This is a genomic window from Segetibacter sp. 3557_3 (genome assembly GCF_004354985.1).
GTDB lineage: Bacteria > Bacteroidota > Bacteroidia > Chitinophagales > Chitinophagaceae > Segetibacter.
The window spans coordinates 1-57,671 of sequence record NZ_SMSK01000007.1 but is presented as its reverse complement, the minus strand read 5'-3'; the positions used below and the strand labels follow the sequence as shown (position 1 = coordinate 57,671).

Sequence of the window (57,671 nt, the reverse complement as noted above, 5' to 3'; positions counted from 1 at the left end):
CCCGGAAAGACAAATGGGGTGAAGTGGAAAGCTATGATGGCAAGCCCGGTTGGATCTGTAACACGTGCCGTTTCGAGAAAAAGAAAACCAGCGACTGGATTATTGAAGGACCACGCAAGATTAGCAGGCAATCCGTGATTTCTGCGGGCCATTATGTAGGAGTAAAAAAACCCAATGAAATCTTTTCGGCAGTTCATGACGGTAGAAAACCCAGGTTGCTGATGGACATACATAAGGTGAGCGAGATTAATGAACCACATATTGAACTGAGCAGGATTGAGGGTCCGGCAACGGGTGCGGTATTCAACAACGGATCGAACCAACAGGCTGAGTAGGCAACAGGTGCGGTTATGCGTTAAGCATTATGTGCCGGGCATTGTTAATGGCAGGTTGGATGTTCATTGGAATTGAAGCGGATTAACTGTACATATGTCTTTTTTTGTTGACGATCTCCGGAAAGTATTTCAGCTCCGGTTGTGTCACTCACTTGTACGCTATAACCTTATTCAGCTATAAGCAGATTGCCGAAGATCATCGGTCGTAGAATTTTTAAATGCAGCTTTACCGAAAGTTGCCAGCCAAAAGAAACGAAAATAAAACATGATTTTACTTGCTATTGACTGGGGATTACTGATAGAAAAACTGGTGCTGATTGGAGGCATTATCAGCGTTTCGTTGATAATTGCTATGTACAGCACTTATGCAGAAAGAAAGGTTGCGGCCATACTCCAGGACAGGGTTGGACCAGATCGCGCCGGGCCCTTTGGTATTCTTCAGCCTTTAGCGGATGGCGGAAAGCTGTTTTTTAAAGAAGAAATCATTCCCAATTCGTCGAGTAAGTTATTGTTTATCCTAGGTCCATGCCTCGCCATGTTGACGGCCATGATGACCAGTGCAGTTATTCCCTGGGGAGACCAGATACACTTTACCCTGTTTGGTGCCGACCGGTATATCGACTTACAGATTGCTGATGTAAACATTGGCATACTGTACGTATTTGGGGTGGTGAGTATGGGAATTTATGGTATTATGATCGGCGGATGGGCAAGCAACAATAAGTTTTCGCTAATGGCGGCTATGCGTGGAGCATCCCAGATCATCAGCTACGAGCTTGCAATGGGTATTTCATTAATCGCGCTGTTGATGTGGACGGGTTCGCTTAGCATGAAAACCATTGTGGAACAGCAAGTCAATGGCGGATGGTGGAACGTAGTTTACCAGCCGGTTGGTTTTTTGATTTTCCTGATTTGTTCTTTCGCCGAGTGTAACAGAACTCCTTTTGACTTACCGGAAGCTGAAAACGAACTGAACTTTGGCTATCACCAGGAGTATTCTTCTATGAAGCTGGGTTTCTACCTGTTTGCGGAATACATTAATATGTTCATCAGCAGCGTTATAATGGCTACCTTGTTCTTCGGTGGCTACGATATGCCCTTTGTGAACGAGGCGAACTTATCGTTGAACATGGCTGCACTGTTGGGCGCTGTAGCCTTAATGGTTAAAGTAGTCATCTTTATATTCATTTTTATGTGGGTTCGGTGGACGATCCCGCGCTTCCGGTACGACCAGCTGATGCACCTTGGCTGGAAAGTTTTAATACCACTTGCGCTCATCAATATGTTTGTAACCGGTGCAGTTATCCTTTGGCGCCAGGGATAACTGAACATTAATCTAATAAAAGAATAAGCAGGAAGAATAGGAGCGGCAACTTAGCACTTGCGTTATGTCTATACATGGTTTGGGCGAATAGCGCATCACCAGTACAAGAGTGCGACGCAACGGCTGCCGGGAAAAGAGCTACTGCCGGGTTCAAAAAAAAGGAACCTGGTTGGTACGGGCACTTGCTCCTGTTTCGTGTCTTTGCTTTTTCAATTATTAAAATTGGTGGGTTAACTCTAGAAAAATATTTTTGCAACCTTTAGCGCCTGGCAAATACCATTTTTTGCCGGCATATATTATAACATGCAATCATTAACCAACAGATCAGAACCGGTAGTTCGCAAGCCTATGACGTGGCTTGAGAAATTGTATTTACCGGGTATCCTTAAAGGAATGATGATCACGTTCAGTCACATCTTTAAAAAGACACCTACTATTAGGTATCCCGAGCAGAAGCGTGCCTTTTCACAAGTATTCCGGGGATTGCACGTGTTGAACCGTGACGAAGAAGGTAGGGAACGTTGTACTGCTTGCGGCCTTTGTGCTGTTGCTTGTCCGGCAGAAGCCATTACGATGGAAGCAGCTGAACGGCAGAAGGGAGAGGAGAACCTATACCGCGAAGAGAAGTATGCAGCCAAATACGAGGTAAATATGCTGAGGTGTATATTCTGCGGATTGTGTGAAGAGGCATGTCCAAAAGATGCGGTATACCTGAGTGAAACGTTTGCACCGCCAAACTATGGACGTAAGGGTTTTATTTATGGTAAAGAGGACTTATTGATACCCAACCCGATTACCGAGCCCGAGGCATACGCCAAAGCGAAAGGAGCCGACGCTCCGACGACGAAATAAATACTGCCAACCAACTGCTTTCAATGAGTACAACTGTGATTTTGTTTTGGTTCTTATCGGCACTTGCCCTGCTGGGCGCAATGATGGTGCTTATAAGTAAAAACCCGGTTTTTAGTGTGTTATGGCTTATTGTCGTTTTCTTTGCCATCTCCGGTCATTATCTTCTGCTAAATGCACAGTTCCTGGCAATCGTAAACCTGATTGTTTATGCCGGGGCGATTATGGTACTGTTCCTGTTCGTAATAATGCTCATGAACCTGAACAGCAATACTGAACCTCAAAAAAATACATGGCTTAAGGTTGCCGGCGCAATCGCCGGAGGCAGCTTTATGCTTATCATGATAGATGTGCTGATTGACGCAAAAGACATGCAGACCAAAACTGCCCTGATTAAAGAAGGTAATATTGGCTTGATAAAAAATCTTGGGCGCGTACTGTATAATGATTACCTGATTCCTTTTGAAATTACGAGTGTATTGTTTTTAAGTGCGATGGTTGGTGCAGTGGTTATTGGTAAAAAAGGCGAAGCGCCAAACCAGTAGGGACGTTTAATCATGTGTGAGCGTGCTGATGCGTGAACAGTTGGCGCAAGAACCGGAGCCCTTAATGGTTTACTATATTTCATCATCGTTCCAAACTCATTGTTTGAAACAAAAAACTGCCGTAAAAACGGACCAGCGAAATGCCGATAGAATATTATATAATGCTTTCAGTGGTGTTGTTTTGCATTGGGGTTGTTGGTGTATTAACCCGGCGTAACGCGATCATCATTTTTATGTGTATAGAATTGATGTTAAATGCGGTGAACCTGATGTTGGTTGCATTTTCAAAGATGCACCACGGTGCAGAGTACCTGACTAATCCGACCTCTACAGCGGGCACAGACGCCCAATTATTTGTGTTTTTTATTATGGTGGTTGCTGCTGCCGAGGTAAGTGTAGGACTGGCAATTATCGTTATGTTGTACCGGAATACGCATTCGGTTGATGTAAATTTCTTAAACAGGCTGAAGAACTAGTCGTTTCCGCTTGCGGCAACCGGCTTCGATATAATCTTTAATCGTCTTTCGGATCTTTTTAAGACTGAAGACCAAAACGTAACCGCTGCGGCGGATAAGTGGCATGAGTCAACTCGCTTATTTAATTCCGTTGTTTCCCCTGATCGGTTTCCTGATAAACGGATTGGGTCGCAATAAACTTTCGAAATCGCTGATCAGCATTATCGGTTGCGGTACGATACTCGCGTCATTCATAGTAAGCTTACTTATTTTTTTTGAAGTAAAACAGCCCGGTTTCCGTGCTGTAACGGTACACTTGTTCGACTTCATTAGGGTTCCTGCATTTAATATCCCCTTCGATTTTCAAATCGACCAGCTTTCTTCGTTGTTCCTCCTGATCATAACCGGTGTTGGTTTTTTAATTCATGTGTATTCTTCGGCTTACATGAAAGAAGAAGCTCCGCAACATTATGGAAGGTATTTCGCTTACCTGAACCTATTTGTGTTTTCGATGCTTTTATTGGTACTTGGCGCCAACTATGTCATCATGTTCATCGGCTGGGAAGGTGTTGGATTGTGTTCGTACCTGCTGATCGGTTATTGGTTTAAAAATAATGAATACAATTATGCTGCGCGTAAGGCCTTTGTGATGAACCGGATTGGTGACCTTGGCTTTTTATTAGCGGTATTCTGGATTTTACAAAAGCTCGGCACCAGCACTTATAGTGAAGTTTTTGCAAATGCTGCGAACTTTAGTACGGCTGAAGTTACCGGCATTACCATGTTGTTATTTGTTGGAGCAATGGGTAAAAGTGCACAGATACCTCTTTACACCTGGCTGCCGGATGCGATGGCAGGTCCAACCCCGGTGTCGGCATTGATCCATGCCGCAACAATGGTAACTGCAGGTATATATATGATTGTTCGCAGCAATGTGTTATACAGCATGGCTCCCGGAACACTGGGCTTTATTACAATCATCGGTTTAGTTACTGCCTTACTTGCTGCTACTATTGCAATAAAGCAAAACGATATCAAAAAAGTTTTAGCATATTCAACCGTAAGCCAACTCGGATATATGTTCCTGGGGCTTGGGGTAGGGGCATATACAGGAGCGGTGTTTCATGTAATGACCCATGCGTTCTTCAAAGCCCTGTTGTTTCTTGGTGCGGGTAGTGTTATACACGCGGTACATAACCAACAGGACATACGGTATATGGGTGGATTAAAAAAGCATATGCCCATTACACACATAACCTTTTTGCTGGCTTGCCTTGCCATATCGGGCATACCACCATTTAGCGGGTTCTTTTCGAAAGATGAAATACTTGCGGCAGCCTATGCGCACAATCCGGTGTTGTGGATCGTGGGGGTAATTACAGCAGCCCTGACAGCGTTTTATATGTTCCGGCTGTATGCAATGACGTTCCTGGGAACCTTCAGGGGAACGCACGATCAGGAGCATCATTTGCATGAAAGTCCGTCGGCAATGACCATACCGTTGATTGTACTTGCTGTGCTGAGTGTTATCGGTGGCTTTGTGGGCATACCAGAGGTATTTGCTCCCAATGCGCATGCACTTGCGAATTTTTTATCGCCGGTGATCGTTGCGCCCGCGGAATCGCATCACTTATCGCATGCTACTGAATATATGTTGATGGGGGTTTCTGTGGGACTTGCCGCCATCGCTATATTTTATGCATGGACCCGGTTTAGTAAACGTCCGGAGATTGCCGATGCAACAGGAGCTGGAAAGATGCTTGCCAACAAGTGGTATATCGACGAATTATATGACGCGGCAATTGCGCGTCCACTGGTGGCTTTTGGTGGATTTCTAAACCGTTTTGTTGAAAAGAGCGGCATCGACGCTGTAGTAAACGGGGTTGGTAAAGGAGTGCAATACACATCTAACAAAATACGACTCTTGCAAAGTGGGCAGGTAGGTAATTATATACTGATGATGGTATTGAGTATGGTGCTGATGATCTTACTAATCTTTTATGGTCATAACCTTACACCTATCCTGAATAAAGTATTTAAATAGTCGCCGGTAAAAAGAAGATATGATTCCTGTTTTATTGATATTAGTTCCGTTGATCAGTGGCCTTGTCACCTTATTTCTCAGGCAGGAAAAAGTGTCAAAAACGTGGGCTTTATTTAGTTCCGTCATAACACTGGCGATCGCCATTTTCGGAGCGGCTTCTGCCAACACCAGCGGTAACTTGTTGGCGTTTGATGCCAGCTGGGTACCAACGCTGGGTGCGCGTTTTACCTTTGGACTTGATGGTATGGGCAAGGTGCTAACCCTATTGACTGCAATTGCCTTCCCCGTTATTTTTGCCTCCACTTTCAAAAACCGGTATTCCGGTTCAAATGCATTTTACGGGTTGATGTTGTTTTCCCAGGCGGGTTTAATGGGTGTTTTCCTGGCAATGGATCTGTTGCTCTTTTACTTTTTCTGGGAGCTGGCATTGATACCTGTTTACTTTCTTTGTTCAAGGTGGGGTGGTGAGCGCAGGATTGCGGTTACCTGGAAGTTCTTTATCTACACTTTTGCGGGTTCACTCCTGATGTTAGCCGGCATTTTATACCTCTACTATCAAACTCCGGATCATTCTTTTGCTATGCGCTCGCTATATAATATTGAGCTTACGCAACGGGGTGAGTTGTTTGTGTTCTGGACACTCTTTATCGCTTTCGCCATTAAGATGCCGGTTTTTCCTTTTCATACCTGGCAACCGGATACTTATGAACAATCTCCAACTGCCGTTACAATGGTGTTAAGCGGAGTAATGGTAAAGATGGGTGTGTTTGCGGTGCTACGGTGGCTTATCCCAATTGTTCCAAATGCGGCCGTTCGTATGTCGGATGTTGTAATAATCTTTTCAATCATCGGAATGCTGTATGCGTCTTTAATCGCTATCAGGCAGGATGACATCAAACGGTTAATTGCTTATTCTTCTATCGCTCACATTGGTTTAATGAGCGCAGCAATGTTTGCCGATGAAGGTGTTGCAACCCAGGGCGTGGTTATACAGATGTTCAGCCATGGCATTAATGTAATAGGATTGTGGATCGTTGCCGACCTGATTGAACAACAGCTTGGCACCCGTAAGTTTAGTGAACTGGGGGGGCTTGCACAAAAAGCACCAACCCTGGCGATCTTATTTGTAGTAATGGCTTTAGCAAATGTAGCATTGCCCTTAACGAATGCTTTTGTAGGTGAATTCCTGATGTTTAATGGCTTATTTCGTTACAACCACTGGATGGCGGGAATTGCAGGTATCAGCATTATTCTGGTTGCGGTTTATACACTCTGGATGGTTCAGAAAGTATTTTATGGTGAGGCCCGAACAGGTGTTGAGATGATTGCAGATGTTTCACCAGGTGCAAAATATATGCTGATCACACTTGTGCTGGTTGTTATCGTATTTGGGGTATATCCACAACCATTGATAAACCTGACGAATGATGCAACAAAAATTTTAGCTCAACTTAAATAGCAGCCTGAACGCGGAATACTTATGAATACGATAATAGTCTCGGCAATATTAGGAGTGGTGATGATGTTCAGCGGCATTTTGGTTAAGCACCATGCTGCACTTAAAAATATCGCGATTGCCGGCTTGTTGGTGTTACTGGGTTTAAATGTAGGTGAGAACTACGGCTTTGCCTTGTTCGATATCAACACGACGAACATGTTGCATTTTGAGCGGTTTGGTTTGCTTTTTAACAGCATCTGCATTTTTTCGACCCTGTTGTTTGTCATGCTATCCGGGAAGGATGTTGAAAAAGTCGGAAATTATACGGCTGAATACTTTGCGCTTATATTCTTTATTCTTTGTGGAATTGGAATTGTTACATCCTATGTGAATTTGATGATGCTGTTTATCGGTATCGAGATTATTTCTATTCCGTCGTATATTCTTACGGGTAGTGATAAGAAAAACCTGAAGAGTAATGAGGCCTCGCTGAAGTACTTCCTGATGGGCGCATTTTCTACCGGCATCATGCTGATGGGTATTGCCCTTTTATACGGAACCAGCGGAACCTTCCTTGTGGAACGTGCTGCTGCCCAAACACCATCGATTTCCTACCTTGAAGCAATGGGTTTGCTCCTGTTGTTTATTTCCTTGTCTTTTAAAGTTTCCCTGGCACCATTTCACTTTTGGACACCAGATGTTTATGACGGTGCACCCACGGTTTTTACTTCTTTTATGGCCACCATCGTAAAGGTTGCCGGCTTTGCCGCTTTCATCAGGTTATTTGAGAGCCGTTATGGCAGCATGGGGTCGCAAACGGAAAGGTTGATCGCCATTGTAATTGTGCTTACCCTTGCCTTTGGTAACCTGACGGCCGTCTTTCAGCAAAGTGTAAAACGTATGTTGGCTTACTCGAGCATTGCGCAGGCGGGATTTATGCTTTTCGCATTATTCTCACTAAACGATGCTGCCAAAGAGGGGCTTATACTTTATGCGGCAGCCTACTGTCTGGCAACTATCGGCATCTTTGCCGTGTTGGTAAAAATGGAAGACGGAACTTTCGAGGGGTTTAATGGTTTTGGTAAAAGCCAGCCTTTACTGGCCGGAGTACTCACGATTTTCCTATTGTCGCTTGCAGGTATTCCACTTACTGCAGGTTTCTTTGCTAAATATTATATGCTAGCCTCAGTAGTAAAAACGGGTAACAACCTCGGACTTGTTATTATCGCCGTTCTTTTTGCTGCTGTAAGCGCTTACTACTACTTCAAGGTCATCCAGGCTATGTTTTTCAAGGACGGGGATGTAAGCTTTCCGGCCGTGACATCGCGATTCAAGTATCTTATGGTCGCCGTTGCTGCCGTGATTGTAATTCTTGGAATCTTCCCGAACCTGCTTCTCCAATTCATGTATTTTTAGTATTCCCAAAAAAGGGTTAACTGCTTATCTTTAAGGTACATTTCTCCTTAATCGCAGTATATGAAGTTGTCTGATACGCTTTCTTTATCGTACCGAACAGTTCGCAGTAACAAGTTGCGTACAGGCATTACCGTAGCAATCATTGCTTTTGGTATCATGGCGTTGATCGGGATCATCACGGCTATACAGGCAATGAACCAGAGCATCAAAGAAAGCTTCTCTTCTCTGGGTGCAAATGCATTCAGTATCCGCTACAGGGACCGGAACATACGTATCGGTGGTAACCGGAGCAATGTTAACCAATCAAAAAAAGGCGAAAAGAAACAGAAGGCTTCAAACGTAGGTAAAGTGATTTCCTATGAGCAGGCTAAGCTGTTCAAGGACAATTACCGTTTTCCTGCTATTGTTGGGCTTCAACTCGGGGGGCCCGGTTCAATCCAGGTGAAGTATGAAAGTATTGAAACCAATCCTGATGTTCGAATAACCGGTGGTGACGAAAACTTTTTATTGATCAACGGCTTTACACTTCAAACCGGCCGAAATTTCAGCAGTTTGGATGTGCAAAGCGGGAGGAACGTTTGCTTGCTGGGCCAGGATGTTGCAAAAAGGTTGTTCCCGGGAAAACCGGAAACGTCGGTTGATAAAGTGATCCGGGTGGGAAATCTTCCCTACCGGGTGATAGGTCTTTTAAAGGCTAAGGGAACCAGTGCCATGATGCAACAGGATAAAGTGATTGTTACCAGCCACACGAATGTTCGACGGCTCGACAATGCTGCCAAGTCGTTTACGATCAACATCATGGTCGACGATATTCAACAACTTGATCCCGCCATAGGCGAAGCTACCGGAACGTTCCGGGGCATTAGATTGTTGACGGCCACGGATAACGAAAATTTCTTTATTGATCGAAGCGATAGTATTGCCGAGGTGATGATCAACTTATTGGGCGGTATCTCGGGCTCTGCCGGGGTAATTGGCTTAATAACCCTGATCGGCGCCGCAATTGGCCTTATGAACATTATGCTCGTAGCAGTAACGGAAAGAACAAAAGAAGTTGGGCTTATAAAGGCGCTCGGCGGAACCCGGAGCAGCGTAAGAAATCAATTCCTGTTCGAGTCGATTATCATTAGTTTGCTTGGCGCCGTATTCGGGATTGTGCTTGGTGTTTTGGTTGGCAATCTTTTCTCCTCCCTCTTGGGAACAGGTTTTGTTGTCCCCTGGGCGTGGGTGGTAACGGGTATAATCATATGTACGGTTGTAGGTTTGGCCGCTGGACTATGGCCAGCGATAAAGGCGTCAAAGCTCGATCCTATTGTGGCTTTACGATATGAGTAGCACCCCGACAATTACCTTTACAGAATGCCATCATCAGCAAAACTGAAATAACCCTCATCACTAACAATCAGGTGATCCATCACCCTGATATCGAAATAGCGGGCTGCCTCCTTTATCTTTTGGGTGAGCTCCTCATCCTGGCGACTCGGTTTTAAACTTCCGCTTGGGTGATTATGACAAAGAACAATATTCACGGCATCGTGTTCCAGCGCTTTTCTTAAAATTATTCGCGGATCTGCTACGGTTCCGGTAATACCGCCTTCACTAATTACTTCGAAGTGCCGGATCTTATTTGCCCGGTTCAGGAATACCACTGCAAAGATCTCGTGCTTCTTGTATTCAAACTGTGCCCGGAGGTATTCCGCAAGGTCGCGACTGGATAGGATCACCTCCTTTTTGGTTTCCGCCATCTTGCGTCGAATGCCAAGCTCGAGGGCTGCGGCTATACTTACCGCCTTAGCCGGTCCCAATCCCTTCAATTTCAGGTTAACCATGTCTTTCACCGACAGTCTTCCAAGTTTGTTCAGGTCGTTTTGCACAGCGCCGAGCAGTTCTTTTGCCAGGTCAACTGCACTTTTATCTACTGATCCGTTTAAGATCAATATGGCCAGCAGCTCCGAGTTACTGAGCGCGCCGGAACCTTTCTGCATTAGTTTTTCCCGGGGTCTGTCATCAGCCGCCCAGTTTTTTATGGTTTGCTTTTCCATGCTAAATATTCGTAAAACCAATATAAAAATTTCTGGTGCTTATTTCTATCTTCGCCGCTCATTTCCAAGCTTATTTATGAACCCGTCGATTAAAATTTTCTCCGGAACAGACTCCCAGCCGCTATCTACCAAAATAGCTCAGCGTTTCGGTGCCCCTCTCGGGAAGATCGACATTCAAAAGTTTAGCGATGGCGAGTTTCAGCCGGTTTTTATGGAGAGTATTAGGGGTGACTATGTTTTTTTAATACAAAGTACCTGTGCTCCCAGTGACAATCTAATGGAACTGCTGTTGATGATTGACGCTGCAAGGAGAGCCAGTGCATATAAGATTGTAGTGGTAATGCCTTATTATGGTTATGCACGGCAGGATAGAAAGGATAAACCCAGGGTGGCAATCGGATCCAAGTTGATTGCGAATTTGTTGGTTGCAGCAGGAGCGGACCGGATTATCACCATGGATTTGCATGCGCCTCAGATACAGGGTTATTTCGATATCCCGGTGGACCACCTTGACAGTTCTGCCATTTTCATCCCCTACATAGAGCAACTTAAACTGCAAAACCTTACCTTTGCCGCCCCCGACGTGGGAAGTACCAACAGGGTGCGTGAAATTGCGAGCTATTTCAGTTCTGAAATGGTCATTTGCGATAAACACAGGAAGCGGGCTAACGAGATTGCAAGCATGGTTGTTATTGGTGATGTTGCCAATAAAGAAATCATCTTGATCGACGACATCTGCGACACTGGCGGAACACTTGCGAAAGCAGCCAACTTGCTGATGGAGAAAGGAGCACTAAGTGTTCGCGCATTGTGTACACACCCGGTGTTAAGTGGTAAGGCGTACGAAAACATCAACAACAGCGTTTTACAGGAACTCGTTGTTTGCGATACCATTCCGCTTAAGCACGAGTCACCAAAAATTAAGGTACTCTCAGTAGCGGATCTTTTTGCAATAGCCATTCGCAATGCATATGAGAACAGAAGTATAACCAATCTGTTTATACATTCTCAGCTAAAAGCAAAGCGTGCAGAACAGGATCCGGGAAGAAGGGGTTAAAAGTTTCAAAACGGTTTTTTAATTAACAATAAGCAATCATGAAATCAATTACAATCGAAGGACAACTGAGGACCGAAATGGGCAAAAAAGCCACCCGCCAACTTCGCTCTCAGGAACTTGTGCCTGGTGTAATTTACGGGGGTGCTAAAGAAATCACTTTTGTTGCATCAGCAAAAGCGCTAAGGCCAATCGTTTATACACCTGAATTTATGCAGGCAGAAATACAGGTAGATGGTAGCACTTACCAGTGCATCCTTAAAGATCTGCAGTTCGACCGCGTTAGCGATGAGCTGCTGCACATCGACTTCTTAGAACTGGTGGAAGATAAAAAAGTTGTCGCAACCCTGCCCCTTCACCTTACAGGAACTTCCGTAGGTGTTAAAGCAGGTGGTAAGCTGGTAACTAAAATGAAGTCTTTAAAAGTGAAAGCATTTCCAAAAGATTTGAAGGAGTCCATCACTGTAGATGTTACCAATCTTGAACTGAATGGCAACATTCGCGTACAGGATGTAGTAGCAGGTAATATGGAGATTTTGAATAGTCCCCGTATTCCAATCGCATCTGTAGTAATGACCCGCCAGTTAAAGCAGGAGGAAGCAACTGCTCCAAAAGCTGGTGCTGCCGCTCCGAAAGCTGCCGCTCCTAAAAAGTAACTAATATAGTACCACTTATAACCCGGGTAATTCCCGGGTTTTTTTTTGCGTTCCTTAAAGCAAACGACCTTGCTCATACTGAATCATAACCGTTTGTACCGGCCATATTGATTAGGAGCCTTGCATAACGCTGCTCCTGTACAAGGACCGTAACCTGTTGATTCACATTTGCTTTGACCTTCTTGAGCCCTTGTTGATGCTCACCTGTACGCCCGGCTGGTTAACGTTTCGCTACTTGAACTGCAGACCTCACCAACGGTCAGATTTCTTGTTTATTTCGCTTGAGCAAGCCGGAAAGCTGATCAATGTTTTGCTACGGCACGGCTATTGTATGTACCGGACGACTTACAATTAAGCATTAAATTTTTACTTGATAAGCTGAATCCTATTTTTGCCGAATGACTAGATATTTGATTGTTGGTCTGGGAAACATAGGAGCCGAATATGTTCACACCCGGCACAACATCGGGTTTGATGTGGTAGATCGGTTCTGCGAGGTACATGGCGGAATCTTTACAATGGGGCGCCTTGCGGAAGTAGCTGAAGTGAAATGGAAAGGAAGATTGTTCGTTTGCATAAAACCTACAACTTACATGAACCTCAGCGGGAAGGCGTTTAAGTACTGGATGGATAAAGAAAAAGTAGCAATTGAAAACAGCCTGACCATTGTTGATGACCTTGCGCTTCCGCTTTCCAAAATCAGGTTGCGCCCTAGTGGCAGCGATGCCGGTCACAATGGTCTGAAAGATATACAGGCAACCCTTGCAACCGACAAGTACCCTAAACTGAGGTTTGGCATAGGGAATAACTACCCGAAGGGAATGCAGGTAGACTTTGTATTGGCCAGGTGGACCAAAGAGGAACAGCCGATAGTAAATCAAAAGATCGACAAATGCGTCGAGGTAATTGAGAACTTCTCAACCGAAGGCATTGAGAAGGCAATGAATGCAATAAACAGCGTTGAATTTGTATAGTTTTCCGGAATTAAAACGTTCAACACGAAGAAATAAATTTTAGCTAAGTAGTCAACCTTTACTGTTGATACTACATCTATCCTGATACTTAGATAGTCTTACGAAAACTGATCAACAAATGAAAATCTTCTGCATTGGTAGAAATTACGCTGACCATGCCAAAGAGCTAAAAAATGAAATACCGGATGAACCCGTTGTATTCATGAAGCCAAAAAGCGCTTTGCTTCAATCGCATAGTCCTTTTTACTATCCCGAGTTCAGCAATGAATTACACTATGAAGCTGAACTGGTTTTGCGGATCTCTAAAAATGGCAAATACATACCCGAACGTCAGGCCTCTAAATATTACAACGCAATAACCGTAGGTATCGATTTTACAGCAAGGGACGTTCAGGCGGAATTAAAAGCCAAGGGCCTGCCGTGGGAAAAGGCCAAAGCGTGGGATAATTCCGCAGTAATCGGAACCTGGAAGGAAGTGACACCGGATATCCAAAAAAAGCCAATTAATTTCTCGCTGACGAAAAATGGTGAATTGGTACAACAAGGAATTTCTTCCGACATGATGTTTTCGTTTGACGAAATCATCACCCACATTTCAAACTATTTTTCGTTAAACATCGGCGATCTCGTTTACACCGGTACACCTGCGGGTGTTGGTGAGTGCGTTGTCGGAGATATACTTCAGGGCTTTTTTGAAGCTGAAAAAATGTTTGAACTCGAAATTAAATAGTCTTTCTACAATGAACTTGTAGTTGCCAAAACGCTGTTCCACACCAGGAACAGCGTTTTTGTTATCAGTGCATCAGCATCTTTAAAATCCTGAGAAAACAAATAGGTGTATTCGCTCCTGGCCGGGAGTTTTGTTTTGCACGGGCTTTTCGAACGTCGGTTTGGCTGCCAGGCTTTGACCACTGGTTCTGACAGGTGTTATTATCATGTACCGGATATTGTTCTTCACCGCTTCGCTGAATACCGCAACAAGCCGGTGAATCTTTGTTCAACACGTTAAATTTTAGCCCTTGTCAAATGTTTAATTCACATTTGTAAGGCTGGTGTCCGCATACACAAAAGTGTACCTGTACAACACGTCCATAGTGTTTATTAAATTTTACGATTGCTTTCCATGTTGACCAACGATATTCTTCTTAGAGCTTATGGCCTGATGATTACGGCTAAAACAATGGCGGAAACTTACGAGGCAAACAGGTCCATTTGTAAGTATGTGCATTCCACATCGAGGGGGCATGAAGCAATTCAAATTGCTACCGGAATGCAATTGCTGCCTTGTGACTATTTCAGTCCATATTACCGCGACGACTCAATGATGCTGGCCGCCGGCTTTAAGCCAGAAGAATTAATGCTACAGTTGTTGGCAAAAGCGGCCGACCCATTTAGCGGAGGCCGGTCGTATTACTGCCACCCCAGTAGCAAAGCAACTGATAAACCCGGCATAATTCATCAAAGTAGCGCAACCGGGATGCAGGCAATTCCCACGACCGGCATTGCCCAGGGTTTAAAATTTCTCGCCGCAACCAATTCGCCGCTGCTTAGAAAAGGGGACAACAATGAACAGCCATTTGCATTGTGTTCTCTTGGCGACAATAGTGTAACCGAAGGTGAGGTTAGCGAGGCGCTGCAGGTGGCCGTACTATGGCAACTACCTATCATCTACCTGGTGCAGGACAACCAGTGGGGGATAAGCGTATCCGCACCAGAAGCCAGGGCAATGAACGCGTATGAATACGCAGCCGGCTTCAAGGGGCTTAAACCTTTTACATGTGATGGAAGCAATTTCATCGAAAGCTATACCTGTATGTACGAGGCAATCCGATATGTAAGGGATGCACGTAAACCGGTTTTGGTTCATGCCCGGGTTCCGCTGCTTGGTCATCATACCAGTGGGGTACGAAAAGAATTCTACAGAACAACTGACGACCTGGAACAACACGCAATCAACGATCCGATACCCAGGTTAAGAAAGGTATTATTACAACATGGCGTATCCGAAACCAATTTAGTCTCCTTAGAACAAAATATTGGATCTGAGGTGCAGCATGCATTTGAGAACGCATGTGCAGCAGAAGAACCACTTCCCTCCACCGTAACAGAACATGTTTTCGCACCGGCAACGGTGATACACGAAGAAGGAGAAAGGGCACCTGAAAACGGACGTAAAGTACTTATGGTTGATGCCGCCCTTTTTGCGATCGAAGAGATCATGCAGGACCACCCCGAGTGTATACTATATGGACAGGACGTTGGCAAAAGATTAGGTGGGGTTTTCAGGGAAGCCGCAACACTGTCAGAAAAATTTGGTGAGCACCGCGTATTCAATACCGCAATCCAGGAAGCCTATATAATCGGCTCTACTATCGGGTTATCAGCAGTAGGGGTTCGGCCGATTGTAGAGGTTCAGTTTGCCGATTACATCTACCCGGGCTTCAACCAACTCGCATCAGAGATTTCCAAATCGTGCTACTTGTCAGGAGGCAAGTTTCCGGTAAGCATGGTACTTCGGGTACCAATTGGCGCCTATGGTGGAGGTGGCCCATATCATAGCGGCAGCATAGAAAGCACTTTGCTAACAATAAAAGGCATCAAGGTGTGTTATCCCTCCAACAGTGCTGATATGAAAGGGCTGATGAAAGCAGCATTTTATGACCCTAACCCGGTGATCATGCTTGAACATAAGGGCCTTTATTGGAGCAAGGTGCCAGGCACTGAAGATGCAAAAACAATAGAGCCGGCAAGAAGTTACCGGTTGCCACTGGGAAAGGCAAACATTGTATTGTGCTCAGATGCGGCAGCATTAGAACAAGGAGAAACAATTTGCATTGTTACTTATGGAATAGGTGTTTACTGGTCCAAAGCAGCGGCATTGGAATTTCCTGGCAGGGTAGAGATCATCGACCTTCGCACTCTTTTTCCCCTTGATGAAGAACTGGTATATGCAAGGGTTAAGGCCCATGGTAAATGCCTCGTTATTACAGAAGAGCAGGTGTTAAATTCCTTTGCAGAGTCGCTCGCCTACCGCATTATGAGGAGCTGCTTCCAGTTCCTCGACAAAGAAGTTGAAGTGCTTGGGGCATTGGATCTGCCAGCCGTACCCATTAATCTTGCCCTTGAGGCCCAAATGCTGCCTACTGTAAACAAAGTAAAAAGCAAAATTAAGCTATTGTTACAGGCATAATACGACGGGTATGGTTTGCACAGGGAAACATTGACTAAACTTAATGCTGTTAATCCACATTTTTTGAGTTCCTTTAAATTTACCGGATAGCTCTTCTGAACCGGTTTATATACTTTATCGTGCGCTTGTTGCTGGTGTCGGGAGGATGGTCAGGCTTGATTGACCCTACATGTTCCGCCAGATGGTGTGTTCGCGTCCGATCGGGAACCGGAGCTGGCGACTTATATCCTGGCTAATAGAGTTCCTTCAATGCCTACACATAACAAGTTTTCCTGTTTTGAACTTTGCTGATCTTCAAGGGAGTTTAACTGCTATTTGTTTTATTTGCCGTCTATTCGTATCTTCCGATTATTCGTTAATACAATCTGATGAGGTAATTTCTTCTTATTACACATCTTTGTATGTGATTGATCCTGTTGGTTTTCCAGTATGTTATACTGGCATAATATTTCTCTTATTAAAGTTCAAAACCATTCTACTATGTTCTATCCTGCTGCAACTATTGAAGAGCTTATGCCAGATGTACTGATCCAGGATGCGTATAATGGCTTAGGAACACCTTCAGACAGGCCAAAATACCAGACAAGAGCAAACGCAAAATTGGGTAGGATTGCAGCAGAGAAAGACCAGGCTAAAGAAATCAAAGATCATCAAAATGCTGCCCCTCAGCAGGTTCAGGGTGGAACAAGGGGAGTCGTGCCAGAGTCAACCCGCCTGCATCCAACTGTAGATTATACCACCAGGTACGGATCACTTATGCTAAATGGCTTAGAAAATTCTCCAGAGCCTGGTTCAAAAAACCAACGCACAAACAATGGTTCCTGGAAGCCATAAGTAAATAGTGATATCTAATTAATATTTTCTGATCAACTTTGAGGATTATTATCCTCGGTTCTGACTCATAAACTCCTAATTTCTGAGGAGTTAATCTTCTACGAATTGGCTTTTAAGCGGAAAAGTTATAATAAATTTTGAACCCTTTTCAGGTGTACTCTCCACAGTGATGAAACCATGGTGATTTTCAACTATTTTCTTGCATATCGCCAGCCCAATCCCAGTACCCTCATAATCGTTACTGCTGTGTAATCGTTGAAAGATTCCAAAGATCTTCTCTTTAAACCGGTCCTCGAATCCAATTCCGTTATCTTCAACTGCAAAGCGGATGTAGTCCTGTGCAATGATCTTAAGCGCCTTTTCTTCCTCCGGCGAAATACCATTGGAGTGTATGCTAATCTGCGGGTTTGGACTCCTGTTGAACTTTAACGCATTGCTGATTAGGTTTTGGAACAATTGGTTCATTTGTCCTGGTATCGCCTCGATGTTCGGAAGTCTATCGATATGAAATTGTACATTCTTCTCTTTTATGATGATCTCGAGGTCGTCGATAATGCGGTCAATCACATTATTCAGATCAGTGATCGTAAAATGTGTTTGTTTATTCGACAACTTCGAGAACGTGAGTACATCATCGATTAGTACCTGCATCCGCTGCGATGACTTGATAATCTTCTCCAGGTAATTTTTTTCCCCCGGCTTTAACTGCAGATGCATTTTGGCATTTAGCAGGTTGCCATAGGTCTGGATCTTCCGTAGTGGTTCCTTAAGGTCGTGCGAGGCAACCGATGCAAATTGCATAAGGTCATAATTAGACCTTTCCAATTCGTAATTGGAAGATTGCAGCTGATCGGAAGTGCTCTTAAGGTGCTCGTAGGAATTCTTCTTCTCCGTTATATCAGAAAAGGTAATCACCAGGCCGTCGGCTCTTTTTACCGCCACAATCTCATACCAATTGCGGGTGTTCTTCTCAGGATACTCCATATGAAGACCAACTCCTGTTTGCACCACTTTCACGTATTCTTCAAAAACATTGGTGTCAAAAAACGGAAATTGCTTCAGAAGCTTTTTGCCGTTCATGCGCTCTTTAACCCCAATCAATTTGTCAGCGGCTTTGTTTGAGGCCAGCCATTCAAAGTCAATAATTTCATTTTTTTCGTTCCTCACAGCCTTAAATGCGAGAATCCCATTCAACGAGCTATTGAAGATCCCCTCGATAATACTGTTGAGTTGTTTGATTTGCGAAATGTTGACAAAGGTTACTACCGCACCGCCAACAGATTGGTCCAGCTTTATATACTGGTTTATTCGCATTTGGTAAATCTGCCCATTGGTAAGTGTAACTTCCTTTTCAATCAGCTTACCCGTTTTAATCACCTGCTTGATATTGTTCGTGAAGTCAAGTCGTTCAAAATTGTTCGAAATGTCTACAATGGATCGGCCGATGTCGGTTTCAATAAGGTTGATTTGTTTTTGAGCTGACGGGGTAAATTTTCTAATGATCAACTTGTTGTCGATGAGCACCTGCCCAATTTCAGTGTTCCTGAAATAGTTATTCATGTCATCGTTCAATTCAACCAATTCCTTAATCTTCAGCTGGTGTTCGGCATTAACGGTATGGAGTTCTTCATTTAACGATTGGAGCTCTTCATTTGTGCTCTGCAGCTCCTCATTCGCCGAGATCATTTCCTCGTTGCTCGACTGTAATTCTTCATTTGAAGACTCCAACTCTTCAACTACAACCTGTAAATTCAGCTTTGTTTCTTTGAGTTCTTGTTCAAGTTCAGATAGCTTGTTTGGAGAAATTGAACTGGGATCATCAGGTAGGCGAGCCGCGGGAACGTTGTCCTCGGGCTCTTCATTTAATACCACGAAAAGGAAAGGCTGCAAATAAGCTTTCTGCTGGAGATAGGGTTTAACAACGATGTTAACATACCGCAACTTATTGTTCAACGTTCGTATCTTAACCCGCTTCATGCTGGTTCGCTCATTGGTTTTGATTGCTTTTCGCACGCACGTGCTTAACGCGATCGACAGTTCAGGCGTAACCAGTTTTAGTAGATTAAAATTGAAATTGTTCTCGGGAAAATCGAGGAACTGCTTAAAGTTGCCAACTGCTTGCTTAACCTCAAGTTCACGGTCGATGTAGATGCCGGCATAATTAAACTCCTCAACAAGGGTCTCTTTAAATATCTCCGGTAAGTTGTGCAATGCATTCTTTGCCTTGCTTACGGTTGCTGATTGTGGGTAAATGAATTTGTCTAATGGAGTGATAAATTCTTCCTGAGAATAGGTGCCGGACTTTTCGAGGTTACGGTAAATCTTCCATTTCTTATTTAGTTCTATCGTATAATCCTTTAGGTTCCCAACATTTTCGCTGGGTCCAAGTACGAGTGTTCCCTCCGTATTCAGCGCAAAATGAAAAGTTCTGAGCACTTTTTTCTGTAGCTCAGCGCTCATATAAATGAGCATGTTCCTGCAGGTGATCAGGTCCAGCTTGCTAAACGGCGGATCTTTCAGAATATCATGGTGAGCGAACACCACCATTTTTCTAAGGATAGGAAGTACCCGGTATTTGTTGTCCTCCTTTTTAAAGTATTTTTCCAGGTAGTTCCTCGGTACATCGTTTTCGATGTGTGTGCCATAAACACCTCTCGACGCAATCTCGAGCGCAGCCTGGTCAATGTCTGTCGCAAAGATTTTCACAACAATGTGTTGTTGCTGGCTTCGCTCCAGCATCTCCTGGTACAACATTGCAAGCGAATATGCTTCTTCACCTGTGCTGCAGGCAGCAACCCACACTTTCAGCGTGCCGTTGCTGGCACGTTTCCAGGCATGATCAATGGCATGTTTTTCAATTTCCCGAAAGGCTTCCATGTCCCTGAAAAACTTTGTTACCCCAATCAGGAACTCCTTGCTTAATTGTTTTATCTCTGAGCTATCTTCTTTTAGTAGCCTGAAGTAATCGTTTATTTGGCTGAGGTTTTTCAAAGCCATCCTTTTCACCAGGCGGCGATAAATGGTCGGCCGTTTGTAATTGCGAAAGTCGTGTGATGTAATTGTTAGCACCAATTCCAGTATACTGTTCACCACAGCTTCATCCTTTTGATTGGCCTGGTTGAACGACTTCACCAGGGGGCTCTCTTTCAGGAACTCACTAAGCTCCTCCGGAATCATATCAGGAGAAAGGATTAGATCAGCTACACCGGTGGCAATTGCGCTGTTTGGCATTCCGTCGAACTTGGCAGTCAGCGGATCTTGTACGATCACGATACCTCCACTGTTTTTAATCGCCTCTATTCCTTTTGTGCCATCAGAACCGGTCCCCGACAGAATGATAGCAACGGCCTTCTTACCGTGATTTTCAGCAACCGAGTAAAAGAACGTGTCGATTGCAGTATTCGGTGAGTTAGACCCTGTTTTCGTGGTTAACACCAATTTGGCATTGCGAACCGTCATCAACTTCTTGCTGGGTAAAACGTATATACAATTGGGCTGCAACCGCATACCATCTACCGCTTCAAAAACCTGCATCTGCGTATGCTTTGCAAGCAGTTCAGGCATCAGGCTCTTATAATCAGGCGACAGGTGTTGAATAATTACAAAGGAGAAATTGGTATCCGGGGGCATGTTTTCAAAAAGTTCGTGAATGGCCTCCAGCCCCCCGGCAGATGCACCTATTGCCACCAGGTATTTGTCTGCTTCTATTGGTTCATCGGCTTTGTTTTTTGTATTTGGCATCGGTTCTCCTTCTGTTACGATAAAATTATTTATAATTGTTTTCCCATAGGTTAATACAAGGGCGTTTTATGGAAGAAACAACAATCAGGATTTTGTTAATTGAAGATGATATTGATGATGTGGATCTTCTAAATGATGCACTTCAGGATAATGAAGTTGTTTATAATATGCAGGTAATTATGGACGGCGACAAGGTATATGATTATTTACATTCAGGAGCTTCATTTCCCGAAATCATCATCATGGACTTAAATCTACCAAAAACCGATGGCAAGCAGATCCTTAAAGAAATCAAAGCGTCCACTTTCAAAGATGTTCCCTTACTGGTATTAACAACCTCTAGCGCCAAAGAAGATATAGATTATTGTTACAGCCTGGGAGCAAATAAGTTTCTTACCAAACCCGCCACAATTGAAGATTGGAACTACACCATCAATAGCATACTTAAGGTGGCAGGCAAAACAATAGCCGGTTAGGTAAGCGCTGCAAATTCAATCCTTTTACAAAACAAAACACGAAAACGCTTCAATAGTTTAATCCCGATTTCCACGTTTTGCCCTATAGTTGCCGGTGCCGTCTCTTCGACATTGTTCTATCGGCAAACCAATTCTGCTCATATATTTTTAGGCCTTCTTGCTGCTTTTTACGCCTCAATGTGTTAGCAATACTGCGCTTACCTCTCAAAAAGCTCTGGCATTTTCAGGTGTTTATACGCTTGCTACCGGCATAGGGTGAATGTACTTTCAACCTATAAATCACCCCGGAAGGTAGTTGTTTACGAATCTGGGCTTTCTCTGTTCACACTACGCTCACTTTTAAGTTGATGTCATGCAAAGTATTCTCAAACAGGAAATTGTTCTGGTGACAGCCGCATTTGAACAAACGCGATTTTATAACTCCAATGGCAAGAACAGCCGTAAGCTTTCGAAAGCAGATGAATTGGAAGAGGCATGTTGGAACGGTATGCTCGAAGTAATGTTGGGCAGCGTTGTTGAGCGATCGGCAAGTGGTAAACGCCTGGGCTTGTCGAACGTTCGCCAGGGCGATGAGATCGTAGAAGTTGAACTTTGTGATTATCCGATTCCGAATGAACGTCATTTATCAATATGCCCGTACGACTTTGTGTACAGCATTGTATGGAATTGAGCAAAATTGAAGAGCTTAATTCGAATGATGATCAAGAGCTGGCCTGCCGGGAAAGCAACGTTTTCAAGCATAAAAAACAAACTTAGTACCCGCGCCCGGTTTTTTAATCGAAACCCATATATTTGCAGCCCAAAATGGCGAGGTAGCTCAGCTGGTTAGAGCATCGGATTCATAACCCGAAGGTCGGCAGTTCAAGTCTGCTCCTCGCTACACAAGGTCACTCACAAGGTGGCCTTTTTTTATGCCCTCTCCTGAACTGTATTCCTGTGCACATTTAACACTTTCACTCTTCCAGGTTGTTTTTTTTTTGTTACGAGCAGAGGTTCATTGATGATACATCGTTGCCACGCTCGCTTGTACGGCAAACCACTGTTGAGCAATGTTTCCGGTAATTAACGGGCATAAACGAAAAAATCATTATCAATATCTTTGCGCTCCCACATTATCAGCTCATGAACATTCGTACTGCCACAACAGACCTCTATAACAGCTATTGCGATCAGATGAGAAAGATCGCCGACGTCCGGTATTCATTGGCTGTATTGCAGTGGGATCAGGAAACTTACCTGCCGCCACTCGGAGCAGACATCCGGGGTCGGCAGATTGCTACCCTCACCGAAATCGCACACGAGATGTTCACCAGCCATTCGTTTGGCGATCTGCTTAGCAATCTCGTTGAAAGAACAGAATTAACTCCCGAAGAACGCAGGAATGTTGAACTTTCGCTGGAAGACTATACAAAGTCAAAAAAGTTCACTCCTGAATTTGTGCGCGCGAGGAGCGAAGCCATTTCGGCATCGTTTCACCATTGGCTACTTGCCCGCAAAGAAAACAGTTACGCGGTATTCAAGCCCTACCTGGAAGAAGTGATCCGGTTTAAACGAGAGGAGGCAGAACTGTTGGGCTACGAAAAACACCCCTACGATGCACTGATGGATGAATATGAAAAGGGCAGTACGGTTGATTTGGCCGACAAGATTTTCGCTGATGTACAAGGTCCGCTTCGGGCCTTGCTGAACGAAGTACAACAACGGCCCGAAGCGGACGACAGTTTCATGCAACAGCACTTTCCAAAAGACGAGCAGTGGGCATGGGGTCAATACCTTGCAACACAACTTGGGTTCAGTTTCGGAGCTGGCCGGCAGGATATTGCAGAGCACCCGTTTTGCACCAACTTCAATAACCGGGATGTACGAATTACCACCAGGATAAGTGAAAATGACTTCTATAACATGACCTGGAGTACCATCCACGAGGTTGGTCATGCTTTATATGAGCAGGGACTACCATCAATTCAGTACGGGCTTCCTTTGGGAGAATATACCTCGTTAAGTATTCACGAATCCCAATCGCGATTGTGGGAGAATAATGTCGCAAGGGGATTGCCTTTCTGGACCTGGTATTATCCCATCTTACAACATAGATTTCCTGCCCAGTTTGCCAATGTGGGTATACTGCAATTCATCAACGCAGTCAATAAGGTTAAACCATCGCTTGTACGAACCGAAGCAGATGAGCTTACATACCACTTCCATGTCATGATCCGTTACGAACTCGAGAAACAACTTATTGCAGGCAGCCTGAATGCCGCTGATGTTCCGGGGTTTTGGAATGAGCAATACGAAAAGCTACTTGGGCTAAAGGTTCCCGATGACAGGCAAGGTGCGTTGCAGGACGTTCACTGGAGCCATGGCAGTTTTGGTTATTTTGCTACATACAGCCTGGGCAGCTTTTACGCCGCACAATTCTGGCAACAGGTAAACGACGACATCCCGGCCTTAACAAATGAACTCTCCACAACCGGTTCAAGCGCCTTGCTGCTCGATTGGTTACGCACCCGCATACATGTACATGGCCGCAGGTATACGAGCGAAGAACTTTGCAAGATGGTAACCGGCAAAGGGCTCGACAGCACTGTTTTTGTGGACTACTTGCGCTCCAAACTACGCTCTTGAAAACAAATGACAGCCAAAACCCCACTACCATATCATACGTAAACCCTCAACTAACCTGGTAATACCCGGAATTCACCCCGTTGCTACCCGAAACAGCAGCCTTCAAATTTCTTCTTCAACCCCTCAATACCCAATACCCAATACCCAATACCCAATACCCAATACCTCAATACCCATACTACCTTTCCGCAATCCGCCAATCCGTAATCCGCCATTGTCTCAATCCCCAATACCTCAATACCCAATCACTCAATACCCAATACCCTTACCACCTTTCTCCAATCCGCAATCCGCCAATCCACAATCCGCCATGCCTTCAATGCAGACCCCCAATCCAACTATTGGAAAAGTTTTCCGGAAATTGGACGGTTCGATGGTGCTGTAAACCTGCGTTTTGCGCTGGTATAGCTTAATATCTGCTAAAAATTCCCGTAAAAAGACAATGGTATAAAATAAAATTCCTGGAAACGGGTTTATAGTAATTGATCAGGAAGCGTTGTTTTCCGATATCCAATTTTGAATAACCAATCCAGTAGAATTTCTATGAAACCATTCCAAACGGCAGTGTTCAAATTATGCCAACTGTGTACACTGCTCCTCCTTGTCCATGCAGCCAAAGCACAGCAGGTTACGGCTGATTTCTCTGCAGATCTGCGTTCCGGTTGCTCTCCCATGGTGGTCAATTTCAAAGACCTTTCCACCGGTAACCCTACCAGCTGGAGATGGAACCTCGGAAACGGGACACTCTCGTCGTTACAAAATCCTACAGCAACTTATTTCAATCCTGGTGCATACACCATTAAACTGGTGGCACGCAATGCCAGTGGGGTTGATTCAGTAGTACGCACCCAATATATCGTGGTAAATGCTAATCCGGAAGCAAACTTTGGAGCGTCCGATTCAACAGGATGTTTTCCTTTACCTGTACAGTTTACAGACAGCAGTGTTGCCGGTTCGGGTACGTTAACAAACTGGCAGTGGGACTTTGGAGATGGTACTTTATCGTCGCTCAAAAATCCAAAACATACTTATACCGGCCCCGGTAATTTCACAGTCACGTTAAGGGTAACCAATTCAAATGGTTGTGTAAAGTTGTTTACACGGCCCGCATTTATCAGGTTACAAACAGGTGTTCAGGCTGCTTTCAGTCATTCCACTACTTCCGGTTGTTCAACACCGGCAGCAGTAACCTTTAATAACACGTCGATCGGAACAGGGTCAGTAAACTATAAATGGTTATTTGGTGACGGTAGCACCTCCACGCTCCAACATCCAAATCACTTATACCAAAAGGCAGGTACCTATACGGTTACCCTGATTGTAACAAACAGTACTGGTTGCGCCGATACGCTGGTAAAAACCAATGCCATAAACATTGGTGTTGTGCAGGCAAACTTTACCAAACCTGATACCATCTGTGCCGGCCAAACGTTTGTCCTTACCAACACCTCAAATCCAACTACTGTTTCCTCCAAATGGGACTTTGGCGATGGTACTACTTCTACCAGCATAAATCCATCAAAAGATTACAGAACCGGTGGTACTTATCAAATTACGCTTATTAACGATTTCGGAGGATGTAAGGATACCGTTACCAAAACAATCGTTATTATAGCTAAGCCGGTACCCGCGTTTACCGCGGTAAATAACAACAGTTGTGGAACACCTCTGATAGTAAGCTTTACCAACAAATCTGTTGGTGGAAGCAAGTACATATGGGACTTTGGTGATGGTGTTACTTCCAATGATGTAAACCCGGTACATACCTATACACGTGCCGGCACCTTTACCGTTACGCTGACCGCAACAAGTTCCCAAAACTGTTCTGAGTCAACGGTTAAATTCAACTTCGTTAAAATCGTTCCGCCATCCATAAAAAAGCTTGGAGACTTTCCGGCGAAGGCTTGTTTACCGTACACTTTATCGGTGCAACCGGTGATCGAAACCAACGAACCTGTTACCAGCTACTTCTGGGATTTTGGAGATGGCTTTACTTCAACCCTGGCTACACCAAATCATACTTATACAACCGCAGGCGACTTTACGGTAAAGCTTAGAATTACGACTGCTCCGGGTTGTGTTGACTCACTTGTGCAGGTAAAGGCCGTGCAGGTTGGTCATAAACCCCTGACTGCTTTTTCAGCTGTACCACGCGATGTATGTGCCCAGGTGGCCGTAGTTTTTAAAGACGAGACAACCGGCCCCCAAGTTCACTCCTGGCTTTGGAGCTTCGGTGATGGTGGTACTTCTGCTTTGAAAAACCCGGTGCATAATTATGCTGATACGGGCAAGTTTGATGTTCAGTTGATTACCTCAAACTTCGGCTGTATGGATACCGTAAAGAAAGTCGAATACATACGGGTAAGGCCACCGGTGGCTGTGTTTGAAACACAATTTGATTGTACTGACCGTCTTACGCGTACTTTCAAAAACAAATCTATTGGGGCGACTACCTGGTTTTGGGATTTTGGTGATGGTTCAACATCAACCGTTCCCAGCCCAACCCATACTTACGCAAAAGCAGGAGCATACTTTGTAACACTTAAAGTTACCAATGCAACCTGTGAGCACAGCAGCACCCAAACCGTTACATTAATTAATGAAAAAGGTAACTTAAGCATCAGTGATGCCGTCGTATGCCGAAACGGACAACTAACGTTTAACGTTGCAAATATCAATACTTCAAATATCGCCTCGTACAACTGGTATTTTGAAGGTCTTGGAAATGCCATGAGAACCACCAATCAAACCCCGGTAACGCACAGTTACACCACTTCGGGTACTAAACAGGTTGCTGTAATAATTACTGATTTGCTTGGCTGTAAGGACACCCTTTACAGTAGTGCACCGGTGAGCGTATATGGTCCTACTGCAGGATTTCAAACCTTCATTCCCGGAACCTGCGTAAACACCGGGGTTACATTTACGGATACATCTTCAAGCGATGGCCTTCATCCAATAAGCCAGTGGACATGGAACTATGGCGACACTACCGTAAGAAATAATGGTGGTACGTTTCTGCACAGCTTCAGAAACCCGGGTACATTCAGCATCAGTCTTGTAGTTACTGATAGCCGGGGATGCCGCGATAGCATATTCAAAAGTAATGTACTGAACATCACCCGTCCTCTTGCATCTTTCACCATCAGGGACAGCATGCTTTGCCCTGCAACAACCCTGGACATTACGAATAAATCCTGGGGCATGAACCTTAAGCAGGTTTGGAGCTTCGGCGACGGCAATGTTGTAACAACCAATCAGCCTCTGCACAGTTATGCTGCTGACGGCAACTACACCATTGGCCTGAGAGTAACCGACATTTATGGTTGTACAGACTCAATGAGCAGTAAGGTGAGTGTTTTTAAGGCAAACGCCGCTTTTGCAATGAGCGACTCATTTTCAACCTGTCCACCATTGCTCGTTAACTTTTCTTCAACAACCAACAACTTTACCAACCATGGCTACGACTTTGGCGACGGAGGTGTATCTACCTTATTGAGCCCATCTCACTTGTATACCTATCCTGGAACGTATTATGTAAAAAGGTGGGCGATCAATAACGGCGGATGTACCGATACTGTCATTCAGAAGATTGTTATCCAGGGCCCAAGAGGAAAAATCAGCTATAATCCGCTGGTTTCCTGTAACCCTGCCAAGGTTGATTTTACTGCTACCACAGAAAATTGCGTGAACTATGTTTGGGACTACGACGACGGAACAACAGTGTTCTCCACCAAAACGGCTATGTCACACGTTTACGGTTCAACCGGGATGTACATACCCAAGATCATTCTTGAAGATGCATCAGGTTGCAAAGTTCCGGTAACAGGAACCGACACCATCAGGGTAATGGGCGTAGAAACTTTCGTAACATCAAACAATCGATTATTGTGCGACAGCGGTCTGGTTTCTTTTACCGACTCTACAATTTCAAATGACCTTATTACTTCTTATAAATGGGACTTTGGTGACGGAACTACATCAACAAAGCAATCGGCTGTTCACAATTATAAAGCTACTGGCTGGTACCCGGTGACACTAACCACAACCACCCAAACGGGCTGTGTGGCAACCGCAACAGAACAGAAGTACATCAAAGTGGTTAGCAGCCCGGATATCCGAATCACGGGTAATACTTCTGCGTGTGAGCCGGCTGCATTTCCTTTCCAGGGCACTGTTGTTAAAAAAGATACTGCCTCGCTTTCATGGAGCTGGAGTTTCGATAACGGACAAACCTCAACATTGGCAAACCCCGCTGCACAGTATTACTCAGCCGCCGGAAACTATAATGTTCGGGCTATTGCCACCAACATGGATGGTTGCAGCGATACATCGTTGTTGGCCATCACTGTTCAACCAAAACCTGTTGTTGATGCGGGTGCTGACACAGAGATTTGCCGTGGACAAACACTGCAGCTTAACCCAACAGGCGCCGATACCTATTTATGGGCACCACACCTTACACTTAATTGTAACAATTGTAACACACCAACTGCCAGGCCGCTGAGTGCAATAACCTACCGGGTAACCGGGAAGACTATATTTGGATGTACCAGTGAAGACTCGATTACTGTTCAGGTAAAGCAACCATTTAAGATGACAGTGGGGCGTGGCGACACCCTTTGCGACAACCAAAGTTTTAAATTAAGCGCATCGGGAGCAAGCAGCTACCAGTGGACACCGGCACTGTACCTCAATAATCCAACAGCAGCTACTCCTACAACAACCCCAAAGTCAAGTGTCAGGTACCAGGTAATCGGAACGGACGATAAAAACTGCTTTACCGATACCGGTTACGTAGATATGAAGGTGTACAGCATGCCAAAAGTTGAAATCAATGGCGACAGTGTACTTACTTTAAATGTTGGAAGTACACTTAAGTTAGGAACTACCGCATCATCCGATATCACTAAATGGAAATGGTCGCCTTCCCTTGGGTTGGATTGTATTACCTGCGCTTCCCCTACCACATCCGTTACGCAAAACGTTACCTACACGGTTATCGCGGCAAATGATGGTAATTGTATCGCACGGGATCAGGTAACTGTACAGGTGCTTTGTAACAACGCAAACATCTTTATGCCAAATACCTTCTCACCGAATGGCGATGGTGCAAACGACGTTTTCTACCCACGTGGTAAAGGTGTTTTCAGCATTAAGTCGTTCAGGGTATTTAACCGTTGGGGCCAGGTAGTATTCGAAAGAGGAGCAACAAATGCAAATGATGCTTCACAGGGTTGGGATGGCACCTTTAACGGTGTTAAACAAAATGCAGATGTATTCCTGTTTATTGCGGATGTAATTTGTGAGAATGGGGCTATTTTCCCGATTAAAGGAAATGTTACGCTTTTGAGGTAAACGATTGAGTCAGAATACATAACAAAAAGGCAATAAGTTATCTTTTGGTAGCTTATTGCTTTTTTGTAGTTTTCTGATAATTTCACCGCCTATGGGCAGAGGTTTACATGGTTTAATTGGTTTCCTGATTTGTCTTCTGGCCCCTTTCTTCGCCTATACACAACAGCCCGTCGGACAGTTTTCAGCAGATGTAGTTTCAGGCTGCACCCCGCTAATTGTGAAGTTTTCTGACCGGTCGACCAATAATCCAACTTCCTGGAACTGGGACCTCGGCAACGGAACCATTTCCAATGTAAAAGATCCTGTTACTTCTTATTTCCTTCCCGGGTTATATACCGTTACGCTTACAGTTACAAACGCTGCAGGCTCATCAACGGTCATCAAAACAGATTATATCACGGCACATCCGGTGCCTATTGCAGATTTTTCATCAACGGATACGTCCGGATGTCTGCCATTTGAGGCGCGGTTTACCGATGCCTCCGGTGGAAACGTAACCCAGTGGGAATGGAACTTCGGTGACGGTACCACAAGCACCCAGAAGAATCCATCGCACCTTTATGCGTCACCGGGAACATATGGCATCTATCTTAAGGTAACGAATAATGTAGGCTGTTCCAATGTGCTGTTCCGGCCGAATTATATAACTGTTGGCGGTGCCAAAGCAGCCTTCTCTTTTAACGCCCCGGTTTATTGCAACTTTCCTGTTTCCATCCCTTTTAAAAACGAAACGGTTGCAAGTGGCAACGTAAGTTATAGCTGGGATTTTGGCGACGGTACCCCCGTAAGCAACGACGCCAATCCGGTGCACAATTACACCAACTTTGGCAATTATACCATAGCCCTCATTGTAGCAGCAGGTAATGGTTGTAGCGATACAATCAGGAAAACTGTTTCGCTGCCCAACAGGGTTACCCGGTTTAGCGGGCCCGATAGCTTGTGTATCGGCCAGGTTGCCACCTTTAATGTAACATCTACCCCAACACCGGTTAATATATTGTGGACCCTGGGTGACGGGTCCACTTCCACCAGTTCTACCGTGCGGCATACCTACAAAACCGCCGGAACCTATAGGGTTAGCATGACAAACGATTTTATTGGTTGCAGTGATTCTGCATTCAAGAATGTGGTCATCATCGATAGCCCGGCAGTGAGCTTCACTGCCCCGGTTACAAAAAGTTGTAAGACCCCACTCACGGTAAACTTCCAGGCAAGCGGTTCAGGTATCGTAAAATGGCAATGGGAATTTGGTGATGGGGCCACTTCGACAGAGCAGAACCCGGCTCATACCTATACAAAAGCAGGTTATTTCAACGTCAGGTTGGTTGCCACGAATGCCAATGGTTGTTCATCTGTACAGAAGATCGACTCATTTGTTCAGATAATACCAGCAGCATTGGGTGTTTTCAACCTGCCATCGAATGGATGTGCCCCTTATACATTTAGCCCGATAGCTTCCTTTACTTCGCTTGATGGAATAGCATCGATAGCCTGGGATTTTGGTGATGGCTATACAACCACCGGCCAAAATCCATCTCACACTTATACGACACCTGGGGTTTATACGTTTAGAGTCCGTTTGGTAACAAATAGTGGATGTACCGACTCCCTGGTGTTCCCGAATTCCATACGAGTGGGTTTACCTGTTGTGGTGGACTTCACCGCAAATCCTACAATGGTTTGCGCGGGAAGTCCCGTTTCTTTTGCAGCTGCTGTTTCCGGCCCATCGTTAACTTATGCATGGGAATTTGGTGATGGCAAAAATGCGTTTACATCCAACCCTGTTACTCAGTATAAGGATACCGGGAAGTTTGACGTAAGGCTCGTGGTTACCTCTAGCGGCTGCGTTTCGAGCTTAACAAAACCTGGGTTTATTACGGTGAGGGGAACTGTGTCGCGGTTTACTGCGCAGCCCGAATGTGCTCAACGACGCACCATAAACTTCAAAAATAATTCTATATCTGCCGTAACGCAGCATTGGGATTTTGGCGATGGAGTTACCTCAACAGCTGTAAATCCGGTACATACCTATTCAACCCCCGGAGTTTACCAGGTTCGGCTGATAACCACAAATAATTCATGCAACGATACCTCGTATCAAAATGTTGTTGCCTCCTCCGTGCCTGTAAACGTTACCATATCGAAGGACACGCTATGTAAGGGCGAAAGTGCAATTATTAGTATAATTCATCCTCATCCTGAACTGATCGCCGGTTATTATTGGAACTTTGATGGCAGCAACGTTTATCAGAGTTCAGGCGCTACTTACAACCGGCAGTTTAACACCTCGGGTACTTACACGTTCAAAGCCTACACCGTAGACCGCGCCGGTTGTACAGACACGATAATCAAACCAAACTTTGTACGCGTTAATGGCCCAACTCCATGGTTTGGTTCAAGCGATATCAATGGCTGTTCGGGAACAACCATCGACTTTTTGGACTCGACAGTTAACGACGGCGTTAACCGCGTAAACAGGTGGACCTGGGATTATGGTGACGGATCGATTGAAACCCTAACCGCTGGACCATTCAGGCATGTTTACGCGTCAACAGGTAGCTATCGTGTGAAGTTGAGGGTGCAGGACCAAAGTGGCTGTTCCGACACTGTGAGCCGAATAAATGTTGTTGGATCATTTGAAGCAAAGGCTAACTTTTCTTCGATTGATACGGTAAGCTGCCCTGGTGAAGAAGTTGCCTTTTCCAATCTTTCTTCAGGATCGATCGCCAGCTATGCGTGGGATTTTGGTGATGGCACCACCAGCAATGCCAGAACCCCGCTTCATCGGTATAGCGATACCGGCTCTTACTCTGTCAGGCTCACTGTAACAACTGCAACAGGCTGTGCAAATACGTTTACCCGTACAAACTACATCAAAACCAACAGGCCGCTTGCCCGCTTCCGGGTGAGCGATAGCATGACCACCTGCGCACCCCTACAGGTTAACTTCCGGGATAGTAGCGTTGGAAATGTTAGCTGGAACTGGTCATTCGGGGATGGTTCATTTGCTGCCGTTAAAAACCCCGCTAAGGTATATGCGGTTCCCGGCGACTTTATTGCAAAGCTTGTTGTAATAAGTGCCAATGGTTGCAAAGACTCGGCTTTTCAAACCTTAAAAATTGCGGGTCCGTATGGCGTTGTTACTTATTCACCAAAAATTGGCTGCTCGCCCGTTGAGGTGTCCTTTAAGGCAGAAACCAATGGTGCTGCTAATTTCACCTGGGACTTTGATGATGGCGTAGTAGTAGCAAGCAATGATTCCACCATCGTTCATACCTACAGCTCCGGTGGTACTTATCTGCCGAGGGTATTACTCAAGGATAATTCCGGTTGTACAATAGCCTTTTCAGGAACGGATACCATTTTCGCGGAAAGATTATTGCCCAGGTTCACCGTGGACAAAACACAGTTGTGCGACAGTGGTACTGTTGTTTTTACTGACCAGAGTACCTCTGTTGGAAGGCTTTCTTATCTCTGGGACTTTGGCGACGGTAATCGCTCAACCACCAGCAACCCGGTACATCGATACTTGCTACCGGGAGTATACTCGGTAAAGCTGGTTATATCTTCCTATGGTTGTACGGATTCTGTAATATCCTCATCACTTATCCGGGTTTTTAAGTCTCCATCAGCCAGCATCCTGGCCGACTCAATTGCCTGTGCTCCAGCCACAATTACATTCAACTCAGTAGTTGCAACTGATACTTCGGCTATCGTGAGGTGGCAATGGTCGTTCGCTAACGGGCAAACTTCCAACCTTCAAAATCCGCCTGGTCAAACGTTTAATGCTGCGGGCACCCTGGTAAACCGGTTAACGATTACGAACAGCCGGGGCTGCAGTTCTACGGTTGAGAAAGCTATCGTGATCAACGTACTTCCCTCAATCTCGCTAGGTACCGACACCACCATTTGTAGGGGTGATAGTATCAGGCTTCGTTCAACAGGGGCAACAACCGTTAGCTGGTCGCCAGCTGATAACTTAAGTTGTACAACGTGTCTGGAGCCATTTGCATACCCCTCTGAAGACAGAATCTATCGAGTGAAAGCAATGTCGGGTTTTTGCTCCAGTGAAGATTCCATCCTGGTGAAAGTTCAGCAGCCTTATAAGGTTGCCGTACAGTCCGGCGCAACAGCAATATGCGCTGGGACAGCAGTGCAACTAAATGCATCAGGTGCGCCAAACTACCTTTGGACACCAAACAGGGGACTGAATGCAAACATGATTTCAAACCCGGTTGCCACGCCTGACTCATCGATCAGCTATAAAGTATTGGGATACGATACGCTGGGTTGTTTCAATGACACCGGTTTTGTTTCCATCAATGTTACCAGCAAGCCAACGGTAAGTCTTGGGCCCGACATCAACCTGCTTTCAGGAGGCAATTCAGTTTTAACTCCGGTTGTGTCAACAGATGTTACCCGGTACCAATGGACGCCCGTTGCAGGCTTGAGTTGTAGTGGGTGTGCCAACCCGGTTGCCACACCTAAAACAACCACAACTTATAAATTGACCGTTCAAAACGGGGGCGGCTGTACTGCGGAAGATTCTGTGAAGGTGCTGGTACTCTGCGACGAAAATTCAACCCTGTTTATTCCAAATACCTTCTCTCCAAATGGGGATGGTGCTAACGATGTTTTCTATGTTCGCGGAAGGAGTATGAGTATACAATCGATGCAGGTATTTAACCGATGGGGTGAGCTCGTGTTTGATCGCAAGAACATTTCCGTTAACAACGCAGCCGATGGGTGGGATGGCACGTTCAAGGGAAGAAAAGCAGATGCGGGCGTATTTATCTATGTTGTAACGGTTAGTTGCTCAGCTGGCAAGCCGCTGAAATATACAGGAAATATCACTTTGATTCAATAATCTGTACAGGTATGCGTTATATGATATATCCAATCTATCCAATTAATCCAACATGAAAAGCCTAATTCGTGCATGCTTTTATGCAGTCATCTTTGTTGCCGCAGGTCTGTCCTGTACGGCACAGGATCTTCATTTTTCACAATTCTTCGAAGCACCTTTATTACGTAATCCTTCACTGGCTGGTATTTATACAGGCGACATCAGGTTCCAGGGAGTATACAGGAGCCAATGGGGCAGTGTGTCGGTTCCTTACCAAACGGGTTCATTCGATTTTGAATACAAGAAGCCGGTAGGGCAGGGCGACGACTTCTTAACAACAGGTTTACAGGTATTATACGACAAAGCGGGTTCTACAAATTTTAAAACTACAAACCTGCTTCCCGCACTAAACTATCATAAGTCGTTAAGCACAGAAAAAACTTCGTACCTGTCATTGGGTTTTATGTGCGGGCTGGTACAACGGTCGATAGACAGAACTAAGATGACCACGAACAGCCACTTCGATGGCAATGGGTATAACCCCGCGCTTGCGGACGGGGAGTCTTTTACCAATACGAACTTTGCTTACCTTGATGGTAGCGTTGGAATGTCGTTCAACTCGCAGTTAGGTACACGCGAAAAGGATAACTATTTTGTTGGTCTTGCTTATCACCATTTCAATCGTCCACGAAATTCCTTCTATTCAAATCCTCCTGTTGAATTAAAACCAAAACTGGTTTTTTCTGCAGGTGTTCGGCTTACTGTTGATGAGGTATCTTATATCACCATACAAGCCGACCAAACAAGCCAGGGCTCGAGCAAAGAAAGTATGGCTGGTGCAATGTATTCGCACAAGATCGGGGATGATTATGATAACCCCATGTATACACTTCACCTCGGCGGGTTTTTACGTTGGAAAGACGCCTTTATACCCATGGTTAAAATCGATTATCACCCGTTTTCACTTGGGTTTAGTTATGACGTGAACGTTTCGCAATTAAACACCGCGTCAATGAGCAGGGGAGGTTTCGAAATGTCTGTTTCTTATACGGGTTTCTTCGACCGCGACAACAGTTCAAAAAATGCAGTGCTTTGTCCAAGATTTTAATCTTATAAAATAACCATATCGATCTGATTATACTTAACACGAAAAAGAGAAAGGAGGCCGGGGCCTCCTTTCTCTTTTGATACGAATAACGGCTCGCGTTCGCAAACCCGTCATCAATTTTATAATCCAAATATGCCTTTGTTTAAAAGCTTAAGTGTTTCTGTTTTATAACTCGCAGGTATCAACAACGAAATGTTGTGCTTGCTTCCTCCATAGCTCACCATACGTACGGGAACGTTGTTAATGGCTTCGAACAACCGCTTCATAACATCAGTTGTTTGCACGATTTCGTTGCCCACGATAGAGATGATGGTTTGGTTGTCGTCAATTTCCACGTTGCCATAAGCTTCAAGTTCCTGTAATATACTGTCGAGGTTATCCCTGTTGTCGATGGTTAATGATACCGCCACTTCTGATGTGGTGATCATATCGATAGGTGTGCGGTACTTTTCGAAAACCTCGAACACCTTACGCAAGAAACCATAGGCAAGCAGCATTCTGCTACTCTTGATCTTAATGGCAATGATGCCGTCTTTGGCAGCAACTGCTTTTACCCCGGTGCTTCCTGCTTCCTGCAAGATGATGGTTCCCGATGCTTCAGGCTCCATCGTGTTCAGCAACTTAACTGGAATATTGTAGTGTTGTGCCGGCCATATGGATGCAGGATGAAGGATTTTCGCACCAAAATAAGCAAGCTCGGCAGCCTCGTCGAAACTAAGCTGATCAATCGCCCTTGTTTTTTCTACAACACGTGGATCGTTGTTGTGCATTCCAGAAATGTCCGTCCAGATTTCGCAACTATCGGCTTTGATTGCGGCAGCGATCAGAGAGGCGGTATAGTCACTTCCGCCGCGTTTGAGATTGTCCACTTCCCCCTTATCGTTACGGCAGATATAACCTTGCGTAATAAACAGGGTTTTGTGCTGGTTAGCGGTAAGTATCTGGCTGAGCTTTACTTTAATGCTTCCAATCCGGGGTTCTTCATAGCTATCGATCTGCATAAAATCTAATGCAGGCAACAACATATGATCAATACCTTTTTCATCAAGGTAAACCGAAAACAGTTTTGTGCTCAGCAGTTCACCTTGTGCAAGAATGTCTTTGTTGAGGGCTTCGCTAAACGAAATTTTAAAAATGATTCTCAGGAACTCGAAGTGTTCTGAGATCACTTGCTTTGCTTTGTCAATTGCTTCAGGTGTGCTCAACAATTGGATTATGAAAGTCTGGTAGTGTGCCTCCAGTTGGTCAACGGTTTGCAAAGCGCCACTTCGTTCTCCACGGGCAAGCGAATCGCTAATGGAAACAAGTGCATTGGTAGTGCCGCTTAGGGCGCTGAGCACTACAATTTTGGCATCGTTATCTTTGGTGATCAGGGAAGCAACATCACGCATCCGCTCTGGTTTGCCTACACTTGTTCCGCCAAACTTCATTACTTTCATTATACTTGTTTTTAAAGGAGTGCAAATATAACAGAAGCTGTTCAATTACTGAATTGACGGTGAAAGGCAGTGGTAAACAGGGGTAAGGAAACTTGATTTACACTATCGAAGAATGTTCTGCTTACTGGAAAAATTTAGTTTGTGGGACCATCGCCGGGAACTCTTTTCAACATCGTTGTGTCACTCACTTGTACGGTAACAAGGCTATTCAACTGCTTTTAAACCGAACTTGAAAAAGGGGGAGCCAATAGACATAAGGAAAAGGGCTGCACCGTTGTCCTTCGCGTGAGCCACAATCAGCCTTCGAGTAAAAGATACCTGCAGTTTGCTATACAACCTGTCACAAAAAAAAGTGCCGGGTATTGCCCGGCACTAGAAGAAATAATAAGGTGTGCTTAACCCAATTTTGCCCGCAGGTTTTCGTCAAGCGCATCGAGGAATTCTTCGGTATAAAGATAGTCGGTACCGTGTTCAACATTTGGCTTAACCGTAATCGCAAGGTCTTTGGTCATCTTGCCGCTTTCAACGGTTTCGATACAAACCTGCTCAAGGGTTTGACAGAAGTTGATCAGCTCCTGGTTATTGTCGAGCCGACCGCGGAACTCAAGGCCTCTTGTCCACGCAAATATTGATGCAATTGGATTTGTTGACGTTGGTTTACCTTTCTGGTGTTCGCGGTAGTGACGGGTAACGGTGCCATGCGCTGCTTCAGCTTCCATGGTTCTTCCGTCGGGTGTAACCAGGGTAGAGGTCATTAGGCCGAGTGAGCCAAAGCCCTGTGCAACGGTATCACTTTGTACGTCGCCGTCGTAGTTTTTACAGGCCCATACAAAGTTTCCATTCCATTTAAGTGCACTGGCAACCATGTCGTCGATCAGGCGGTGTTCATAGGTAAGTCCTTTCTCACTAAACTGTTGTTTGAACTCCTGCTGGTAAGTTTCTTCAAAGATGTCTTTAAAGCGACCGTCGTATTTTTTAAGGATGGTGTTTTTGGTTGAAAGGTATAAAGGCCAGCCTTTCATCAGTGATTGGTTAAAACATGCACGGGCAAAACCGCGGATGCTTTCGTCGGTATTGTACATTGCAAGTGCTACACCATCACCTTTAAAGTTGTATACTTCAAACTCCTGCACGGTACCATCTTCGCCTTCAAACTTTACCGTGAGTTTGCCTTTACCTTTTGTTACAAAATCGGTTGCCCGGTACTGATCGCCAAATGCATGACGACCGATACAGATGGGTGCGGTCCAGTTTGGAACAAGCCTTGGAACATTACTCATTACAATAGGCTCACGGAAAACGGTACCATCAAGAATATTGCGGATTGTGCCATTGGGGCTCTTCCACATTTGTTTAAGGTTAAACTCTTTTACGCGTTCTTCGTCGGGGGTGATGGTAGCACATTTGATACCGACGCCATATTGTTTAATCGCATTTGCAGAATCGATAGTTACCTGGTCATTTGTTTCATCGCGGTACTGAATGCCAAGATCATAATACTTGATGTCCAGATCAAGGTAAGGGAGAATTAATTTGTCTTTGATAAACCTCCAGATGATCCGGGTCATTTCGTCGCCGTCCAGCTCAACAACCGGGTTGGCTACCTTAATTTTTTCTGCCATGGTATATTATTTAATTTTTTTATAAACGTTCACAAATGTAAGGTTTTGGTTATTTCACGATCAAGTGGAAGAAACTTTCTTTGAGGCGGCCGGTTATAAAGGCAAAAGTCAAATGGCAAAAGTAAAAAGTCAAAAGTAAAAATTCAAAAGTGAGAACATGTGAACTCAGACGTGGTTCAGGATGACGTGCATTGCTCTACAGCTTACTGAGCTTAATGAATTGTTTTTTCGAGTAGGATCCGTATTTCCTAATCCGCTCAATGATCCTCTTCCGCACGCAATTCCGCTTCTCATTTGATGCAACTATCTAATTTGCCAATCCGCAATCCGTAATCCGCAATGGATCCGCTTACCTGTAGCAACGCGGCTTCTCCCATTCGCTGCGATTATCCAATTCGCCAATCCGCAATCCCTAACCCGCCAATGGATCCTCTTCTCTGTGGCAACGGGGGTTCTTCCATTTGCAGGGAATATCCAATTCCCCAATCCGCAATCCGTAATTCGATGATAGATCCGCTTCCCTGTAGCATCGCGGGTTCTTCCATTTGCAGCGATTATCCAATTCGCCAATCCGCAATCCGTAATGCGCAATGGATCCGCTTACCTGTAGCAACGCGGCTTCTCCCATTTGCGGTGGGTTAAGGTGGAACAACAGCAGTCGCCGAGTAAAGATTTGCAAGTACAAGGGAGTGACACAACCGGAGCCGAAGGAGGAACTACTGCCGGTCACAAAAAAAATGCAAAATGTAAAATGCAAAATGTAAAACGGGGTTCGTACGCCAGGTACTGGTACTCTTTGTACCTTAATACCTTAATACCTCAATACCTCAATACCTTAATACCTTAAAACCGAATCCCTGGATACCTAATTTCAGTTAACAATCAACACCGGTATATTGAGCTGGTGCCTTACCTTTTCCACGGTTTCACCATACAGGTAATCCATAACACCACTGTGCCGGTGAGCACCCATTACCAGCATGTTGGCATTGCTTTTTCGCACGATGTGGATGATCTCTTTAATCCGGTTTTGATAGCCAAGGTAGCTTTCTGCCTGGTAGCCCAGCGCTTTTAACTGATCCACATAACCGTCAAGATGTTCTTTATCGTTTCGTGTTTCAAAGTCGTCGCAGGCGGGGCCAAGGGCTCTTGCCGAAGCACTTTCAACAACGTGTATGAGCAGGTACCTGGTGGCTTTGTTTCCCTGCGCGATGGCATTGGAAATAAGCTTTTCATCATTGTTACTAAAGTCAAGTGCTACAGCAATGCAGTCGAGCTGTGGTATATCGAACTTTTGCAGGGTCCTGGTTGCACCATGTAGCCGCATCTGATTGGTTTTTGCTTTTTTGCGCGTGATCGGAAGTATGGTCATCAGCAAAAACAGTAAGACAAAAAATAACGCCGCCGCAATAATCACGACCTTCCAGGTAAACATGCCAGGGTTGTTGAAGACTGATGATAATTCGTTGCTAACCATCCGAACGTTTAGGTAAATGAGTACCCCTGCGATGATCCATGCAACGATTTTTGTCGGCAACTTTATGGCGAATTCGCCCATGGTTTGCTTATCGCTTACAAAATGAATGAGCGGGATGATTGCAAAACCCAGTTGCAGGCTCAGGATAACCTGGCTAAAAACAAGCAACCTGTCCACCTCATCTTCGCCCAAAATCAGGATCACCAGTACCGCGGGCACGATGGCAATTAAGCGGGTAATCAACCGCCGTATCCAGGGGTTGATGCGAAGGTTTAAGTAGCCTTCCATAACGATCTGGCCGGCGAGCGTTCCCGTTACGGTTGAACTCTGCCCGGCTGCGATCAAAGCAATAGCGAATAGGGCAGGGGCAACCTGCGAACCCAAAAATGAGGGCAGCAAGCGGTGTGCTTCTTTTAGTTCCACCACTTCAACACCTGCTTTGTAAAATACCGAGGCGGCCAGGATGAGGATAGCTGCATTTACAAAGAAAGCCGCATTTAAGGCGATCGCGCTATCAACCCGGTTGTAACGGATGGCCTGGTTAATGGCAACCGGGTTGTTCGCAATTTTTCGGGTTTGCACAAGCGCAGAATGCAGGTAAAGATTATGGGGCATTACGGTTGCACCAATGATGCCGATTGCAATATACAGGGCCTCATCGTTGGGAATGGATGGCACAAAACCCTTGACGATTTCACCCGGACTTGGTTGTGCGAAAAAAAGCTGGATTAAAAACGAACCGCCGATAATTGCTACCAGGAAAATGATAAAGGCTTCCATTTTGCGCATGCCCAGGCGTTGCAGGTAAAGCAGCAAAAAAGTATCGGTTACGGTAATTGCAACACCCCAGATAAGTGGTAAGCCGGTTAACAGTTGCAGCCCGATTGCCATACCCAATACCTCGGCAAGGTCGCAAGCCGCAATGGCCAATTCTGCGAGGATGTAAAGACAAAAGTTGACAAACCTCGGGTAAACCTCGCGATTGGCCTGCGCCAGGTCTCTTCTTCGCACAATCCCAAGCCGTGCACTTAAACCCTGCAGCAACAAAGCCATCAGGTTGCTCATTAATAATACCCAGATGAGTGTATAACCAAACTTCGCACCTCCCGCCAGATCGGTGGCCCAATTGCCCGGATCCATATAACCTACACTAACAAGGTAGGCAGGACCCATATAAGCCAATAACCTTTTCCACCCCCTTTTACTTTTGGTAACATCTATGCTTTCATGTACTTCGCTCAGCGATGCTTCACTTGCCGGTGTTCCTGACATATTAGACTGGTTTTACAAATAATGTTTGTGCGAGTTGCTGGCTAACCGTAAATGGTGCTTCGTTTTTTAGTTTGATCTCGAGTGAATGGTCGAATGAAAACTTGCGTTTTACTTCTATCCGGCTGCCGATCTGGATGTTCCTGTGGCGCAACAGTTCAAGCAATTCGCTGGATTGACTACCTACGGCACAAACCTCAGCCATACGGTTAAGCTCAAGGTCGATCAGGTTGATTTGCCGGGTCATCTCCATCTTTCCGTTTACATCGGGGATGGGGTCGCCATGGGGGTCGAACTTTGGATGTTGTAAATAGGCGTCCAGTTTTTCAACAAGCGATTTACTATCGATGTGCTCGAGCTGTTCCGCTATCTCGTGTACTTCATCCCAGCCAAACTCGAGTTTATGAACCAGGAAATATTCCCACAACCGGTGTTTTCTTACAATAGCCAAGGCTAACTTCTTGCCGTCGATACTCAACTTAAATCCCTTGTACCGCTCATAATGTAGCAGCTTTTTAGACTTTAGCTTTTTGAGCATATCCGTAACCGAAGCAGCTTTTGTCTTTAGTTCTGCAGCAAGCTCGTTGGTGTTAACCATGCCATCGTCGCGTTGTAAGTGATATATCGCCTTAATGTAATTTTCTTCACTTGTTGAGAAGTTCATATGCTTCTAAATTAAAGTTTAGGCAGGCCTAAAAATAAGTAGATTTGATAACTTTCAACAAATTTCTTCTGCTCGGAAGTATGCAATGCTGCTCAGAATGGCGGCCCATGGCGGGTTCACCACTTATGAATGCGGTTTTAATTGGCGGGCATACCGCCCGATATCGACTTATTTGAGAAAGCAGCATCTTAATAAACGGCATAAGCAGCAAGGGTCAATTACCGCTTCAGGGCGGATGGCGCACACTTTTTGCATGCGTTATAGCTAACAGAATCACGTGTTTACAACGCTGAGCAGAGGAGAACAGTTTTACCGTTCTGTGCATTAAATCCTATTTTTATCAGAGAATCAAACCCGATATTATGAAGAATTGCCTGCTGGTACTTTTGTTTTGTATGTCCCTTTTTGCATGTAAAAACAAAAGCCCTTTGGCTGGTGATGAAAAGGTTGCCATGAATGATTTTATAGAGGCATTTGCGGTAACGAGGTTGCCGTACACACTTTCAGATACCGGGATACAAAAACTCTCGACCACTGATACCATCAGTCACAGTGTTTTTACCCAGTTTGTACCCGACACATTGTTGACGAGTTCCTTTAAAAAAGAGCGTCGGCTCACGCTTCAGCCGCTTGCGCGGTTTGGAGAAAAAGGTAAAGAAACATACCTGACGCTATTGGCCAGGTCGAAGACCAAAGAGGTGGTTTACCTGCTTGTTTTTACCAGGAAAAATGTGTTTTCTACAGGTATGCCATTGCTCTCCACATCGGATGAAGCGGAAACTTATTACACGTCAACAATCGATAACCGGCTGAACATCTCTGTGCAAAAAGAGTGGACTTCCAACAATGATTTGTTATTTAGCCGTACCATTTACGGCTATAATAATGCCGGTTTGTTTACCGTTGTAATGACGGAAACAAACGATCAGAGCCGTGTAGCCAACGATATAAATAACCCGTTGGATACCTTACCAAAGAAGAATAAGTACAGTGGCGATTATGTGAAATCAAAAACGAATTTTCTTACCCTGCGTGATGGAAGTACCCCTGACTCATATCTGTTTTTTGTGCATTTCGAAAATGATGATGATGAGCCTTGTAATGGTGAAGTAAAAGGAGAAGTATTTTTGAAAACCCCGACCTCAGGTGTATTTTCAGAACAAGGCGATCCATGTGTTATCGACTTTACTTTTGACGACAATAAGGTTAAAGTAAAAGAACAGGGCAGTTGCGGTAGCCACCGGGGAATAAAATGTTTTTTCAACGATACCTATACCCGAAAGAAGGAACCTAAACCAGCAAAAAAAGATACCCCCGCGAAAAAAAGAAAATAGCACTTGCTTAATTGCATGTTCAAAATCCACTGGACGTCGGTAGTTATTAGCTCCCGTTTAGTAGCATATTTTAACCGCAAATTCGTTAACGCTCAATATTTATGGAGAATATTAGAATTCTGACAACTGTCGATCGTTAATTATTTCCATTTATCTTGCAGCCCATCGCAAAAATTACACATCTACAACTTATGAGTTTCAAAAATTACAATGTTCCTTACGAGGTGAGTGAACGCTATGCTTCCAAAACTGCATACTTCTCAATGGAGTTTGCTATTCACCAGCCATTGAAAATTTATAGCGGTGGTCTGGGGTTTCTTGCAGGATCTCACCTTCGGAGCGCATATGAACTGCGCCAGAACATGATTGGAATTGGTATTTTGTGGAAGTTCGGTTATTACGACCAGGCTAGAAATGCTGATCAGACATTGCAGGTAACATGGATGGAGAAATATGCCACGTTCCTGGAAGAAACCGATATAAAATTTCAGATCAATATTCACGACCACCCGGTTTGGGTAAAGGTGTATTACCTGAATCCAACTACTTTCAACAGCGCTCCCTTGTTTTTGCTCAGCACCGATGTTCCGGAAAACGACTATGTTTCGCAAACGATTTCTCACAGGTTGTACGATGGCAACGTGGCTACCAAAGTCGCGCAATTTATTCTGCTAGGCGTTGGCGGAGCCAAATTGGTAGACGAGCTTGGTTTTAATCCTGATCGTTATCACCTTAACGAGGCCCACGGTGTATCTGCTGCTTTTTACCTGTTGAACAAGCTTCAGAGTGTAGAAAAACTGAGAGAGCGCCTCGTATTTACTACACACACACCCGAGGAAGCTGGCAACGAAAAGCACGACATCTACCTGTGTCATAAGATGAGTTACTTCTGCGGCATGAGCCTCGATGAAGTAAGGCGCCTCACAGGTTTAAAAGATGATCAATTCAACCACTCCCTTGTTGCACTCCGATTTGCACGCATTGCAAATGGTGTATCCCAGCTTCATGGTCATGTGAGCAGGGCAATGTGGGGACACTATGAGAATATCTGCCCGATCATTTCCATAACAAATGCCCAAAACTGGAGATACTGGGCCGATAAGCAATTGTACCACTTCAGCGAAGAGGCAAACCATTATGCATTTGACGACCGTAAGAAGTACCTGAAGAAAAGGGCGTTCGAAATTGTTGCCGATCAAACCGGTAAATTATTTGATCCGAACGTGCTCACCATTGTTTGGGCCCGCCGCTTCGCTGGTTATAAAAGGGCAGAACTGCTTACCCGTGATCTGGAGCGTTTCAATAAGCTCACAAGCAATACCAAACACCCGGTTCAGATTATATGGGCAGGTAAGCCTTACCCATTGGATTACCCGGCGATCACCGATTTTAACCACCTTGTTCACCTGAGCAAAAGCTATAAGAATGTAGCGGTACTAATCGGGTATGAGCTGGCATTAAGCAAACGCCTGAAACAAGCCTCCGATGTTTGGTTGAACAATCCACGGGTACCCCGCGAAGCTTCCGGAACGAGTGGTATGACCGCAGCAATGAACGGTTCTGTTAACTTTAGTACCGATGACGGATGGATACCGGAGTTCATCAACCATGGTAACAATGGTTTCGTGGTGCCACAGGCCGATTATGCAAATATGCACGTGCAGGAGCAGGATGAATACGATCTTAACTACCTCTACGATATTCTCGAGAACCAGATCCTGCCATTGTACTACGATACTCCCGATACCTGGCGCCAGGTGGTAAAAAATGGTATGCGCGATGTGCGTTTCCAATTTGATAGTAACCGGATGGCACACGAGTATTACGAGAAGTTATACAAGTAATGGTTTGAGGTTGACAAGTTGAAAAGTTGACCTGTAATAGGTTGAAGTGCTGACATCATTGGTACTTCAACCTATTTATCTTTTGATGCAATTGAGCTCAACAGCTTCTCGTCAGAGCCAGTAGACCTGTGAAATCATCAACTTACCGGAGCTGTCGCTTATACATCTGGATAGCGTTTTCATATCCCAGGTATATGGCATCACAAACCAGCGCATGTCCAATGGAAACCTCAAGCAGTCCGGGCACATGGGCAGCAAAGTATTTCAGGTTTTGCAGGTCGAGATCATGCCCGGCATTTATACCCAATTTAAGGTGGTTGGCTTCTTTGGCTGCATTTACATAATGTAAAACTGCCTGTTCTTTATTGTCGTAAAAGTGTTTTGCATAACCTTCGGTATAAAGTTCTACCCGGTCGGTGCCTGTTTCCGCTGCACCCCTGATCATCTCAATTACCGGGTCTACAAATATGGAAGTACGAATGCCGGCATTTTTAAAAACACCAATAATTTCTACAAGGTAGTCCCGATGCTTCAAGGTATCCCAACCGTGGTCAGAGGTAATTTGACCGAGGGCATCAGGCACAAGCGTTACCTGCTCCGGCCTTACTTCTAAAACGAGGTCTACAAACTTTTGCTCGCGTGGGTTGCCTTCAATATTAAACTCTGTTGTAATAGCGGCTTTAATTTCGCGAACATCACTATACCTGATGTGCCGCTCGTCCGGTCGCGGGTGAACGGTTACCCCATCTGCACCAAACCTTTCTGCGTCGAGGGCAGCCTTTAAAACATTAGGATTATTTCCACCACGGCTGTTTCGCAGCGTGGCGAATTTGTTGATGTTGATGCTAAGCTTTGTCATGCTTCAAAGATAAACCCATTTGTAATTGCAGCGGGTTGGCGGGTATCCGTGCCCAACCTTTGGACAGAATATTTGTTTCTTTACACCATGAACTATTCATCGCTGGAAGAATGCCTCACCGACCTGGAGAAGAATGGCCACCTGCTAAGGATAAAAGAAGAGGTAGACCCCTATTTGGAAATGGCTTCAATACACCTGAGGGTTTACGAAGCAGGCGGACCGGCTTTGCTGTATGAACGTGTTAAGGGCTCCCGTTTCAGGGCCGCATCAAATATTTTCGGCTCGCTCGAACGCAGCAAGTTTATGTTTCGGAAGACCTTTGCTGCGGTACAAAAATTAATTCAACTCAAAAACGATCCTGTTGCAGCCATTAAGCAGCCGATCAAAAATCTCAGTTCCGGCCTTGCAGCATTGAAAGCACTCCCTTTAAAGAACCCTACTATAAAGCCGGTGCTTTCACAGGAGATCCGTGTCAGCGACCTGCCACTTATACAACACTGGCCAAACGATGGTGGTGCTTTTGTAACCTTACCACAGGTATATACCGAGGATCCTGACCAGTCAGGCATCATGCATGCAAACCTTGGCATGTATCGTATACAATTAACCGGAAACGATTACCTGCGCGACAAAGAAATTGGCTTGCATTACCAACTGCATCGCGGTATCGGGGTGCACCAGTCAAAGGCAAACAAGAAAGGCCAGCCCTTAAAGGTGAGTTGCTTTGTTGGCGGACCTCCGTCGCATAGTCTCTCTGCGGTAATGCCCTTACCCGAAGGCATCAGCGAAATGACCTTTGCCGGTGTTTTAGGCGGGCGCCGCTTTCATTATAGCTACGAAGATGGTTTTTGTATCAGCACCGATGCCGACTTCGTGATTACCGGTGAGGTATACCCGGGAGAGAACAAACCAGAGGGGCCGTTCGGCGATCACCTGGGTTACTACAGCCTCACCCATCCTTTTCCACTGATGAAAGTGAACAAGGTTTATGCCCGCAAAAACGCCATTTGGCCGTTTACCGTAGTCGGCCGTCCGCCGCAGGAAGATACCAGTTTTGGTGAGCTCATTCATGAACTTACCGGTGACGCCATCAAACAAGAGATCCCTGGTTTACGCGAGGTAAATGCGGTAGACGCAGCAGGTGTGCACCCATTGCTACTGGCAATTGGCAGCGAACGATATACCCCCTACATGCCTGCCAAACAACCTGCAGAAATCTTAACCATCGCCAACCATATCCTGGGTACGGGCCAGTTGAGCCTTGCTAAATTTTTGTTTATCACAGCCGACGAGTCAGGCAGTTTAACCACCCACGACATACCCGAATTTATGCGGTTTATGCTTGAGCGTATTGATCTCAGCCGCGACGTCCACTTCTACACCAACACGAGTATCGACACACTTGACTATTCCGGTACCGGACTAAACACCGGTAGCAAGGTTGTATTTGCTGCATTTGGCGAGGTGAAAAGGCAGCTTTGTACCGAAGTTCCGCAAGTGTTGCAAACACTTAAACACTTTACAAATCCGCGTTTGGTAATGCCAGGCGTTATCGCTGTACAAGCAGCCAGGTTTACAGATTATGCCCAGGCAGAACGCGAAATGAAGGTTCTTGATGAACAGGTATTGCCTGGTGGAACCGGGGACAAAGGAGTTGTGTTTATTGTAGTCTGCGACGATAGTAGTTTTGTTTCCGATCGCCTCGGTAACTATCTCTGGGTAACCTATACGAGGTGTAACCCGTCTCACGATATATATGGAATAGGCAGCTTCGTACAGTTTAAACACTGGGGTTGCAAGGGACCACTGGTATTAGACGCCAGGATTAAACCACACCATGCACCTCCACTGGAGAAAGATCCCGGAGTTGAAAAAAAGGTGGATCGCTTGTTTGCAAAAGGGGGTAGCCTGCACGGGATTGCCTGATGCCGGGCAGAATCGATCTTCAAAGTAGCCGACATAAAAAAAGCCCTGCGCGTAAACGCAAGGCTTTCTTTATGATCTGGTGATTTTGATTTATCACTCCAGGAGAAACTCCCGCAACAAGTAGGGCTTTTTTTTATGGGCCAGGCGATAGGGCTGAGATGATTCATCCTTGCGTCGCACACTTGTACAGTAAACCTGCCGGCAACAGAGTGGCTGCAAACAACTACACCTGGTGCCAATCAAACACAAATTTATTTAACATCGAACTTAACCTGGGTATCTGCCCATGAAAGGGTAACAGCACCAGACTGGTCAACGTCAATCATCATTTGTTCGTACGCTTTATCAGCTTTAGCGGGAACGGCCGTTACACGAAGCGCGTCGTCACCTTCGGTATAGTTTGTACCCCATTGTTTCCACGTTTTGTTGAAGATGATCGTCCATTCTTTTTCACCTGGGATGGTGTACAGGCCATATTTGCCGGCTGGTAATTTCTTGCCTTGTACCATTGCATCTTTGCTGATTTCAAACGTAGTTGCTTCGTTAGCACCGGTGCGCCAAACTTTTCCATAAGGGGCAATGTCTTTACCCATGGTGCGGCCTTTAACACTTGGTTGGCTGTATTCAACTTTAATCTTAAGTCCGCTTGTTGTGGTAGCAGAGTCAGCTGCAGGTGGGCTTGGACGCTTGGATTTGTCGGCCTGGGCACCAGCCTGAAAGTTGAACAGGATCGCCGTTAGTAGCGAAAGAAAAAAGAACTTTTTCATGATTTTGTTTTTTTTAAAGTTATCTAAAATGTACTGTTTACGCCGCGGCTTTGCAAAATGCGTTCCGAAAACTCGGATGAATGGCATCTTTACATTTTAACTGTTGTGTTTTTATGCGATTTCAAGCTGGGTAAACCCACTCTTCGGTTAAAAATGTCTCCCATGATAAAACCAATACCTGCACCCAGGATACCCCCTCCGATTACATCGAGCGGGTAGTGTACCCCAACATATACCTGCCCATATGATATGCTAAAAGCCCATACATAAAACAGTATCGTCCACTTTTTGAAGTATTCCTTTAGCGTTATCGACAGAAAAACTGCTGCTCCAAAATGGCTCATCGCATGCGAAGATGTGAAGCTCCCACTGGATGGGCACCTGTTCATCAGCAATCTTACGTATTGCATAAAGTCCGGGTCGCGGCATGGGCGGGTTCTACCAATTAGGTCTTTGAGCAAATTGCTGCTGAACTGGTCAGTCAGGGTTGCTGTGAATAACAGGAATACGATCCATGGCAGGGCCCTTAAACCGAAGTTCATTGTTGAAAATAGCAGCAAAAAAAGATACAAAGGCGCCCATGTAATGGACTCACGCCAAATCGGGAAAAAGCTGTCGAATGTTGTGTTCGTCCATGTTGAGTTGATAAGGATAAATAGCTGCTGATCAAACTTTATTAACCACTCCGGCAGGTGATTAAACATCGTTGGATCAGCATTCAAAAAGGTCATCGGCGATCTTTAAAGAGTTGTTAGAATACTAAGGCTCAGTTAATTAATTATTAACTTGCGGCAGTATGCAAAAATTAAAAATTCCAAGATATATACAATGGTTAATTCTTACGGGTTTATTTTTTTTGCTTTTAATGACGTTGCTTCGCATTGCCCTTGTTTACACAGGTGACCACCATAGATCGTCCAACGGTTTGTTGCCTGCTTTTGTGCTTGGGATCCGTTATGATCTCAGGGTTGTTTGCATCGTGGCTATGCTTTCATTCCTGTTGGGTTCTCTTAAGTTTTTACACCCGTTTCAAACCCGGCGTGGCAATTGGCTAAGCCTCCTGTTATGGTCCATCTTTATCATCGTGTTTGTTAGCTTTTATGTGTTCGACTTTGCGCATTATGCATACCTGGCACAACGCCTGAATGGAAGTGTGCTCAATTACCTCGAAGATGCAAAGCTTTCATTAGGGATGGTTTGGCAGTCGTACCCTGTGATATGGATTCTGATTGCCCTGGCCTCATCCATTTTTTTGCTCATCGGGTTGGTTCGAACCATATACAATTACATACTATCTAAACCCATAAAGAGTAATCGTAACAGCAGGATTGTTTGGGGTATTACTTTTTTTCTTTTGCTATCGGTAGGCATATTCGGAAGGGTGGGCCAGTTTCCACTACGCTGGAGTGATGCTTTCAGTCTTGCCGACGATTACAAATCACAGGTAGCCTTAAATCCTTTTCAATCGTTTTTCAGTTCGTTGAGTTATCGCCATGCAACCTATGATCTGAAAAAAGTTCGCCGCCATTATCCTTACATGGCCGATCACCTGAACGTAACAACTCCTGACTCGATCGCACTAAACTATAAACGCTTTGTTACCCATGATGCAAAGGCACCAAAGCCCAATATTGTTTTGGTGATTTGCGAGTCGTTTAGTGCCTACAAAAGCTCTATGATGGGCAACCCGTTAAATACCACTCCGTTTTTTAACCAGATGGTGGCAAAAGGTGTTTATTTCGATAAATGTTTTTCACCATCTTATGGTACTGCTCGCGGAGTATGGGCAATCATCACCGGTATACCGGATGTACAGCTTCAAAAAACATCTAGTCGCAATCCTGCTGCAGTAGATCAGCATACGATCATCAACGATTTTGAAGGTTACGAAAAGTTCTACTTTCTTGGTGGCAGTACAAGTTGGGCGAATATCAGGGGACTGCTTACCAACAATATAGCCGGATTAAACTTATATGAAGAGGGAAGTTATCAGGCAGCCAAAATAGATGTTTGGGGGATTAGTGATAAAAACCTTTTCCTTGAAGCAAACAAAGTTTTGGCGAGTCGTTCTCAACCTTTTTTTGCAGTGATACAAACCGCAGACAATCATCGTCCTTATACCATACCGGAGGAGGACCTGGACGAGTTTGAACGAAAACGTGTACCTGCGGATACACTCCGGAAATACGGCTTTGGAGAAGTGGACGAGTATAATGCTTTCCGGTATACGGATTTCAGTTTCCGCAAGTTTATGGAAGCTGCTGCAAAAGAGTCGTACTATAGTAACACCATCTTTGTTTTTGTGGGCGATCATGGCATAAAGGGTGATGCAGGTACCATGTTACCACGCGCATTCTCCACACAAAGTCTTACCAGTGAACACGTACCCTTGTTGTTTTATGCACCCTCGATGATGAAACCTGCGCGCTACAGCTACCCGGCGTCGCAACTAGATATATTGCCCACGATTGCCGGGCTCGCCAAAGTTAATTACACAAATACCACCCTCGGGAAAGACCTGTTAGCTGCCGATAGCACATGGTCAGAGAAAGTGTCGTTTATTATCGATGTTGACAGCCGGACAATCGGGGTGGTAACGGATAGTTGCTTTTACAGCTACAATATGTCCGGGCAAAATGAGCAGCTCTCATCTATCTTAAACAATAACCCCGTGCAGCTTACAAAAGCTTCCCGGTCGAAGTACCGCGCAATTACTGATGCTTATTATGAAACGTCACGGTATCTTTTGCTTAACAATAAAAAGACATCCGCAAAATAATGCTGCGCGAATGGAGAGTGCCCAAGACTATTCAATGGACGGTAAAATTGTTTTTTATTTTCCTTCTCATATTTACCCTGTTCAGGCTGTCCACCTACCTGGCATTCCGGCCGGAAGGTCTTAATTTTTTCGAGATATTCCCATCTTTCCTGCTGGGTTGTCTTTTTGATATCAGGTGGATTTGCATCATTCTATTGCCTGTATTGTGTAGTGGCTTTATTCCCAACTTTACACCTTATAGTTCGATATCTGCGCGCAGGTTCTGGACCTCATATCTTTCCCTCTCTACGTTTATCATGATGTTTTTCTTTGGCGCTGATTATGGCCATTTTGCCTATGTCAGCACCAGGCTTAATGCAAGCGCCTTAAACTTTGTAGAAGATGCGAAGATTTCTATGGAGATGTTATGGCAGAGTTATCCATTGCTCTGGATTAGTCTTGCATTGATCGCTGTAGTGTACCTTTTCTATTGGTTATACCGCAGAGCACATATTCGCATAGAAAAAGAAAACAGCGTTCAGGAAATACAATACAGAACAAGATGGTACTTTTTTACGCTTGTATTGTTCCTGTTTGGCATATATGGCAGCTTCACCACCAGGCCGCTTGTTTGGAAAGATGCGTTTGTGTTCAAAGATAATTTCAAGTCATACCTGGCTTTAAACCCTCTTCAGAACTTTGCAACAACCCTGCGTTTCAGAAAGCCAGTTGTTGACGACGAGAGAGCCAAAGACAACTTTCCGATTATCAGAGATTACCTGCAGCTGGATAGCACAACTGCTTCACTCAACTTTCGCCGGCTTACTTTACCGGATAGCCGCGGCCTGGAAAGCAAGCCCAACATCGTGCTGGTGATTTGTGAATCGTTTAGCATGTACAAAAGTACCATGAGCGGCAATCCTTTAAACACCACACCTTATTTCGACCAGTTGAGCAAAGAAGGTATATTCTTTAGCCGGTGTTTTTCACCGCATTTTGCAACTGCACGTGGTGTATTCGCAACGCTCACCGGCATACCTGATGTTCAGTTGTCGAAGTTTTCGAGCCGTAACGAAGAGTCGTTGCAACAACATACCATCATCAACAACTTCGAAGATTACAGTAAGTTTTATTTCATGGGTGGAAGCAGCGAATTCAACAACCTGAAACGATTGTTGAACAACATAAAAGACCTAAGGCTGTATGAAGAGGGTAGCTATACCTCGCCAAAGGTTAATGTTTGGGGCATAAGCGATAAAAACCTGTTTAAGGAAGCAACAAAAACACTAAGCGAACAAAAGAACCCGTTTTTTGCGGTTATTCAAACATCGGATAATCATCGGCCTTTTACTATCCCTGTTGAAGACAGCGACTTTGTAAAACGGGACGTTCCCAAGGATACGCTTGAGAAATATGGCTTTTTATCTATTGACGAGTTTCATGCGTTTTGTTATACCGACTTTGCTTTTAAGTCGTTTATCGAAGATGCAAAAAAGGAGTCCTGGTTTGATAACACGATCTTTGTTTTCGTTGGGGATCATGGTGTGGCTGGAGACGCAACGGCTATTTACCCCGACGCCTGGACTGATCAAAGGCTGGGTGATGAGCACATCCCTTTACTACTTTATGCACCTAAACTGCTTGTGCCCGCCAGAAGGGACGAGGTGGTTTCGCAAATTGATGTGCTGCCTACAATTGCGGGGCTCGTCCACAATCCATATGTAAATACAACACTTGGTCGAGACCTGTTAAACCCGGCTAAGAAAAACAATGTCGCCTTCATTATCCATCATGATGAGGGGCGTATTGGTATCGTAACAGACTCGTTTTATTATACGAAAAACATCAGGTTCGAACAGGAAACACTTTTGCCTGTGAAAAGCAATATACCGTGGTGGAATAAAGAGGAAGAAGTATTAATTAAAAAGCGATCGTCTTCACTTACCAGTGCCTTGTATGAAACTGCTAAATGGATGTTGGTAAACAATAAGAAGTAGCAGAGATCAACACTCAGCGTCAAGTGAGTAGCCTTACGCTAGTCCGGAAATTATAGCAAAATATCGCAAGTGAGTGGCAGGCAGAAATGGTTAGTGTATTGAAAACAATGTTCAAAGGGTCACTGGCTGCGCAAGTACACGCAGGTAAACGTCTGTAATGCTGGTGATTAGTCCCTGATCTTTTTCGCGATCATGATTAGCCGGGGCGACTTACGTACATCATAGTGCCCGAAATGATAGTCGCCAAAAACCTCCTGGATTTGAAGGCCCTGGTAAGCAAACATGTCATTGAAGTCACCAAGGCTGAATTTGGCCACCTTTTCTGTGAACTTGTGTTCCATCAAAACGCCATTGTCTTCAATTTGAACCTGTTTGTAAAAGTGGTCCTCATCGTCCCATTTGGTAATGTGAAATTTTACGTTATCTATTTCTTTGATGGTATCCTTCACAAGATGGTCCTCCGCATAGTGAACATTCAGGTAATCCATTACTAAGTAGCCTTCACTTTTAAGCGACTGGGCAATTGTTCTGACTGCATTGTCGTTTTCTCTCCGGGTTTTGAAGTAGCCGAAGCTGGTAAAAAAGTTAAACGCATAATCGAAGTAGTGAATCCAGAACGGAAGACGCATATCGTGTTGGTAGAAGTGAAGGTTGTCGTCTTCTGACTCAAGTGCTTCCTGGATCGACTCGAAAGAGAGATCTATACCGGTTACGTCGAAACCATGTTCTGCCAGCACTTTGCTATGCCTGCCCTTGCCGCATGCAACGTCTAACATCCTGCTGCCAGGGAGTGGAGAAAGGCGCCTGATAAGCTCTCCAATAAAGAGAAATGCTTCATCATCATCACGATGTTGGTACAGCAAATGATAGTAGGGAGAACTAAACCAATTTTCGAACCAGGCTACTTCGGGCATAGGATTAATTGAAAAGGCAAAGGTAAGTGTCTATATAAACTGCGTACAAAAGGATTTATTGTATAAACCGGGCTAAGCACCGCGATTATTTTTATAGCCTTTCGGGGTGTTTTATTTTGTAGCTCTTGTGGCACGAAATGGCTATGCGGTGAATTCCCGTTAACCTGTAATAGCAGAAAGGCGATTTATTAACAAGCCAACAGCAGCAAAATGGGGTCGGATCAGCCGGTTATTTGCCTATAGACAACCCGGGGACTTTTATCTTTTTTTCAATTATGTTTGCAGCTTAACAAATAACCGGCGATGGCATTGATCAAGAGCATTTCGGGTATAAGGGGCACAATTGGCGGTAAGCCAGGGGACACGCTAAGCCCGCTCGATATTGTGAAATTTACATCAGCTTATGGCATGTGGTTGCAAACCCAGGGATCAAAAACAAAGGTGGTAGTTGGCCGGGACGGGAGAATAAGTGGAGAAATGGTTCAGGGAATTGTTGTAAGCACCCTTAATGCACTGGGACTGGATGTAATTGATCTTGGTCTGACCACAACACCAACAGTCGAGATGACTGTTCAATTTGAAAATGCTGCCGGTGGAATCATTCTTACTGCGAGCCATAACCCTAAAGAATGGAACGCCTTAAAACTGCTGAACAGCAGGGGTGAATTTATTAGTGCAGAAGATGGGGCTAAGGTGCTTGAATTTGCTGCTTCTGAACAATTCAATTATGTTGGGGTAGACAAACTCGGCATTACGACAACCAAAACAGATGCTTTAGACCGGCATATCGAAGCCATACTGCAATACCCCCTTGTAAATGTTGAAGCAATCAGGAACAGGAAGTTTAAGGTTGTGCTCGATGCCATTAATAGTACCGGGGCGACTGCAGTACCTGCTCTATTAAATGCACTTGGCGTGAAATCGATAACCGTGTTAAATGGTGAGGTTAACGGAAAATTTGCGCACAACCCTGAACCGCTTCCACAGCACCTGACCCAATTATGCACCGAAGTAAACAGGCACCAGGCCGATCTTGGAATTGCCGTAGATCCGGATGTGGACAGGCTTTGTTTTGTATGTGAAGACGGAACCCTATTTGGCGAAGAGTATACCCTGGTTGCCGTAGCTGATTATGTCTTGCAACACAGAAAGGGCAATACGGTAAGTAATATGTCGAGTACCCGTGCCTTAAAAGACATTACCCTGAAACACGGTGGCGAATACTTTGCCAGTGCCGTAGGAGAAGTAAATGTTGTAAACAGAATGCGCGAAGTAAACGCGGTAATTGGTGGTGAAGGCAATGGTGGGATCATTGTTCCCGACCTGCATTATGGTCGTGATGCACTTATAGGCATTGCACTTTTTCTCTCGTACCTCGCACTTACCGAAAAAAGCATCAAGCAACTTCGGGGAACTTATCCCGATTACTTTATCAGCAAAAACAAGATTGAACTTGAAAAAGGTGTTGATGTAAAATTGATCTTCGACAAAATTCAGGGCAAGTATAAGAACCATCCGGCAAATACCGAAGATGGCTTAAAACTCGAGTTTGAGAAGGATTGGGTTCATCTTCGAACCAGCAATACCGAACCGATTATCAGGATTTATGCTGAGAGCAATTTTGAAACAACAGCTGAGAATATCGCTATGCGCATGATGAAAGACATTCGGGAAAGCTTATAGATTAACTTACACAAACATTCAACTTACTGAAGGCATTTTCTTCTGACCAGGCTGAAGTGCGTTTGCGGAACGTCTTGGCGGTGCTTACAATTTATTATATGGTGGCACTTCTACCAATGGCTTTGCCAGGCCCGCTTTCAACGCATCACTGAGTGAATATATCATCATCACCGAAGGCTTCTCCGTACAACATCGGATTATATAAGTGTACCGGGAACTTGAAGCTATCATAACCAGGCTGCCCTAAGCGCAGCCTTTTTAGTTCGCTAAAGTGCCCGTGTTTTTTTACATTTGTACCCGCTAATTTGGTTCAACAAAACCGCACTTGCTCTGCCTGAAACCCACTGTAGCAAATACTGCAGCGAAGCTATGATTTTGATGGCTCGTATAAAGCCGCTTTACTTAATGGTAGCCCGTAGGCATTCTTTGAAAACGATTGCTTTGCTACAAACAACCATGTATGACCGATCGTATTTACTTTGATAATGCCGCAACTACTTGTCTTGACCCCGTGGTACTGGAAGCCATGATGCCGTATCTCACTTCTTCTTATGGCAATCCATCGTCAATCTACAGTTATGGAAGAGAAAGCCGGCTTGCAATTGAAAATGCAAGAAAAAGTGTTGCAAAGATCCTCAATGCGCACCCGGCGGAAATCTTCTTTACGAGTGGCGGAACGGAGAGCAGTAACACGGCGATCAGTGCAGCAGTTCGCGACCTTGGTTGTAAGCATATCATTTCGTCGGAAATTGAGCACCATGCAACCCTTCATACCGTAGAGTACCTGCATCGAACCGGTGATGTACAACTGAGTTATGTAAAATTGTTGCCAAATGGTCATATCGATATGAGCGACCTGGAGTCACTGCTCGCCGGCAGCAATGAGCGGTGCCTCGTTAGCCTGATGCACGCAAATAATGAAATCGGCAATATGTTGGACATCTCGGCAACAGGTGAACTATGTAAAAAGTACAATGCCATCTTTCATAGTGATACTGTTCAAACAGTAGGTCATTTTCCTTTCGACCTCCGGAATACTCCCGTTCATTTTATTACAGGTGCAGGCCACAAGTTCCATGGTCCTAAAGGTGTCGGCATACTATATATCAACGAAAATGTCAGGATTACCCCGTTCGTTCATGGGGGCTCTCAGGAAAGGAACATGCGTGCAGGAACCGAAAATCTATATGGCATCGTTGGTTTTGCAAAGGCGCTTGAACTTGCAACGGCCAATCACGAAATGGACCGGCAGAAAATCCAGGCCACCCGGCTTCATATGAAAGAGCAACTCGAACAGCATATTCCCGGGGTATCGTTCAACGGCGATCCTTTTGGGGCATCGCTGTATACGGTGCTCAGCGTTAGCTTTCCTAAAACGGATAAAAGCGAGATGATCCTGTTTAACATGGACATCAACAATATCTGTGCAAGTGGTGGCAGCGCCTGTACCAGCGGAGCAGATGCCGGTAGCCACGTGATCAGGGCCATTAACAACAACGAAAACCAAATGACCGTTCGATTTTCGTTTAGCAAATACAACACAAAAGAGGAAGTAGACGCCGTTGTAAGAAAGTTGAAGGAAATGATTTAGCGGTAGATGGCTACTGTTCATTTACATCAACACTAAATCAACTTTCCAAATACGAAGTCACTGCCTTAGACCTGGACAAACATTGCTGAAGAAAATTTTGCGGTACAAGAGTGTCCTTATAAGCACGCTGATGTTTCCTGGATTGCAACTTTGGGGTAATTTGTAAAACCAAAAACCCTTTGCAATTAAGACCGTTACGCAAATTGAATGCTTACTT

38 protein-coding genes and 1 tRNA gene (1 of these 39 running past the window's edge) are annotated in these 57,671 nt (G+C 44.9%); 29 read left to right on the top strand and 10 right to left on the bottom strand.

Annotated elements, in window-relative coordinates; genetic code table 11:
• The 9 genes from EXU57_RS12450 to EXU57_RS12410 all read left to right on the top strand — a co-directional run.
• Window positions 1–335, top strand: partial view of a 2Fe-2S iron-sulfur cluster-binding protein gene (locus EXU57_RS12450; protein ID WP_133268545.1) — the end only. It extends 799 nt beyond the left edge of the window; the window shows 335 of its 1,134 coding nt (coding positions 800–1,134); its start codon lies beyond the left edge, outside the window; it ends in the stop codon at window positions 333–335.
• Window positions 336–600: 265 nt separating this feature from the next.
• Entirely contained in the window at window positions 601–1,659 is a 1,059-nt protein-coding gene (nuoH, locus tag EXU57_RS12445) for an NADH-quinone oxidoreductase subunit NuoH (RefSeq protein ID WP_133268544.1), read from the top strand.
• A 303-nt stretch (window positions 1,660–1,962) separates the two neighbouring features.
• Window positions 1,963–2,511, top strand: coding sequence for a NuoI/complex I 23 kDa subunit family protein (locus tag EXU57_RS12440; RefSeq protein ID WP_133268543.1), 549 nt, complete (start codon window positions 1,963–1,965; stop codon window positions 2,509–2,511).
• A 23-nt stretch (window positions 2,512–2,534) separates the two neighbouring features.
• The gene (locus EXU57_RS12435) at window positions 2,535–3,053 is read left to right on the top strand and encodes an NADH-quinone oxidoreductase subunit J (protein WP_133268542.1); all 519 of its coding nucleotides are present in this window, start codon (window positions 2,535–2,537) and stop codon (window positions 3,051–3,053) included.
• A 140-nt stretch (window positions 3,054–3,193) separates the two neighbouring features.
• Window positions 3,194–3,529, top strand: coding sequence for an NADH-quinone oxidoreductase subunit NuoK (gene nuoK / locus EXU57_RS12430; RefSeq protein ID WP_133268541.1), 336 nt, complete (start codon window positions 3,194–3,196; stop codon window positions 3,527–3,529).
• A 103-nt stretch (window positions 3,530–3,632) separates the two neighbouring features.
• A complete protein-coding gene (nuoL, locus tag EXU57_RS12425; protein WP_133268540.1) occupies window positions 3,633–5,552 on the top strand; it encodes an NADH-quinone oxidoreductase subunit L in 1,920 nt (639 codons plus the stop codon).
• Between the two features lie 19 nt (window positions 5,553–5,571).
• Window positions 5,572–7,011 (top strand): NuoM family protein, encoded by a 1,440-nt coding sequence (locus EXU57_RS12420; RefSeq protein ID WP_133268539.1) that lies wholly within the window; start codon window positions 5,572–5,574, stop codon window positions 7,009–7,011.
• Window positions 7,012–7,032: 21 nt separating this feature from the next.
• Window positions 7,033–8,406, top strand: a complete 1,374-nt coding sequence (locus EXU57_RS12415; protein ID WP_133268538.1) for an NADH-quinone oxidoreductase subunit N — start codon at window positions 7,033–7,035, stop codon at window positions 8,404–8,406.
• A gap of 60 nt (window positions 8,407–8,466) precedes the next feature.
• Window positions 8,467–9,741: an ABC transporter permease gene (locus tag EXU57_RS12410; RefSeq protein ID WP_133268537.1), complete on the top strand. Its 1,275-nt coding sequence runs from the start codon at window positions 8,467–8,469 to the stop codon at window positions 9,739–9,741.
• Between the two features lie 17 nt (window positions 9,742–9,758).
• Here EXU57_RS12410 and radC read toward each other — a convergent pair whose 3' ends face one another.
• A complete protein-coding gene (gene radC, locus EXU57_RS12405) occupies window positions 9,759–10,448 on the bottom strand; it encodes a RadC family protein (protein WP_133268536.1) in 690 nt (229 codons plus the stop codon).
• Window positions 10,449–10,524: 76 nt separating this feature from the next.
• Between radC and EXU57_RS12400 the strand changes: the two genes are divergently transcribed.
• The 6 genes from EXU57_RS12400 to EXU57_RS12375 all read left to right on the top strand — a co-directional run bounded on the left by EXU57_RS12400 (window position 10,525) and on the right by EXU57_RS12375 (window position 17,156).
• Window positions 10,525–11,505 carry a ribose-phosphate pyrophosphokinase gene (locus EXU57_RS12400; protein WP_133268535.1) on the top strand — a complete coding sequence of 327 codons (981 nt, stop codon included), beginning with the start codon at window positions 10,525–10,527 and terminating at the stop codon, window positions 11,503–11,505.
• Between the two features lie 38 nt (window positions 11,506–11,543).
• Window positions 11,544–12,158 carry a 50S ribosomal protein L25 gene (locus EXU57_RS12395; RefSeq protein ID WP_133268534.1) on the top strand — a complete coding sequence of 205 codons (615 nt, stop codon included), beginning with the start codon at window positions 11,544–11,546 and terminating at the stop codon, window positions 12,156–12,158.
• A gap of 398 nt (window positions 12,159–12,556) precedes the next feature.
• The gene (pth, locus tag EXU57_RS12390) at window positions 12,557–13,132 is read left to right on the top strand and encodes an aminoacyl-tRNA hydrolase (protein ID WP_133268533.1); all 576 of its coding nucleotides are present in this window, start codon (window positions 12,557–12,559) and stop codon (window positions 13,130–13,132) included.
• Between the two features lie 118 nt (window positions 13,133–13,250).
• Window positions 13,251–13,862, top strand: a complete 612-nt coding sequence (locus EXU57_RS12385; RefSeq protein WP_133268532.1) for a fumarylacetoacetate hydrolase family protein — start codon at window positions 13,251–13,253, stop codon at window positions 13,860–13,862.
• A gap of 393 nt (window positions 13,863–14,255) precedes the next feature.
• Window positions 14,256–16,322, top strand: a complete 2,067-nt coding sequence (locus EXU57_RS12380; protein WP_133268717.1) for a thiamine pyrophosphate-dependent enzyme — start codon at window positions 14,256–14,258, stop codon at window positions 16,320–16,322.
• Window positions 16,323–16,802: 480 nt separating this feature from the next.
• Window positions 16,803–17,156, top strand: coding sequence for a hypothetical protein (locus EXU57_RS12375; RefSeq protein ID WP_133268531.1), 354 nt, complete (start codon window positions 16,803–16,805; stop codon window positions 17,154–17,156).
• Between the two features lie 90 nt (window positions 17,157–17,246).
• On the opposite strand, the gene EXU57_RS12370 is transcribed toward EXU57_RS12375, so the two are convergent.
• Window positions 17,247–20,897, bottom strand: coding sequence for a chemotaxis protein CheB (locus EXU57_RS12370; RefSeq protein ID WP_133268530.1), 3,651 nt, complete (start codon window positions 20,895–20,897; stop codon window positions 17,247–17,249).
• A 68-nt stretch (window positions 20,898–20,965) separates the two neighbouring features.
• Between EXU57_RS12370 and EXU57_RS12365 the strand changes: the two genes are divergently transcribed.
• The 7 genes from EXU57_RS12365 to EXU57_RS12335 all read left to right on the top strand — a co-directional run bounded on the left by EXU57_RS12365 (window position 20,966) and on the right by EXU57_RS12335 (window position 35,310).
• Window positions 20,966–21,373, top strand: a complete 408-nt coding sequence (locus EXU57_RS12365) for a response regulator (RefSeq protein ID WP_133268529.1) — start codon at window positions 20,966–20,968, stop codon at window positions 21,371–21,373.
• Between the two features lie 352 nt (window positions 21,374–21,725).
• A complete protein-coding gene (locus EXU57_RS12360; RefSeq protein ID WP_133268528.1) occupies window positions 21,726–22,043 on the top strand; it encodes a hypothetical protein in 318 nt (105 codons plus the stop codon).
• 136 nt (window positions 22,044–22,179) lie between these two features.
• Window positions 22,180–22,253 (top strand) — tRNA-Met (locus EXU57_RS12355).
• A gap of 242 nt (window positions 22,254–22,495) precedes the next feature.
• Window positions 22,496–23,998 carry a carboxypeptidase M32 gene (locus tag EXU57_RS12350; protein ID WP_243745584.1) on the top strand — a complete coding sequence of 501 codons (1,503 nt, stop codon included), beginning with the start codon at window positions 22,496–22,498 and terminating at the stop codon, window positions 23,996–23,998.
• Window positions 23,999–24,541: 543 nt separating this feature from the next.
• A complete protein-coding gene (locus EXU57_RS12345) occupies window positions 24,542–29,356 on the top strand; it encodes a PKD domain-containing protein (protein WP_133268527.1) in 4,815 nt (1,604 codons plus the stop codon).
• A gap of 91 nt (window positions 29,357–29,447) precedes the next feature.
• On the top strand, window positions 29,448–34,223 hold the full coding sequence (locus tag EXU57_RS12340; RefSeq protein ID WP_133268526.1) for a PKD domain-containing protein: 4,776 nt from the start codon (window positions 29,448–29,450) through the stop codon (window positions 34,221–34,223).
• A gap of 52 nt (window positions 34,224–34,275) precedes the next feature.
• On the top strand, window positions 34,276–35,310 hold the full coding sequence (locus tag EXU57_RS12335; RefSeq protein ID WP_133268525.1) for a PorP/SprF family type IX secretion system membrane protein: 1,035 nt from the start codon (window positions 34,276–34,278) through the stop codon (window positions 35,308–35,310).
• A gap of 119 nt (window positions 35,311–35,429) precedes the next feature.
• Here the strand turns inward: EXU57_RS12335 and EXU57_RS12330 are convergent, their stop codons facing one another.
• The 4 genes from EXU57_RS12330 to EXU57_RS12315 form a co-directional block, all read right to left on the bottom strand.
• Window positions 35,430–36,749 (bottom strand): aspartate kinase, encoded by a 1,320-nt coding sequence (locus tag EXU57_RS12330; protein ID WP_133268524.1) that lies wholly within the window; start codon window positions 36,747–36,749, stop codon window positions 35,430–35,432.
• Between the two features lie 395 nt (window positions 36,750–37,144).
• Window positions 37,145–38,371, bottom strand: coding sequence for an NADP-dependent isocitrate dehydrogenase (locus EXU57_RS12325; RefSeq protein ID WP_133268523.1), 1,227 nt, complete (start codon window positions 38,369–38,371; stop codon window positions 37,145–37,147).
• Window positions 38,372–39,242: 871 nt separating this feature from the next.
• The gene (locus tag EXU57_RS12320) at window positions 39,243–41,120 is read right to left on the bottom strand and encodes an Nramp family divalent metal transporter (RefSeq protein WP_133268522.1); all 1,878 of its coding nucleotides are present in this window, start codon (window positions 41,118–41,120) and stop codon (window positions 39,243–39,245) included.
• 1 nt (window position 41,121) lies between these two features.
• A complete protein-coding gene (locus tag EXU57_RS12315; protein WP_133268521.1) occupies window positions 41,122–41,781 on the bottom strand; it encodes a metal-dependent transcriptional regulator in 660 nt (219 codons plus the stop codon).
• Window positions 41,782–42,143: 362 nt separating this feature from the next.
• Here EXU57_RS12315 and EXU57_RS12310 point away from each other — a divergent pair, with 362 nt between their 5' ends.
• A complete protein-coding gene (locus EXU57_RS12310) occupies window positions 42,144–43,115 on the top strand; it encodes a hypothetical protein (protein WP_133268520.1) in 972 nt (323 codons plus the stop codon).
• Between the two features lie 191 nt (window positions 43,116–43,306).
• Entirely contained in the window at window positions 43,307–44,959 is a 1,653-nt protein-coding gene (gene glgP / locus EXU57_RS12305) for an alpha-glucan family phosphorylase (protein WP_133268519.1), read from the top strand.
• 142 nt (window positions 44,960–45,101) lie between these two features.
• On the opposite strand, the gene EXU57_RS12300 is transcribed toward glgP, so the two are convergent.
• Window positions 45,102–45,818, bottom strand: a complete 717-nt coding sequence (locus EXU57_RS12300) for a pyridoxine 5'-phosphate synthase (protein ID WP_133268518.1) — start codon at window positions 45,816–45,818, stop codon at window positions 45,102–45,104.
• Window positions 45,819–45,905: 87 nt separating this feature from the next.
• Between EXU57_RS12300 and EXU57_RS12295 the strand changes: the two genes are divergently transcribed.
• Entirely contained in the window at window positions 45,906–47,744 is a 1,839-nt protein-coding gene (locus EXU57_RS12295) for a UbiD family decarboxylase (protein ID WP_133268517.1), read from the top strand.
• Between the two features lie 251 nt (window positions 47,745–47,995).
• On the opposite strand, the gene EXU57_RS12290 is transcribed toward EXU57_RS12295, so the two are convergent.
• Window positions 47,996–48,511, bottom strand: coding sequence for a DUF2911 domain-containing protein (locus EXU57_RS12290; RefSeq protein WP_133268516.1), 516 nt, complete (start codon window positions 48,509–48,511; stop codon window positions 47,996–47,998).
• Window positions 48,512–48,600: 89 nt separating this feature from the next.
• The gene (locus EXU57_RS12285) at window positions 48,601–49,242 is read right to left on the bottom strand and encodes a phosphatase PAP2 family protein (protein WP_133268515.1); all 642 of its coding nucleotides are present in this window, start codon (window positions 49,240–49,242) and stop codon (window positions 48,601–48,603) included.
• A 65-nt stretch (window positions 49,243–49,307) separates the two neighbouring features.
• Between EXU57_RS12285 and EXU57_RS12280 the strand changes: the two genes are divergently transcribed.
• Entirely contained in the window at window positions 49,308–51,290 is a 1,983-nt protein-coding gene (locus EXU57_RS12280; protein ID WP_133268514.1) for an LTA synthase family protein, read from the top strand.
• A 17-nt stretch (window positions 51,291–51,307) separates the two neighbouring features.
• On the top strand, window positions 51,308–53,266 hold the full coding sequence (locus tag EXU57_RS12275) for an LTA synthase family protein (protein WP_165958122.1): 1,959 nt from the start codon (window positions 51,308–51,310) through the stop codon (window positions 53,264–53,266).
• A gap of 167 nt (window positions 53,267–53,433) precedes the next feature.
• On the opposite strand, the gene EXU57_RS12270 is transcribed toward EXU57_RS12275, so the two are convergent.
• Window positions 53,434–54,180 (bottom strand): class I SAM-dependent methyltransferase, encoded by a 747-nt coding sequence (locus EXU57_RS12270; RefSeq protein ID WP_133268512.1) that lies wholly within the window; start codon window positions 54,178–54,180, stop codon window positions 53,434–53,436.
• Between the two features lie 303 nt (window positions 54,181–54,483).
• On the opposite strand from EXU57_RS12270, the gene glmM reads away from it, so the two are divergent.
• Window positions 54,484–55,863: a phosphoglucosamine mutase gene (gene glmM / locus EXU57_RS12265; RefSeq protein WP_133268511.1), complete on the top strand. Its 1,380-nt coding sequence runs from the start codon at window positions 54,484–54,486 to the stop codon at window positions 55,861–55,863.
• Between the two features lie 460 nt (window positions 55,864–56,323).
• Window positions 56,324–57,454 (top strand): cysteine desulfurase family protein, encoded by a 1,131-nt coding sequence (locus EXU57_RS12260; protein WP_133268510.1) that lies wholly within the window; start codon window positions 56,324–56,326, stop codon window positions 57,452–57,454.
• The last annotated feature ends 217 nt before the right edge of the window (window positions 57,455–57,671 follow it).

Excerpts from the sequence above, each read along its gene's own strand:
- nuoL (WP_133268540.1), top strand. The coding sequence starts at position 3,633 with ATGAGTCAACTCGCTTATTTAATTCCGTTGTTTCCCCTGATCGGTTTC.
- EXU57_RS12400 (WP_133268535.1), top strand. The coding sequence starts at position 10,525 with ATGAACCCGTCGATTAAAATTTTCTCCGGAACAGACTCCCAGCCGCTA.
- EXU57_RS12440 (WP_133268543.1), top strand. The coding sequence starts at position 1,963 with ATGCAATCATTAACCAACAGATCAGAACCGGTAGTTCGCAAGCCTATG.
- EXU57_RS12320 (WP_133268522.1), bottom strand. The coding sequence starts at position 41,120 with ATGTCAGGAACACCGGCAAGTGAAGCATCGCTGAGCGAAGTACATGAA.
- EXU57_RS12375 (WP_133268531.1), top strand. The coding sequence starts at position 16,803 with ATGTTCTATCCTGCTGCAACTATTGAAGAGCTTATGCCAGATGTACTG.
- EXU57_RS12290 (WP_133268516.1), bottom strand. The coding sequence starts at position 48,511 with ATGAAAAAGTTCTTTTTTCTTTCGCTACTAACGGCGATCCTGTTCAAC.
- EXU57_RS12415 (WP_133268538.1), top strand. The coding sequence starts at position 7,033 with ATGAATACGATAATAGTCTCGGCAATATTAGGAGTGGTGATGATGTTC.
- EXU57_RS12370 (WP_133268530.1), bottom strand. The coding sequence starts at position 20,897 with ATGCCAAATACAAAAAACAAAGCCGATGAACCAATAGAAGCAGACAAA.
- EXU57_RS12325 (WP_133268523.1), bottom strand. The coding sequence starts at position 38,371 with ATGGCAGAAAAAATTAAGGTAGCCAACCCGGTTGTTGAGCTGGACGGC.
- glmM (WP_133268511.1), top strand. The coding sequence starts at position 54,484 with ATGGCATTGATCAAGAGCATTTCGGGTATAAGGGGCACAATTGGCGGT.
- EXU57_RS12360 (WP_133268528.1), top strand. The coding sequence starts at position 21,726 with ATGCAAAGTATTCTCAAACAGGAAATTGTTCTGGTGACAGCCGCATTT.
- EXU57_RS12270 (WP_133268512.1), bottom strand. The coding sequence starts at position 54,180 with ATGCCCGAAGTAGCCTGGTTCGAAAATTGGTTTAGTTCTCCCTACTAT.
- nuoK (WP_133268541.1), top strand. The coding sequence starts at position 3,194 with ATGCCGATAGAATATTATATAATGCTTTCAGTGGTGTTGTTTTGCATT.
- EXU57_RS12410 (WP_133268537.1), top strand. The coding sequence starts at position 8,467 with ATGAAGTTGTCTGATACGCTTTCTTTATCGTACCGAACAGTTCGCAGT.
- EXU57_RS12420 (WP_133268539.1), top strand. The coding sequence starts at position 5,572 with ATGATTCCTGTTTTATTGATATTAGTTCCGTTGATCAGTGGCCTTGTC.
- EXU57_RS12280 (WP_133268514.1), top strand. The coding sequence starts at position 49,308 with ATGCAAAAATTAAAAATTCCAAGATATATACAATGGTTAATTCTTACG.
- EXU57_RS12295 (WP_133268517.1), top strand. The coding sequence starts at position 45,906 with ATGAACTATTCATCGCTGGAAGAATGCCTCACCGACCTGGAGAAGAAT.
- EXU57_RS12260 (WP_133268510.1), top strand. The coding sequence starts at position 56,324 with ATGACCGATCGTATTTACTTTGATAATGCCGCAACTACTTGTCTTGAC.
- EXU57_RS12345 (WP_133268527.1), top strand. The coding sequence starts at position 24,542 with ATGAAACCATTCCAAACGGCAGTGTTCAAATTATGCCAACTGTGTACA.
- EXU57_RS12315 (WP_133268521.1), bottom strand. The coding sequence starts at position 41,781 with ATGAACTTCTCAACAAGTGAAGAAAATTACATTAAGGCGATATATCAC.
- EXU57_RS12365 (WP_133268529.1), top strand. The coding sequence starts at position 20,966 with ATGGAAGAAACAACAATCAGGATTTTGTTAATTGAAGATGATATTGAT.
- EXU57_RS12340 (WP_133268526.1), top strand. The coding sequence starts at position 29,448 with ATGGGCAGAGGTTTACATGGTTTAATTGGTTTCCTGATTTGTCTTCTG.
- EXU57_RS12285 (WP_133268515.1), bottom strand. The coding sequence starts at position 49,242 with ATGACCTTTTTGAATGCTGATCCAACGATGTTTAATCACCTGCCGGAG.
- EXU57_RS12435 (WP_133268542.1), top strand. The coding sequence starts at position 2,535 with ATGAGTACAACTGTGATTTTGTTTTGGTTCTTATCGGCACTTGCCCTG.
- EXU57_RS12385 (WP_133268532.1), top strand. The coding sequence starts at position 13,251 with ATGAAAATCTTCTGCATTGGTAGAAATTACGCTGACCATGCCAAAGAG.
- glgP (WP_133268519.1), top strand. The coding sequence starts at position 43,307 with ATGAGTTTCAAAAATTACAATGTTCCTTACGAGGTGAGTGAACGCTAT.
- EXU57_RS12310 (WP_133268520.1), top strand. The coding sequence starts at position 42,144 with ATGAAGAATTGCCTGCTGGTACTTTTGTTTTGTATGTCCCTTTTTGCA.
- pth (WP_133268533.1), top strand. The coding sequence starts at position 12,557 with ATGACTAGATATTTGATTGTTGGTCTGGGAAACATAGGAGCCGAATAT.
- EXU57_RS12335 (WP_133268525.1), top strand. The coding sequence starts at position 34,276 with ATGAAAAGCCTAATTCGTGCATGCTTTTATGCAGTCATCTTTGTTGCC.
- EXU57_RS12330 (WP_133268524.1), bottom strand. The coding sequence starts at position 36,749 with ATGAAAGTAATGAAGTTTGGCGGAACAAGTGTAGGCAAACCAGAGCGG.
- EXU57_RS12380 (WP_133268717.1), top strand. The coding sequence starts at position 14,256 with ATGTTGACCAACGATATTCTTCTTAGAGCTTATGGCCTGATGATTACG.
- EXU57_RS12300 (WP_133268518.1), bottom strand. The coding sequence starts at position 45,818 with ATGACAAAGCTTAGCATCAACATCAACAAATTCGCCACGCTGCGAAAC.
- nuoH (WP_133268544.1), top strand. The coding sequence starts at position 601 with ATGATTTTACTTGCTATTGACTGGGGATTACTGATAGAAAAACTGGTG.
- EXU57_RS12395 (WP_133268534.1), top strand. The coding sequence starts at position 11,544 with ATGAAATCAATTACAATCGAAGGACAACTGAGGACCGAAATGGGCAAA.
- radC (WP_133268536.1), bottom strand. The coding sequence starts at position 10,448 with ATGGAAAAGCAAACCATAAAAAACTGGGCGGCTGATGACAGACCCCGG.
- EXU57_RS12350 (WP_243745584.1), top strand. The coding sequence starts at position 22,496 with ATGAACATTCGTACTGCCACAACAGACCTCTATAACAGCTATTGCGAT.